Raw genomic sequence first — 56,052 nt, 5'->3', positions numbered from 1 at the left:
CCCGCGGTTCACGATCCTGCTCGAGCCGCAGCGGCGGCTCGCCGTGGTGACGGCGGTGAACATCGACGGCTCTTCGCTGCGCGACCTGCCACGCACGGGCGAATGGCAGCTGGATACCCGGGCACCCGCGGCGGAGCAGGCCGGCCCCGCCGTCTACGCGTCGAACGACCTCGATCGCGGGCACCTGGTGCGTCGCCGGGATCCGGGATGGGGCACGACCGCGCAGGCGCGCGAGGCGATGGAGGCCACCTTCGTCTATCCCAACGCGGCCCCGCAAGCGAGCGGGTTCAATCAGTCGAAGGAGCTGTGGCTGGGTCTCGAGGACCATGTGCTGGAGTTCGCCGACACGACCGACGAGCGGCTGAGCGTCTTCACGGCCCCGGTCCTCGCCGACGACGACCCGCCGTATCGCGGCATCCGCATCCCACGCCGCTTCTTCAAGGTCGCCGCGTGGGCGACACAGGAGGGAGGGCCATCGCCGCGCCTTGCGGCGGCGGGCTTCCTGCTGGACCAGTCGGAGCTCATCGACGTGACGCAGGGAGCCCTCGCCGTGCCCTCGCTGGGTGCCTTCCGCACGTTCCAGGTGCCGATCGCCGACATCGAGACGCTCACCGGTGTCGATCTCGGAGAGCTCGTCGACGCCGACGTGATGCGCCAGGTCGGGCGTGCCGGCACCGCGGTGCGCGGAGAGGACGCGTGGCGCCCCCTCCGCGCACCGGAGGACATCGTGCTGGACTGAGGGTTCGCGGGGCTACTCCCCCGCGAGACCGCCCAGCAGGTGGCCGAACGAGCGGCCCTCGCCCAAGTAGTTGGCGGGATCGAACGGATCCGAGTCCGTCGCCGGCTCCCGCCGCGCGATCGCATCGGCGAGCTCGCGCGCACCGCGGTCGATCCGCTCTGCGAGCGGCGCGATGTTGTCGGCCGACGCACCCCAGTCGCTCGAAGCGGCGAACACGCCGGTCGAGACCGGCTCGGCGTGCAGGTACGTGAACAGCGGCCGGATCGCGTAGTCGATCGCGAGCGAGTGGCGGGCGGTGCCCGCGTTCGCGCCGATCAGCACGGGCTTGCCGGTGAGGGCATCGGGGTCGAGCACGTCGATGAAGGACTTGAACAGCCCCGAGTAGCTCGTGGAGAAGATCGGCGTGACCGCGATGACCGCGTCGGCCGAGACGACCGCGTTGATCACGGACTCCAGGGCGGGCGGAGCGAACCCCGTCAGGAGGTTGTTCGTGATGTCGTGCGCGTAGTCGCGCAGCTCGAAGACGTCGACCTCGATCTCGATGCCCCGCTCCGACAGCTGCTTCGTCGTCGCGGCGGCGAGCCGGTCGGCGAGCATGCGCGTCGAGGACGGGTTCGACAGGCCTGCCGAGATGACGGCGATGCGGCGCGCGGTCATGTCACGCCTCCTTCCGGCCGAGGCCGAACGCGGCGCCCGCGGGCGCCGGGCTGTCCTGGTACGGGCTGGTTCCCACGAGGTTGTCGCCGCGGTTCGCTCCGGGCACCGCCTGGCGCGGCGCCTGGTCGCCATAGGCCGCGGCCACGAGGTTCGCGTGGGTCGGGGCATCCGGGACCTCCGGCGCGCGGTTCTTCTGCAGCTCCTTGCGGAGCACCGGGACGACCTCGCCGCCCAGGATGTCGAGCTGCTCGAGCACCGTCTTCAGCGGCAGGCCGGCGTGGTCCATGAGGAAGAGCTGGCGCTGGTAGTCGCCGTACGTGTCGCGCATGGCGGCGTAGCGATCGATCACCTGCTGGGGCGAGCCCACGGTGAGGGGCGTCATCTCGCTGAAGTCCTCGAGCGACGGGCCGTGGCCGTAGACCGGCGCGTTGTCGAAGTACGGGCGGAACTGCGTCACCGCGTCCTGCGACTTCGAGGCCATGAACACCTGGCCGCCGAGGCCCACGATCGCCTGCTCGGGCGTGCCGTGACCGTAGTGCGCGTAGCGCTGACGGTACAGCTGGATCAGGCGCTGGTAGTGCTCCTTCGGCCAGAAGATGTTGTTCGCGAAGAAGCCGTCGCCGTAGTACGCCGCCTGCTCCGCGATCTCGGGGGTGCGGATCGAGCCGTGCCACACGAACGGCGCCACGCCGTCGAGCGGACGCGGGGTCGACGTGAAGCCCTGCAGGGGCGTGCGGAACTGACCCTCCCAGTCCACGACGTCCTCACGCCACAGGCGATGCAACAGGTTGTAGTTCTCGATCGCGAGCGGCAGGCCCTGGCGGATGTCCTTGCCGAACCACGGATATACCGGGCCGGTGTTGCCGCGCCCGATCATGAGGTCGGTCCGCCCGCCCGACACGTGCTGCAGCATCGCGTAGTCCTCGGCGATCTTCACCGGGTCGTTGGTGGTGATGAGCGTCGTCGCGGTCGACAGGATGAGCCGCTCGGTCTGCGCGGCGATGTACGCGAGCGTCGTGGTGGGCGACGACGACCAGAACGGCGGGTTGTGGTGCTCGCCGAGGGCGAAGACATCCAGGCCCACCTCCTCGGCGTGCTTGGCGATCTCGATGGTCGCCCGGATCCTCTCGGCCTCACTGGGCGTGGTGCCGTCGGTCGGGTCCTGGGTGATGTCGCTCACCGTGAAGATGCCGAACTGCATTCCCGACCACGTGGTGCTCTCGCTCACGATCGCTTCTCCGCTCCCCTGACTCAGGGCTCCGTTCGCCGTGCGGGATCTCCGTCGCGGACGAATCTATGCAAATGAATGTATCTCGTGCAACGCGTGCGTACCAAGGTTATTCCCGAGCGGATGCCGCCGACTCTCGGCATCCGCTCGATCACGGGTGGTGGGGCGCCGCGCGCAGCACCACGGCCTCCCACGGCCGCAGCGTCATCACGCCAGACGCCACCGGCGGCCGGTCGTCGTAGTTGCCGATCACGAGCTCTGCGTACGCCGGATCGACCCCGTCGACCTCGATGTTCTGCGGGTCCCCCGAGAAGTTGCCGGCGACGAAGAGGGTCGGACCCTCGCCCGAGCGCGTGAACGCGTAGACGCGAGGATGATCCGGCGCGACCAGGGCGAAGTCGCCGAGCCGCACCACCGGGTCGTCGTGACGCAGCGCGATGAGGCGGCGGTAGTGGTGGAACACGGATGCCGGATCCGCGCGCTCCACTTCCGCGTTGACCGTCACGTGATTCGGGTTCACCCCGATCCACGGCGTGCCGGTCGTGAATCCCGCCGACGCGGTCGCGTCCCACTGCACCGGCGTGCGCGAGTTGTCGCGACTGCCCGATCCGAGCGCCTCCACGAGCTGCTCGTCGGTGAGCCGGCCGTGGGCACGGGCTTCGGCGGCGAAGCGGAGCGACTCGATGTCGCGATAGTCCGAGAGCTCGCGCAAGTGCGCGTTCGTCATCCCGAGCTCCTCGCCCTGGTACACGTACGGCGTGCCCCGGTGCAGATGCAGCACCGTCGCGAGCATCGTCGCGGACTCCCGGCGATACGCGCTGTCGTCGCCGAACCGCGAGACGCTGCGGGGCTGGTCGTGGTTCTCCCAGTACAGCGCGTTCCAGCCGGCGTCGAACAGCCCGTGCTGCCAGCGCGCCATCGTCGCCTTCAGCTCGCGCAGGTCGAGCGGGCGCAGATCGAACCGCCCACCGGGGCCGTGATCGATGTGGACATGCTCGAACGTGAACACCATGTCGAGCTCCCGGCGGGAGGGGTCCGTGAACAGGCGGCCGTCCTCGACGGTGGCGCCGGGCGTCTCGCCCACCAGCAGCAGCGCTTCGCGGCGGCCCTCGAACACCTCGCGGTGCATCTCCTGCAGGAACTCGTGGAGGCGCGGGCCGTTGACCGTCTGCAGGCGGCTGTCGCCGAAGCGCCCGTCCACGACCACGCCGTCGGCCAGCGATCCGTCCGCGCCGACCACCTTCGAGATGAGGTTGATCACATCCATGCGGAAGCCGTCGACGCCGCGGTCGAGCCACCAGCGCATCATGTCGTAGACGGCCGCCCGGACGTCCGGGTTCTCCCAGTTGAGGTCGGGCTGCTTGCGGCTGAACAGGTGGAGGTAATACTCCCCCGTCGCCTCGTCGAGCTCCCAGGCAGGTCCCGAGAAGGCCGACGCCCAGTTGGTCGGCTCGGCGCCGGGTGCACCGGCCGCCATGCCCTCCCGCGCGGGGCGCCACCAATACCAGTCGCGCCGGGGAGAGTCCCGCGATGACCGGGACTCGGCGAACCACGGATGCTCGTCGCTCGTGTGGTTGACCACGAGATCCATCACGACGCGGATGCCGCGCTCGTGCAGCGCGACGATCACCTCGTCGAGGTCGGCCAACGTGCCGAACAGCGGGTCGACGTCGCGGTAGTCGCTGATGTCATAGCCGTTGTCGTCTTGGGGGCTCCGATAGATCGGCGAGAACCACACCACATCCACGCCGAGCTCGACGAGGTGGTCGATGCGCCGCAGCACGCCGCGCAGGTCGCCGACGCCGTCGCCGTCGGAGTCCTGGAACGAGCGCGGATAGATCTGGTAGACGACCGCTCCGGTCCACCAGGCGGGCGTGTCGTCGGCAGCGATGTCTGCAGATGCGGTCTTGGGGTCGTGGCTCATGAGGGCGTCCTGGTCGGTGAGGGGTCAGTCGAGTCGCAGCCGATCGACGGCGGCTTGGATGGCGACGGCGGCTGCGCCACGAGCCCACGCCGTGAATCCCGAGTCGTCGACGTACAGCCGCACCGGCTCGGCGCGGGGATCGCGCCCGGCGGCGATGGCGGCACGCACACGGTCCTCGGCGATCGCGAAGAGCCCGATGCCCTCGCCGGCCAGCACCGCAGCGGTCTGGAAGGTCAGATTCGCGGCGAGCGCGATCAGGCGGCCGAGCGCATCAGCCGCGGCGTCGACGACCGCGGCAGCTGCCGGCTCGCCGGCCACGGCGCGTTCGAGAGCCTCGTCGTACGAGATGGGGCGCTGCATCGCCGCCGAGACCTGCGCCGCGATGGAGCCCGACGTGAGCATGGCCTGAGAACAGCCGCGGTGCCCCGCCTGGCACAGCGGACCGTTGTCGTTCAGCGGGATGTGTCCGCCCAGCCCGAGGCCCGCCTCGGCCGAGCGCACGACCTCGCCGCCCACGACGAGGCCATAGCCGACGCCCGCGCCGATCGTCAGAACGACGAAGCCCGGGATGCCGCGGCCGAGACCGAACCACCGCTCCGCCTCGGCGAGCGCGACGAGATCGTTCTCGAGCGCGACCGGAACACCCAGTTCCTGCTCCAGCAGGGACGCGAAGGGAACGTCCTCCCACTCCAGGAACGGCGCGTAGCGCACGGTGCCGTCATCGACGGCACCGCCCAGCGCGACGCCGACGCCGACCAGCGCCTCGACCTCGAGCGCGCGGATCACCTCGGCGATCCGCGCGGCGACGCCGGTCGGCTCATGGGTGTCGAGCGCGGCGGTGCGCTGGGCGAGCAGTGCGGCCCGCACGTCGGTCACGACGACCTCGAGGGCATCGCCGGTGACCTTGACACCGGCGAAACGGCCGAGCCCGGGTGCGACATCGAGCGGCCGGACGGGGCGCCCGACCAACCCGTCCGCGAGATCGTCGAGCTCCACGAGATAGCCGCGGTCGAGGAACGGCTTGGCCAGCCGGGTGAGGCTCGCCGGCGACAGGCCCAGGCGGTTCGTGAGCGCGCTGCGCGCGATGGGCCCGTGGATGAGCACCGCTCGCGCGAGCGCACGTTCGCTGTCCGTCAGCATCGTCGGCGGCTCCCCTCCCCGTGGGCAATGATTCCATCATGGCACGAATCGCGCGGTATCAGCACCTTTCTATCGACCATTCCAACCCTTGCAGTCTCTATTACTTCCATGCTAGAACTAACTCCATGCACAGGACCGACCCGCTGCTCGACGCCGAGCACACCGCTCCCGCTCCGGCCGCGCGGGTGCTCCACCTCAGGCGCGGCGGAACGAGCGTCGTCGTCGACCTCGATGCCGCCCCCGCGCCCGCGATCGTCCACTGGGGTGCCGCGCTCGTCGACTCGACACCCGCCACACTCGCGGGGCTGGCGATCGCGGCGCGCGGCCAGCGCGTCTCGGGCGGCCTCGACGCCACGCCGGCTCTGACGCTCCTGCCGACGGGCGCCGAAGGATGGTTCGGCACGCCCTCTCTCGAGGGACACCGCGACGGTTCGGGGGTCAGCATCCTCCTCAGGGTCGTCGACGTCCAGGCGGGCGAGCACCGGGCGAGCATCGCCCTCGCCGATGCAGAGGCCGGACTCGCGGTGCGGGCCGAGCTGCGCATCGGGCCGAGCGGGCTCTTCCGCCAGCGCATCACGCTGCGCAACACCGGCGCCACTGCCTACGTCCTGCAGACGGTGCAGCCGACCTTCCCCTTGCCCTGGGACGCGACCGAGGTCCTCGACACGACCGGGCACCACCTGCGCGAGCGCTCGCCCCAGCGGCGAGGCCTCACCTTCGGCTCCCACGTCAGAGAGAGCCGCCGTGGCCGCACCGGTGCGGACGCCGCGATCCTCCTCGCTGCGGGCCGCCCCGGCTTCGGCTTCGAGGGAGGGCGCGTGCACGGCATCCACGTGGCGTGGAGCGGAAACCACCGCGTCCTCGCGGAACGCACGGTGAGCGGCGACGCCTTCCTCGCCGGTGGGGAGCTCCTCCTGCCGGGCGAGATCGTCCTGCCGAGCGGCGCCGCCTACAGCTCCCCCTGGGTCATCGGCTCGTGGGGCGACGGTCTCACGGAGCTGTCCCGACGATTCCACGACGAGTGGCGCGCGCGCCCCCAGCACCCGCGGCGCCCGCGCCCAGTGACGCTGAACACATGGGAGGCCGTGTACTTCGATCACTCGCTCGAGCGGCTCACGGCTCTCGCCGATGCCGCGGCATCCGTCGGCGTCGAGCGCTTCGTCCTCGACGACGGCTGGTTCGAAGGTCGCCGCGACGACACCGCGGGCCTCGGCGACTGGACGGTGGACGGGGAGGTCTGGCCCGACGGCCTGCACCCGCTCGTCGATCACGTCCGCGCGCTCGGCATGGAGTTCGGACTCTGGGTCGAGCCCGAGATGGTCAACCCCGACAGCGACCTCGCGCGCCGGCATCCGGACTGGATCCTGCGGGGACGGATGTCGCTCCCGCCGTCCGCGCGGCAGCAGCAGGTGCTCGACCTCTCGCACCCCGAGGCCTACGCCCACATCGCCGCACGCCTTCACGCCCTCCTCGACGAGTACCCGATCGCCTATCTCAAATGGGACCACAACCGCGATCTGGTGGATGCCGGCGGCGGACCGGCCGGGAATGCGCGCGTGCACGAGCACACCCTCGCGGTCTACCGTCTGCTGGACGAGCTGAAGGCCGCCCACCCCGGCCTCGAGATCGAGAGCTGCGCGTCGGGCGGTGCGCGCGTGGATCTCGGCATCCTCGACCGCACCGACCGTGTCTGGACCAGTGACAGCCTCGATCCGCTCGAGCGCCTCGACAACCAGAGGCACACCGGCATCGTCGTGCCGCCCGAGATGCTGGGCATGCACCTGACGAGCCCCGTCGTCCACTCGTCGGGACGCACGGTCTCCCTCGGCCTGAGCGGCGCCGTCGCGCTGTTCGGCCACTTCGGCATCGAGTGGGATCTCACCACGCTCGACGACGCCACACGCACCGGCATCGCGCAGTGGGTGGCGCTCGCGAAGCGCCTGCGCCCGCTCATCGCATCGGGCCGGGTCGTCCACGTCGACGGCACCGAACCGGGGATCGATGTGCGGGGCATGGTCGCCGCGGATGCGGCATCCGCCGTCTTCACGATCGTCCAGGCCGCCACGAGCGCCGCCTACCCGCCGGGACGGATCCGCATGCCCGGGCTCGACCCCGCGCGCAGCTACCGCCTCCGCGTGCTGATGCGCGACGGCGCCGACGCGGGGCAGTCGCCGCTCGCCTGGGCGGACGCGGCGCCCCTGCTGACAGGCCGCGAGCTCGCCGAGGCGGGTGTCCGCGCACCCGTGCAGCGCCCGCAGCAGGCCATGGTCGTCGAACTCACCGCCGAGAACTGAACACACTTCTTCCCCACCCCACGCGCAAGGAGGCGCACGATGAGAACCACTCACCGACGATGGATCCGGCCGCTCGCGGTCGCCGCCATCGCCGCAACGGCCGCCGCCGTCGGCGGCTGCGCACAACAGCCGGCCGACGGCGTCACGACCCTGAACTTCTTCCAGTTCAAGGGCGAGGCGCTCGAGGACTTCAACGAGATCATCGCGGACTTCGAGGCGGAGAACCCCGACATCCGCGTCGTGCAGAACCAGGTGGCGGACGCGGACACCGCGATCCGGACGCTCCTGGTGAAGGATCGCGTCCCCGATGTCATCACCCTCAACGCCAACGGCAACTTCGGCCGGCTCGCCCAAGCCGGGGTGTTCTACGACTTCTCGGAAGAACCGGTGCTCGACACCATCAACCCGGCTGTGCAGGAGATCCTCGCCGACCTGGGCACTTACGGGGACGAGGTGAACGGCCTCGGGTACGTGAACAACGCCAACGGCATCATCTACAACCAGGACATCTTCGACCAGCAGGGCCTCGAGATCCCCGAAACGTGGGATGAGCTCATCGCTGTCTGCGATGCGCTCATGGATGCCGGCATCCAGCCGTTCTACGGAACCCTGGCCGACTCGTGGACCGGCATCCCCTCGTGGAACGCGCTCGGCGCGTATCCCGCGCAGGACGGATTCTTCGACAAGATGCGCGAGCAGGGCGCGGACGTGGGCCCGGAGTCCGAGGTGTCGTTCGAGAAGGACTTCACCGAGGCGATGGATCGGCAGTACCAGCTCTACTCGTACATGCAGGAGGGCTATCGCGGAAAGACGTACGACGACGGCAACGCGGCGTTCGCGCGTGGCGAGTCCGCGATGCTGCTGCAGGGCATCTGGGCCACCAACCCGATCAAGCAGGTGAACCCCGACATCCGGATGGGGATCTTCCCCTACCCCACGGACGAGCCCGGTGAGAGCCTGCTCGTCTCGGGCGTCGACGTGGTGTTCACGCTCGGCAAGGACAACCCGAAGCACGATGCGGCGATGCGATTCATCGACTACGTGTTCCAGCCCGACGTGATCGAGCGTTTCGCGCAATCGCAGAACATGGTGCCCTCGGTCGAGGACGCCGAGCTCAGCGACGATCCCGCACTGCAGTCCGTGCGGCCCTTCTTCGAAGACCAGAGGATCACCGGCTTCATCGACCACCAGATCCCGCCGGCGGTCCCGCTGATCCCCACCGACCAGCAGTTCCTCTTCGATGGAGACACCGAGAAGGCGCTCAAGACCCTCGACAGCGAGTGGGCCAAAGTGGCCGCCCGCACGATCCCCGTGACGGGAGAATGACATGGCCACCCTCACCGAAGCCGTTCGATCCACTCCGGCCGGCAGCGCCCGCAAGCGCGCCACCCGCACGCGCACGGACTCGTCCCGCGCCCCCGCGACCTACTACTGGATGGTGTGGCCGGCGGTCATCGCATTCGCCGCCTTCCACACCCTGCCGGTCGTCGTGGGCATCTTCTTCAGCTTCACGAACTACGCCGGCTACGGCGCCTGGAACTTCGTGGGCCTGTCGAACTACCTCAACCTGTTCCGCGACGATCGCGTGCTGCAGGCATACGGGTTCTCGTTCCTGTTCGCGATCGTCGCGACGATCCTCACGAACGCGTTCTCGCTGGCCATCGCGCTCGGACTCAACGCCAAGATCAAGGCGCGCAACTTCTGGCGCGGCGTGTACTTCGTGCCGTACATCCTGGCGATCCTGGTGATCGGCTACGTGTTCCAGTTCTTCTTCTCGAACTCGCTGCCGAAGATCCTGTCGGGCATCCCGCTCTTCCGAGACAACATCCTGACCAACGGGACGTGGGCCTGGACCGCCATCGTCGCGCTGGCCGTGTGGCAGGCCTGCGCGTTCGCGATCATCATCTACCTCTCGGGGCTGCAGACGATCCCGGCGGAGCTCTACGAGGCGTCGTCTCTCGACGGCGCGTCGCCGTGGCGGCAGTTCCGCTCGATCACGTTCCCGCTCATCGGCGCGTTCTTCACCATCAACGTGGTGCTGAGCCTGAAGGGCTTCCTGCAGGTCTTCGACCCGATCGTCGCGCTCACCAACGGCGGACCGGGAACGTCGACCGAATCGGTGACGCTGCTCATCTTCCGGGGCGGCTTCTCGGGCGGCGAGTTCGCCTACCAGACGGCCAACGCGGTGGTGTTCTTCATCGTGATCACGATCGTCTCGCTCTTCCAATTCCGGGTCCTTCAGCGCAGAGAGGCCGATTTCTGATGACCACCATGACCAACACCGCATCACAGCTGGAACAGGATGTGGACGCCGTCACGGCCAGCACCGGCCGCAAGCGGCGCGGTGCGCCCGACGACGACACCCGCAGGACCAACTGGTGGGCGACCGCCCTGATCGCGGTGTGCTCGCTCACCGTGCTGATCCCGCTGTACCTGGCCGTCGTCGTCGCCCTCAAGACACCGGATCAGCTGACGCAGGGCACCGGGTTCGAGCTTCCGAACCCGATCCGGTGGGAGAACTTCGCCGACGCCTGGGTGCGCACGAGCTTCCCGCAGGCACTGCTGAACACGGCGATCATCACTGTCGGCTCGGTGGTGTTCACGCTGCTGACGAGCTCGATCGTGGCGTACGCCCTGGCCCGGAACATCCACCGGCCGTTCTTCAAGGGCGTGTTCTTCTACCTGCTCGCCGCGCTGTTCATCCCGTTCCCGATCATCATGCTGCCGCTGGTCAAGCAGACGTCGATCCTCGGGCTCGACAACCAGGCCGGCATGATCATCCTCTACACGATCTACGGGCTGTCGCTGAACATCTTCATCTACACGGCCTACATCCGCTCGATCCCGATCGAGCTCGAGGAGGCGGCGCGGGTCGACGGCGCCTCCACCTGGCGGATCTTCTGGTCGGTGATCTTCCCGCTCCTCATGCCGATGAACGCGACTGTCGGCATCATCACGTGCGTCTGGGCGTGGAACGACTTCATCATGCCGCTCGTGGTGCTGACCGAGCCCTCCGCACGGACGCTCTCCCTCGCGCAGTACGTGTTCCAGGGGCAGTTCAACACGGACTACACCGTGGCGTTCGCGTCCTACCTGATGGCGATGGCACCGCTGCTGATCGTCTACATCTTCAGCCAGCGCTGGGTGATCTCCGGCGTCACGCGCGGCTCGATCAAGTGATCAGGGGACCGGTCCCCACGGCCTCTCCGAGTGGAGGGGCCGTGGGGACCGTGCTGTCACTGCGCGTCGGCGAAGAGCCGCAGCATGTCGCGCACGAGCTGGTGCGGGGCCGTCTCGCAGGGAGCGTGTCCCGTAGCGTAAGTCGCGACACGCGCGCCGATGCGCAGCGCATAGGCGTCGTGCTGCGCCTGCGGCCACAGGTCATGCTCCCCGACGGCGATGAGCTTCGGGATCTCGATCCCGGCGACGTCGTCCGAGAAATCGGGCGTGGCCATCATGAGGCCGACGACGTCGTCGATGCAGGCGCGGCCGGTGACCCCGAGCCGCTCGCGCACGAACGCGATGCGTCCGGGGGGCGTGCGGTTGAGGTTGTAGCGGATGCCCCAGAGGATGAGCCCCGCCGCACGGTGCGGCGACATGTCGGAGATGGGGCCGATGTGCTTCACGCCGCGGAACACCTGGCCCGTCGCCGGCGGCGCCGCCATCAGCGTGAGGCTGCGGAAGAGGTCGGGGCGCGCGACCAGCGCGAGCTCGGTCACCAGGCCCGCGAAGCTGTAGCCGAGCACGTGCGCCGGTCCGCCGGCTTCGAGGATCGCGATCAGGTCGTCGACGAACAGCGGGTAGTCGTAGGACTCTCGGGGCGGATCGAGGTGCTGCGGCCCCGCGTCCACCGACTCGTAGTGTCCGGCGATGTCGTACGCCTCGACGCGGTAACCGGCGGCCGCGAGGAGCGGGAACAGCAGGACGAAATCCTCCTTCGATCCCGCCACGCCGGGCACGAGCACCACGCGTGGCGCGGCGGGGTCGCCCAGACGGACCCTGGCGAGGCCGCCGCTCGGGGCACGGAACACATCGCGCTCGGTACCGTCGGGGAACACGTGCCAGTCGAGGTCGGGCAGGGCCTGGTCGCGCTCGAGCGCGTCGTCGATCGTCGTCATCGCGACTGTGAGACTACCGCTCGGGAAGACCGTCGAGCTCGTCCTGACGCGGCGCGTAGTCGATGTGGCCGCCGTCGGCATCGAACGCCTGCACCGGCCGCCGGCTCGACCAGGCCTCCCACCCCGGATCGCCCGTGACCACGAACGACACCCAGGCGCGGTGCATGGCGTCGGCGAGCGTCTGCGGACCGGCATGGCCGCCCAGAGCCGCGGCGTCGGGCGTGTCGATGCGATCGAACACGAAGCCGAGCTCCATGCCGTGCGCGGCGCCCAGACGGTCGACGGGGCTGCGCCACCGGAACTCGTAGACCCACGTCGGGGAGGCGGCTGCCGAATCGACCACCCGGCTGCCAGGCGCAGCCGGGTCGTCTGTCCGGCTGTCGGCGAACCTCGCGATCGGGCCGCGCAGGAGAACGTCGGTCACCACCTCACCGAGCACCTCGCCCGGTGTCGCATCGGACCGGCGGGCACGGTGCGCCTTCACGATGCGCGAGGGCACCCGCGACGCGAGGCGGGCGAGGGCCAGGGTGCGATTCGTGATCCGGTCGAGCACTCCGCTGGGCACGAACCAGAGCCGGTACTCCTCGCTCGTGGAGCCGATCAGCACGGGGATGCCGCGGCCGGCGCCGGCGAGCAGGGCGTCGAGGGGATTGCGGGGCACGGCGTCGCCGCCGATGGCGAGCGCAACGCTGGGGCCGCGGCCGAGCGGCGAGCCGCCCGCGGCGATCGCCCGCTGCTGCGCCACCAGCTCTTCCGCTTTCACCGCGGCGAATCCGGCGCGCGTCGCGGAGACCTTCAACCTCTTCGCGATCTCGCGCGTCATGCGTCCGGCCTTCTTCGAAGACTGCGCGGAGAGCGGCCCGGACTGGAGGATCGCGCGGTCGAACAGTTCCGTGGCGTGTGGCAGGGCGAGCAGTGCGGTCAGGGTGTTGGCGCCGGCGGAGTGGCCCATCACGGTCACCGTCGCAGGGTCACCGCCGAAGGCCGCGATCTCGCGCCGCACCCAGCGCAGCGCCGCCTGCTGGTCGAGCACGCCGAGGTTCTGCGGCACGTCGTCGAGCACCGCGAAGCCCTCCTGGCCGAGCCGGTACTGGATCGAGACGTACACGATGCCGTGCCGTGCGAACGTCTGCCCGGCATAGGCCGGCAGCGCTGCCGCGCCGCGGGTGAGTGCGCCGCCGTGCACGAAGACGAGCACCGGCAGCGCAGCACCTGCCGGGCGGTCGGCCGGCGTCCACACGTTCACCGTGAGGATGTCGTCGCCGGCGATGTCGACGGTCGGCAGGTACTTCTCGAGGCCGCCGCCATAGGGCGCCTGCGGAGCCGTGGGACCGAAGGCCGAGGCATCCCGCTCCCCCTCCCATGGCGGTGCCGGCTGTGGCTCGCGGAAGCGGAGACCGCCGGCCGGCGCGGCGGCGTACGGGATGCCGAGGAAACGATCGAGCGCTCCCTCCCGGGTGCCGCGAACGAGACCGCCGCCGATCCGCACGACGGGACGCGCGTCGTCCGGCGCGCCGGCCGCGACTTCTGTCGTCGTGGTGCTCGTGCGCGCAGGGGCGTCCTGCACCGGCTGGGCGCCGCGGGCAGAGGGCATGGGCACCATCATCGTGGTCTCCTCCTGGCGCACGTCGGCGGCGCTGCCGTACTCAGACTCAGCCCGCGTGGGACTCGGTGTCAAGCGGAGGCGAAGCGGATCATCCCCGGATAGTCTGGTCTGCGCCCCGGCGAGAGGTGACGATGACCGGCAGCAGCGCTCCCCCCGCGGCGACCACCCCGACGGGGTCGATCGCCCGCCCCCGACGGCGCACGCCCTTCTGGGACAACGCCCGCTTCGCCTGCATCGTCCTGGTCGTGCTCGGTCATGCCGTGCAGCGGCTGACGTACGACTCCGACATCGCGCTGAGCCTCTACCTCGTCGTGTACGCGTTCCACATGCCGGCGTTCGCCGTGATCTCGGGCTACTTCTCCAAGTCGGATGCCCCCACGAAGACCCAGATGGCGCGTGTCATCACCGACATCCTGGTGCCGTACGTCGTGTTCGAGGGACTGTGGACCCTGACGAAGTGGCTCGTCGAAGGGCAGGCCAACCCCAACCTCACCCAGCCTTCGTGGACGCTCTGGTTCCTGCTGGCGCTGGGCATCTTCCGCGTCGTGCTCCCCTACCTCGCGCTGCTGCGCTGGCCACTGCTGTGGACGGTGGTGATCTCGATCGGCGCGGGCTACCTGCCCAACATCGACTCGACGTTCTCGCTGTCGCGCACCCTGGGCCTGCTGCCCTTCTTCACCCTCGGCTGGTGGCTGCGCGAGCACGACGTCGTCGCACGGCTGCGGCTGCTGGACCGCCGCCCGTGGTGGGTGTTCGCCGGAGGCATCGGCCTGTTCGCCATCGCCGCCTGGGCGGCGTGGTTCTTCGTCGACGACTGGCGAGCCATGAACCTGCGGGAGTGGCTCTTCTACGATGAGAACTACGCGTCCATCGGCGGCACCCAGTGGTGGGCCGGCGGCGTGCGCCTCGTCCTCATGATGGTGGCGGTGCTGCTGTCGACGGCGTTCTTCGCGCTGCTTCCGCGCGACACCCACTGGTGGACGCACTTCGGCCAGTACACGATGTACGTCTACCTGCTGCACTCGTTCGTGCTGTACCCGTTCCGCGAGAACGGCCTGCTGCGCAACGCCGAGCCCACTTGGCTCTGGCTGCCGCTGGTCATCGTCGGCTCGGTGCTCATCGCACTGGGGCTGGCGACGCGCCCGGTGCGCCGCGTCTTCCGCCCGCTCGTCGAGCCGCGCCCGGCGTGGCTGTTCGCCGACCGCACGCTGGCGCGACGCGAGGGTCGTCGCAGCGATCCCACCGGTTCGCGCCGGCCGCGCGAGCAACCGCGGGCGCCCCGACCCGATCCCCGCCAGAACGGCTGACCGGCGTGGCGCAGCGTCACTTCCGTGACGGCGCCTTCGCGATCAGCCGGCGGCGCGCGCGTAGCGCTCCGCGAGGCGCTGCAGGTGCGGCACGAGCTCGGGCGGAGAGTCGACGGTGAAGTCCATGCCCAGCATGCCGATGTAGGCGGCGATGGTCTCGAGGCTGTCGGCGCCCGTCACCAGCACGGACGTCGTCCGCCCCACCGCCTCGACGACGCCCACGGTCGGGTTGATGCGCGCGATCACCTGTTCCGCAGGCGCGGCGATCCGCAGACGCGCATGGACGTTCCACCCGGCGGCCGCGATCGAGCGCAGCGCGAAGGCGGTGAAGTCTCCCCCGGGCACCGGCACGGGGTCGAAGCGACGCCGCGTCGGCATACGCGGCTCGATCCAGTCCAGCCGGAACGTCTCCCACTCCTGGGTGTCGGGATCGCGCGCGACGAGGTACCAGCGGCGCTGCCAGCTGAGCAGCCGGTACGGCTCGACGCGTCGAGCCGTACCGCGGTCGTCGAAGCGCAGCCACTCCCCCGCGTGCACCGCCTGCGCGACCGCGCTCAGCACGCGGGGATCGACCTCGGGGTCGGGTGCGTCGGTGCCCACGTTCTCGGGGCCGCTGTCGATGGTCGCCGCCACCGCATCCACGGTGGGCCGAAGGCGCTCGGGCAGCACCTGCAGCAGCTTCGCGAGCGCGCGGGCGCCCGCCTCGTCGACGCCGGCCACGCCGCGGGCCACGCGCAGCCCGATCGCCACGGCGACCGCCTCCTCGTCGTCCAGCAGCAGCGGTGGAAGCTTGCCGCCCGCTGCCAGCCGGTACGACCCGGCGCGGCCGCGTTCGGCCTCGACGGGGTAGCCCAGCGAGCGCAGGCGCTCGATGTCGGTGCGGATGGTCCGCACCGAGACGTCGAGTCGCGTGGCCAGCTCGGGCCCCGGCCATCGCGGGCGGCTCTGCAGCAGCGCGAGGAGTGCGAGCATCCGCGCGGATGTGTCGGCCATCTCGCTCGTTTCGTCGATCTCGGATATCAGGAAGAGAACCTGCCTGTTTCGACCGTAGCGTCGTAGACATGAACACCGCAACCGCCGCCACCACCGACATCCGCCCCTTCCGCATCGACGTGCCGCAGGCCGACCTCGACGACCTCACCGACCGCCTGGCGCGCACCCGGCTCCCCCAGCCGGCGCCCTCCGATGACTGGGAGTCGGGAACACCCCACCAGTACCTCGCGGATGCCGTCGCACGCTGGCGCGACGACTTCGATTGGCGCGATGCCGAGGCGCGCATGAACGAGTTCCCGCACTTCCTCACCGAGATCGACGGGCAGCCGATCCACTTCGTGCACGTGCGCTCGCCGCACGAGGGCGCCACGCCGCTGATCCTCGCGCACACGTACCCGGGCTCGTTCGTCGACTACCTCGACATGATCGGCCCGCTCGTCGACCCCGTCGCACACGGCGGCCGCGCCGAGGACGCCTTCGATGTCGTCGTGCCCGATGCGCCCGGGTTCGGCTTCAGCCAGCCGGTCACGCAGCCGGGCTGGACCACCGCGCGCGTCGCCGCCGCCTACGACACGCTGATGCGCCGTCTGGGCTACGACTCGTACGGCATCCACGGCAGCGACAACGGGGCGATGGTCGCGCGCGAGCTGGGGCTGCTCGATCCCGCGGGGTTCCTCGGCCTGCACGTGCTGCAGCTGTTCTCGTTCCCGTCGGGCGACCCGGCCGAGTTCGAGAAGCTGGAGCCCCAGGACTACGCCGGGCTCGAGCACATGCAGTGGTTCCAGTCCGTGGGCGCCTACAACACGATGAACGCCGCCCGTCCGCAGACGATCGCCGCGGCGCTGTCGGACTCGCCGGTGGGGCACCTCGCCTACGCGGAGCTGTTCAACTCCTTCGGCAACGGCACCAGCCTCGTCCCCCTCGACGCCATCCTCACCGAGGTGAGCGTCGCGTGGTTCGCCAACGCGTCGGCCGGCATGAGCCGTGCCTACCGCGACAATGCGCTGGCGGATGCCGAGCCGCGCGTGAGCGGCGCCCGCACGGGTGTCGCCGTGTTCAAGGACGACTTCCAGACGATCAAGGTGTTCGCGGAGCGCGACAACACGAACATCGTCCACTGGAGCCGCTTCGAGACGGGCGGCCACTATGCGGCGCTGGAGGTGCCGGAGCTGGTGGTCACCGACATCCGGACCTTCTTCGCCCGCGCCTGACGCCCCCTGTGCTCCCCGCCCCCTATGTTCACTTGCGCTGGATGTACGCCACGCCGGGCATGTCGCGTACGTTCAGCGCAAGTGAACGTGGGGGGGCAGAAACGGTACGCAACAAACCGAGCGGATGCCGCGGCATCCGCCTAGCCTCGCCTCATGACCGAGCTCAATCTGCCGATCCTGGACCTCTCCCGGCTCGACGCGGGTGCCGAGGCGGCCGCGCAGTTCCGCGACGAACTGCGCGCGGCGACCCACGACGTCGGGTTCTTCTATCTCACCGGCACCGGCGTCTCGCCCGCGCTGGAAGCACGTCTGCACCGCGCCGCCCGCGGGTTCTTCGCCCTCCCCGAAGCCGACAAGCTCGCGATCGAGAACGTCAACAGCCCGCACTTCCGCGGATACACGCGCATCGGCGGCGAGCGCACGCAGGGCAGGGTCGACTGGCGCGAGCAGATCGACATCGGCCCCGAGCGCGAGGCCGTGACGGAGCCCGATGCCCCGGACTTCGCGCGCCTCATCGGGCCGAACCTCTGGCCCGAAGCGCAGCCCGAGCTGCGCGACGTCGTGACGGAGTGGCACGACCACCTGTCGGGCGTCGCGCGCAAGCTGCTGCGCGCCTGGGCGCTGTCGCTCGGGGCGGCGGAGAACTACTTCGACGAGCACTTCGGCGAGCCGTCCACGCTCATCAAGATCGTCCGCTACCCCGGCAAGGAGGACCCGACGCCCCAGCAGGGAGTCGGCGCCCACAAGGACTCCGGGGTGCTCACGCTGCTGTGGGTCGAGCCCGGCAAGGGCGGACTCCAGGTGGAGCGTGATGGACAGTGGGTGGATGCGCCCCCGGTACCGGGCGCGTTCGTCGTCAACATCGGCGAGCTGCTCGAGCACGCCACGCAGGGCTACCTGATCGCGACCAAGCACCGGGTCATCTCGCCGAAGTACCCCGACGACCGCATCTCGGTCCCGTTCTTCTTCAACCCCGCGCTGGACAAGCGCCTCCCGCTGATCGAGCTGCCCGACGAGCTCGCCGCGCAGGCGCGCGGTGTCACGCAGGACCCGTCGAATCCGATACACGCGCTCTACGGCGAGAACGCGCTCAAGTCGCGCCTGCGCGCCCACCCCGACGTCGCCGGGATCCACCATGCGGACCTCGTGGCGGCGCGTGCGGCGGCTTCCGAGCCGAGCGCCCGGGAAGCGGTGGCATCGGGCTCCTCCGCCTGACGTTCTTGCAGGTCTCCCCGCGCCGTGCAAGGGGGTCCTCGACGGCGGGACGCGCGCCTAGCGTGGCGGTATGAGCGACGTGACGATCTTCGCCCCCTCCCCGACGCTCACCGTCACCGTCGAGGAGCACGACGACGAGCCGGACATCCATGTCCACGCCGGCGGCCAGGGCGTCTGGCAGGCGCGCATGCTGCTGCGACTCGGTGTCTCGGTGACGATGTGCTGCAGTCTGACCGGCGAGATCGGGCGGATGCTGCGGCATCTGCTCGAAGACGAGGGCCTCACCGTCGCAGGCGTCGAGCGGCCCGGGAAGGGCTCGGCCTACGTGCACGATCGCCGCGGCGGCGAGCGTCGCATCATCGCCGAGACGGGCGGTGACCCCCTCGCCCGGCACGATCTCGACGAGCTCTACGGTGTGACCCTCCGCGAGGGACTCGCCTCCGGCCTGGCGATCCTCAGCGGACCGGCCGGCGACGAGACGCTCCCTGCCGACACCTACCGCCGGCTGGCCGCCGATCTTCACGCCGGGGGCGCCACGGTCGTCGTCGATCTCGCCGGCGCACGACTCGACGCGGCTGTCGAGGGCGGCGTCGACGTGCTCAAGGTCAGCGACGAGGAGCTGGCGAGCGACGGGCGTATCGACGACGACTCCGCAGCGGGGATCATGGCCGCGATGAGGCGGCTCCGGAAGGAGGGGGCGCGTGCCGTGATCGTCTCGCGCTCGCCCGAACCCATGCTCCTGCTCGATCCGGACGGATTCCTCGAGGTCACGGCACCGCGCCTGGAGGTCGCCGACACGCGCGGCGCCGGTGATTCGCTCACCGCAGGCGTGGCGGCCGGCATCGCGCGCGGCGAGAGCGTGCGCGAGGCGATCGTGACCGGCGCCGCCGCGGCCGCGCTGAACGTCACGCGACACGGGCTGGGAACCGGCGATCCCGACGCGATCGCGGCGCTGCGATCGGCGGTGACAGTAAGGCAGCTGCTCGATGAGGCCGAGGCGGGGATGGATCAGCCGGTGACGGGCCACGTCAGTCCGGACGGGCTCGCGGCCCTCGCAGAGCCGGCGGAGCATCCGCCGGGCGGGGCGCCGTCGGGCGGCTCGCCGCGGGCCGGGCACCCCGAGACGGCGGAATCGGGGAACCCGCGATGACCCGCACGCTCATCACCAATGACGACGGCATCGACGCCCCGGGCCTCCACTCCCTCGCCCGTGCCGCCCGTGACGCCGGTCTCGAGGTGACCATCGCGGCGCCCGTCCGGCAGTCCAGCGGCTCCAGCGCGTCGATCGTGGCCGCCGAGGAGGATGGCCGTATCGCGATCGAGCGCCGCGAGCTTCCCGGGCTCGAAGGCATCGCCGCCTTCGCGGTGCGCGGCGGCCCGGGGCTCATCGCCCTCATCGCGGCGCACGGCGCCTTCGGCGACCCGGCCGAGCTCGTGCTGTCGGGAGTCAATCACGGCGCGAACGTCGGCCGCGCCATCCTGCACTCCGGAACCGTGGGCGCTGCCTTGACCGGCGGCCTCAACGGGGCATGGGCGGCCGCGGTGTCACTGGACGTCGGCATGAATCCGGAGCAGTTCCATTGGGATGCCGCCTCCGCCGCCGCGATCGGCGTCCTGCCGTTCCTGCTCGAGCGGCCACGCGGGACCGTCGTCAACGTCAACGTCCCGAACGCGCCGGACAACCGCGGGGCGGTCGAGGCCGCCCTCGCCCCCTTCGGCATCGTGCAGACGACGCTGAGCGAGCGGGACGCCGGCCACATCCGCCTGGCGGTCGAGGACCTGCCGAACACCCCGCAGCCCGGCAGCGACGCCGCACTCCTGGCGGAGGGATGGGTCACGCTCACCGGCCTCGATACGGTGTCGCAGCTGCCACTCGGCTTCGAGGCGTCACGCGCATCCGCCCGCCCGTCGCGGTCGGCAGCCTCGCAGCGCGAGGCGTGAGGCGAACCCCGCGGGCTCAGCGATCAGCGGAAAAGATGAAGGCCTCCCCACACCCTGGGGAGGCCTTCCAAGAATGTTTCGCGCGATAGAACGCTGGTGCGCGATGCCTTAGCGGCGGAGTCCGAGGCGCTCGATCAGCGACCGGTAGCGGTTGATGTCGATGTCCTGGAGGTAGCCGAGCAGACGACGGCGCTGACCGACCATCAGGAACAGACCACGACGCGAGTGGTGGTCGTGCTTGTGCTCCTTCAGGTGCTCTGTAAGGTCCTTGATGCGCTGCGTCAGCATCGCGACCTGCACCTCGGGGGATCCGGTGTCACCGGGGTGCGTCGCGTACTCTTCGATGATCGCCTTCTTGGCGTCTGATTCGAGTGGCATAGATGGGATCCCCTTTCTCGTCGTTGCGCGGCGCCCGACGCCTGATGCGCGAGCTCTCTTTATCCGCGGCCGATCTAACGGCAACCTGAAGAGTCTACCAGCAGACGGATGCCGCGGCGAACGCGCTCACGCTGAGCCCGGGTACGTCCGAATCGGGTCGACGCTCGCCGGCATCCGGGCGTACGACGCCGAGAATCCCGTCCGCTGACCGTCGCCGCAACGTAGCCGAACCGCCGCAGATCGGCGGATTTCGGACGTCGCAGCCGACCGCGCGCCCCGGCGTCGCAGGGCGACCGTAGGGTGGCCACGTGGCATCGACGACCGACACGGCTCCCGTGACACGCGCAGAGCGACTGCCCTCCGCGCGCTGGATCACGGTGCAGTTCGTGCTCGCCGGAATCGTGTGGGGCTCGAGCTTCCTCTTCATGAAGGTCTCGCTGACCGGCATCTCCCCGGCGCAGGTCGCCTGGACCCGCATCCTGCTGGGCGCCCTCACGCTCGGCGCGCTCGTCCTCCTGCGCCGCGAGCAGCTCTCGCGCAGCCTCCGCGTCTGGGGCCACCTGACGGTGCTCGGGCTGACCTTCTGCGTCATCCCGTTCCTGCTGTTCTCGTGGGCGCAGCAGCACGTGAGCTCGGGCGTCGCGAGCATCTTCAACGCGACGACTCCCATCATGACCGCGATCATGGCCTGGCTGGTGTTCCGCGTGGAGCGCCTCAAGGCGGTGCAGGTCATCGGCATCGGCGTCGGCATCCTGGGCGTGATCGTGATCATCGCGCCGTGGCAAGGCGTCGCGCTGGGCGGCAGCCTCGTCGCCGAGCTGGCGATCCTCGGGGCGACCGCGAGCTACGGCTTCAGCTTCGCGTACATGCGGCGCTTCGTCTCGAACACGGGGATGTCGGCACTGGCGTTCACTTTCGGCTACATCGCCATGGCAGGCGCGGTGATGGTCGTGCTCACGCCGTTCCTCGTCCTGACCCCGGTACGCCTCGACGTGCCCATCGTCGTGAGCCTCGTCCTGCTCGGCTGCCTCGGCACCGGGATCGCGTACGTCTGGAACCAGAACACCGTCCGAGCGTGGGGTCCCACGCGCGCCTCCACCGTCACCTACATCACGCCGGTGGTCGGAGTCATCCTCGGCATCGTCATCCTGGGCGAGACGATCTCGTGGAACGAGCCCCTCGGCGCACTCGTCGTCTTCCTCGGCATCCTGCTCGCGCAGGACCGCCTACGCCGGCGACCGCGCTCCTGACACGCGCCCGATCGACTCTCCTCAGGCCGCGGCCCGGCGGACGCGCCCCGGCGTCTCACCGATCACGCGCGCGAAGGCGCGGCTGAACGCGGCCCCGGATCCGTAGCCGTGCGCGGCGGCGACCGCCGCGACGCTGCGTCCTTCGGCGAGCATCGCGCGCGCGGCGCGCATCCGCGCCGCCGACACATAGGTCATCGGCGGCGTGCCGACCACCGCGGTGAACCGCGCCGCGAAGACCGAGCGCGACATCGTCGCGCGGCGCGCGAGCGCGTCGAGAGTCCACGGGTGCCCCGGATCGCGGTGGACCGCGGCGAGTGCGGCGCCCAGCTGCGGATCCCGCAGCGCAGCGAGCCACCCGCTCGATTCCGACTCCTGGTCGGCCAGCCACGCTCGGACGGTCTCGACGACGAGCACGTCCGCCAGCCGCGTGGCGACGGCATCTCCCCCGGGCTTCGGCTCCCGCAGCTCGCGCGCGAGCAGCGGCAGGAGTGCCGCCATCACCGGATGCCTGGCCGAGTCGACGATGACGACCGACGGCAGCACCGCGAGCATGTCATCGACCGCGGGCGAGTCGAACGCGACCACACCGCACAGCATCGCCAGGGGCGGATCGGCGGCCTCCGGCCCGATCCTCAGCACCGAGAAGGCGTCGCCGAGCATCGTCTGCGGCAGGAGGTCGGCGCGTCCGACGACCTGCGCACCGGGACTCGTCGAGATGCGGTGCCCGATCCCCCGTGGCACGAGCGCGAGCATCCCGGCATCGAGCGGGACAGCGTCGGCACCCTCGACCTCGAGGTGTGCCGTCCCGTGCGCGACGATGTGGAAGCTGAGCGTGCTCGGAAACTGCGGCATCTCCACGGAACCCTCCGCGGACGCTTCCGTCCACGAATAGAACGCGCCGCGCATGCGGACGCGGTAGAGCGCGGCGGTCAGGGCGTCCTCCGTGTCCCACGGCATGGTGACGCTCATGAAGCCTCCCGGACGATCAGTCATGGAATACGTACTTCTGACGATAGATCATCCTGCGGGCGACTGCGAGGGTGGGTTCACCACCGAAGGGAGAACCTCATGAACATCCTCGTCATCGGCGCCACCGGCGGATCCGGCCGCGCCGTCTGCGATGCCCTGCTCGAACGCGGCCACCGGGTCACGGCGCTCGCGCGCCACGCCTCCTCGCTGCCGAGCCGCGCAGGTCTGGCGCGCGTCGACGGCGACGCCACACGCGCCTCCGTGCTCGATGGCGTCGTGCCCGGCCACGACGCCATCGTGGTGACGCTCGGCATCTCGGAGCCCCCGCTGAGGGTGCGGCTGCGCGGCGCTCAGGGCACCGCCGACGACGTGCGCTCGAAGGGCACGGCCGCGATCGTGGCGGCGGCGCGGCGCGCGGGCGTGAGCCGGCTCGTCGTGCAGTCGTCGTACGGCGTCGGCGACACGCGCGCCCTGCTGCGGCTCACCGATCGGATCCTGTTCGCACTGCTCATCCGCCCGCAGATCATCGACTCCGAGATTCAAGAGGGGGTCCTGCGGGGATCGGAGCTCGACTGGACCATCGTCCAGCCGGTGTACCTGACCGACGATGAGTCCGCCGAGCACTTCACGTCGACCGACGGCAGCATCCGCCGCAACAGAGTCGCCCGCCGCGGCGTCGCACGTGTCCATGCCGAGCTCGTCGAGAGCACCGACCGGGTACGCGAGACGGTGTCGGTCTCGGGCTGATCCGCGCACATGCAGAAGAGCGGATGCCTCGGATCGAGGCATCCGCTCTTCTGCGACGCTGCGGTCAGTCCTGCTGGAGGGCGCCCTGCAGCTCGAGCGTGATGGTGACGTCCTTGCCGACGAGCACGCCGCCGGTCTCGAGTGCGGCGTTCCAGGTGAGCCCGAAGTCCTCGCGGTTCACGACGGTCTTCGCGGTGGCGCCGGCCTTGTAGTTGCCCCACGGGTCGGTGCCGAAGCCGCCGAACTCGAACTCGAAGGTCACCGGCTTGGTGACGCCGCGGATCGTGAGGTCGCCGTCGACCAGGAAGTCGCCGTCGGCGATGCGGGCGCCGGTCGAGCGGAACTCCATGGTCGGGTGGTTCTCGGCGTCGAAGAAGTCACCGGAGCGGAGGTGGTTGTCGCGCCCCTCGTCCTTGGTGTCGACCGAGGTCACGTCGACGCTCGCCTCGACCTGCGCGTCGAGCGGGTTCTCGGGGGCGACGAGCGTCGCGCTCTTCATGCCGAACGTGCCGCGCACCTTCGAGATCATCATGTGGCGCACGCTGAAGGTGACCTCGCTGTGCGCGGGGTCGAGCACCCAGGTGCCTGCCTTGTAGCCGGGAACGTCGATCGTGGTGGTGTCGGTCATGGCCGTCCTTCGTGTGGGGTGGATCACCGCAGCTGCGGCGATGGGCTCGATGGACGTCAACGCGGTCGATGGGGAGATCTATTCCGGTGAATGAAAGATTTCTCATGCCGGACACGACGAAGGGGCGGATGCCGCAGCATCCGCCCCTCCGAACGACGAGGTTCCGTCCGTCTTCGACAGGCTCAGCCGACCTTGATGAGGTCGATGATGAAGATCAGCGTCTTGCCGCCGAGGAAGTGGCCTCCGGCGGGTCCGTACGCGAGGTGCGGCGGGATGACGAGCTCGCGGCGCCCGCCTTCCTTCATGCCGGGGATGCCGTCCTGCCAGCCCTGGATCAGACCGCGCAGCGGGAACTGGATGCTCTCGCCGCGGTTCCACGACGAATCGAACTCCTCGCCGGTCTCGTACTCGACGCCCACGTAGTGGACGGTCACGGTGTCGCCGGGCTTCGCCTCGGCGCCCTCGCCCACGACGATGTCGCGGACGACCAGGTCGGCAGGCGCCGGTCCGGCGGGTGCGTCGATCTCGGGCTTGGTGCGGTCGTCAGTCATGACACCATCCAACCATCCCGTGATCGCGGATGCCGGATCAGTTCGCCGTCAGGGGAACCGCCGAGCGTTCTCTTGACACTCGCGCGGCCCCCCGGCATCCTGGTCGCAGACCAACTCAGCGCTCGGTAGACACGCAGGCATCGCCGCGGCACCGAGCGCTGAGTCTTGATATGGCCGGATCACGCGGATGTCCGCCCCTACGGCGCGAACATCGCCGCGCGCGTCGCGGCCGTCTTCTCCAGGAGGGCCCGTTCCTCGGTGACCGCATGCGGGTCGCGGCCGGTGATGGCGCGCTGGCGGGTGGCGGCGAGCGCGGTGGCATCGACGATGAAGGTCCTCATGAGCGCCGTGCGGTCGCCGCGCAGTGTGCGCGCCCAGCCCAGCGCCGCCTTGCGGCCGGCCGAGGTCGCGAGCATGTCGACCTCCTGCGGCGTGAACCACCCGGCGGCCGCGTAGTCGCCGAGCCGGCGCCTCGTGAGCCGGGATTCCTCACGCCGCAACGCGATGATGCCGAGGATGAAGCCGATGAAGAGGGGCACCTGCAGCGTGAGGTAGAGCACGAAGAAATCGCCGAACATCGCGGAGCCGTTCCAGAAGGCGTGCAGCGCGATGGCGCCGGCGAGCCCGACCAGCCAGGGACCGACGGCCTGCCCGGTCGAGAGGCCGCGGCGTGCGGCGAGGCCGAGCGCGAAGCCGGTGACGCTGGTGAACATCACGTGCGCGAACGGCGACAGGATGCCGCGGAGGAAGAACGTCATCGAGGTCTCGGCAGCGCCCCCCTGGATGAAGCTCACCGCGAAGTACTGGATGTTTTCGGTGAACGCGAAGCCGGCCCCGATGAGCGCGCCGTAGACGATGCCGTCGACCGGGCCGTCGAAGGCGCGTCGCGCGGTCGCGAAGATGAGGAAGACCCCGAGGCCCTTCGCGAACTCCTCGACGACCGGGGCCTGCACCACGGTCTGGAGCACCTCGCGGGCGCCGGTGGCGGGGCCGAACGCCATCGACAGCAGCAGGTCGATGCCCAGTGCGATGCCGACGGCGGCGATGCCGCCCCAGCCCACCGCCAGCATCAGCAGCGAGCGCGGCTCGGGCTCCCATCGGTCGACGATGCGCACGGCGAACAGCACGCCGATCAGCGGCACCACTGCCAGCAGCATCCCGATCAGCGAGGCGCCCGGTCCCAGCGCGTTGAGGAAGTAGCCGATGAGGGCGATCAGGATGAGGACGAGGATGCCGACGATCCAGATCGACGCCGTGCGCCCGCGGCGCGGCGCCACCGCGGTGGGGATCTGCACCGGGGCCGGCGAGGTCGCCGGCGGCGCGATCGTCGCGGGAGTCGCGTTGCGCGGCTGCGCGAGGGCGGAGGCGAACTCGGGCGGAGTGAGCGAGGGCCGCGGCCGGGCGGCACCGGGGTCGTGCGTCATGCGCTCAGCCTATGGCTGCACAACGCTCCACCGCCGCGCGAATGCAGGTCGCCCGTCGGCGCGGGCGTCCGGCTAGGTTGGGGGAATGCGCTTCGCCCATGTCGTGCCGCCGCGGTCGGCCGAACCGAGGCTTGCACTCATCGAGGGCGACGAGGCGATCCTCGTGGAGGCACTGTTCGACGGAGCTCCGCGCGTCCTCGAGGAGCTGATCGCCGGCGGCGACGCGCTGCTGGCACGCGTGCGGGATGCCGCGGGCCAGGGCACGCGGCATCCGCTCGACACGATGGGCTTCGCGTCGGCGCTCCTGACACCGCCCGTGATCCTCGCGATCGGCCTGAACTACGCCGCGCACTCCAGCGAGCTGGGGCTGAAGACGGACTCCACCCCGACCGTGTTCGTCCTCTGGCCGAACTCACTGGCGGGGCACGACGGCACGACGATCTGGCCGCGTTCGCTGAGCGAGTCCGTGGACTACGAAGCGGAGCTCGGGGTCATCATCGGCACCCCGGCGAAGGACGTCTCCCCCGAAAACGCACTCGACCACGTGTGGGGCTACACCGTGGTCAACGACATCACGGCGCGCGACATCCAGTACTCCGAGGCCCAGTGGTCGCGCTGCAAGTCGTTCGACGGCTTCACGCCCACCGGCCCGTTCGTGGTCACGGCCGACGAGATCCCCGATCCGCAGGACCTCCACATCTGGACCGTGCTGGACGGCACGACCCTGCAGGATGCGACAACCGGCCAGATGGTGCGGCCCGTCGCGACGCTCATCTCGCACCTGTCGAAATCAGCGACCCTGCTGCCCGGAACGCTCATCTCGACAGGCAGCCCCGGAGGCGCCGGCTACTCGCGCGATCCGCAGGTGTTCCTGCGCGACCGTTCGACCGTCACCGTCGGGATCGACGGCATCGGCGCGCTGACGACCCACTGCCGCATCCTCGGCTGATCACACGACGATGCCCCCGCTCCGATCGGGAGCGGGGGCATCGCGTGCAGCTGATTCAGCGGGTCACGGGCAGGTGATCGTGCCGCCGGTGTTGAGCTCGTACTCTCCGGGAGCCATCCCTTCGCACAGCTCCTGCAGGGCCGCGCCGGCACCGTTGACCAGCACGATGACGATGATGATCGTCGCGATGATGCTGAGGACCAGGAAGATCCAGCCCAGGATGATCGCCACCTTCGCGGGGGTGTTCTTCACCCCCGCCTTCTTGCTCTGCGAGCGCGCGACATAGCCGAGGATCAGGCCGACCAGCGACGCGAAGAACACGACGACGAGGGCGACGATGCCGAGGGTCTTGCCCGGCACCGGAGCGTCCGCGGGCGCGGCAGGCGCATCGGCGGGCGGCTGAGGCGCAGTCGGCTCCGACGCGGGCTGCTGAGGCGGCTCGGGTGCGGCCGGGTTCTGCGGATCGGTCATTTCTCGCCTTTCGTTCGAGTCTCCTGACGTTATCGATCCGGAGCCTCCCGCGGCAACAGATCAGCGAGAGTCGGCGGCCTGCTCCACGACCACGTCCTCCGGCGCCTGCTGGATCGGGATCGCGGCGGTCACCGTCTCGAGCCCGGAGAGTCGGGCGGGCGACAGCTGCTTGGCGACCTGCTCGCGTGACATGAGACCCGCCTCGACGACGAGGTCGGCGACGCTGTGGCCGGTGAGCAGCGCCGTCTTGGCCAGTGCCGCCGCGGCCGCGTAGCCGATGAACGGCGTGAGCGCCGTGATCACGCCGACGGACGAGCCCACCATGGCGCCGAGACGCTCGCGGTTCGCGGTGATGCCCTCGACGCAGTTCACGCGCAGCGTGAGGATGGCCTGGCGCAGCCAGGTGATCGACTGGAAGATCGAGTGCGCGATCACCGGCTCGAACGCGTTCAGCTGCAGCTGCCCGCCCTCGACGGCCATCGTCACGGTCAGATCGGCGCCGGCGATGGCGAACGCCACCTGATTGACGACCTCGGGGATGACCGGGTTGACCTTGCCGGGCATGATGCTCGAGCCTGCCTGGCGAGCCGGGAGGTTGATCTCGCCGAACCCTGCCTGCGGGCCGGACGAGAGCAGCCGGAGGTCGTTGCAGATCTTCGACAGCTTGATCGCGTTGCGCTTCAGCGACGCCGAGAACGACATGAACGAACCGGTGTCGCTCGTCGCCTCGACGAGGTCGTTCGCGGTCGCGAGGTCGAGGCCGGAGATCTCTCGCAGGTGCCGCAGCACCACTGGAGCGTAGGACGGGTCGGTGGTGATGCCTGTTCCGATGGCCGTCGCGCCCATGTTGATCTCGTAGAGCAGGTACGCGTTCTCGGTGAGGCGCTGGTGGTCGTAGCCCAGCGTGGTCGCGAAGCCGTGGAACTCCTGACCGAGGGTCATCGGCACGGCATCCTGCAGCTGCGTCCGGCCGACCTTCAGGACGTCGTGGAACTCCACCGCCTTGGCGAGGAACGCCCGGCGCAGCAGGTCGAGCTCTTCGAGCAGGGTCTTGAGGTCGAGACCGAGCCCCACCTTGACCGCGGTCGGGTAGACGTCGTTCGTCGACTGGCTCCGGTTGGTGTCGTCGATCGGCGACAGGAACGCGTAGTCGCCCTTCGGTCGCCCCGCGAGCTCGAGGGCGAGGTTCGTGATGACCTCGTTCGCGTTCATGTTCGTCGAGGTGCCGGCGCCGCCCTGAATCACGCCGACGACGAACTGGTCGTGGAACTGCCCGTCGATGACGAGCTGCGCGGCACGATCGATGAGATCGGCCTTGGCCGGATCGAGCACCCCGATCTCACGGTTCGCGCGGGCGGAGGCCTGCTTCACCATGGCGAGCGCGCGCACCAGGTCGGGATAGACCGAGATCGGCCTCTTCGAGATCGGGAAGTTCTCCAGCGCGCGGGCGGTGTGGATGCCCCAGTACGCGTCAGCGGGGATCTCCAGGGATCCCAGGGAGTCGGTCTCGATGCGGGTTCGCGTCATTGCGTCCAGTGACATGTGTGTGGTGTCCTCGTGGGTCGTTCACAGCGGTGTGCCGGGATGCTTCGAGACTACTCGCGACACCTTCGCGCCGGCCTATACGCGGCGTACAGCGAACCGGGTCGCCGCGTACACGGGGGCGGCCCGCCGGCGGAGTTCGAGCGCGCTCAGTGGGGCTTGCGCGAGAACGCCTCGAGCCGCTGCTCGGGCGTGAGCCGCGACATCCGCTCCACCCATTCCGCGGAGAAGACGTCGGCGGTGGGCGCCTCGACGACGGGGACGACGGCGTGGGTGATCGTGTCGTCGTATACGTGCACGAGGTGGAAGGACTGGCCGGCATCCATGCCGTTCACGTCGACCGCGGCCCGCGCCAGGTTCATCGTGTAGCAGGTGGCGGCGGCGACGCTCACCGGGACGCCCGCGAACGTGCCGCTCGTCGAATAGTGCAGGTGCCCTGCGAGGATCGCGCGCACGTCGGTGCCCGCGATCACCTCGGCGAGGCGCCCCTGGTCTCGCAGCTCGAGGATGTCGAACAGGGGCACATGCGACGGCAGCGGCGGGTGGTGCAGCGCGAGGATCGTGCCGAGCGGGGCAGGGGTCTCGAGCACGGCGCGCAGCCACTCCAGCTGTGCGGTGTCGAGATCGCCGTGGTGCCAGCCGGGCACCGTCGAGTCCAGCCCGATGAGCCGCAGGCCGCCGAGATCCCACACTCCGGTGACGGGCTCCTGCGTCGGCTCGAGTCCGAGCAGGTCGCGGCGCAGCGCCGGCCGCTCGTCGTGGTTGCCTGCCACCCACACCACGGGAGCACCGAGGCGCTCGGCGACCGGCTCGACGGCTTCGCGCAGGGCCCGGTAGGCCGCCGGCTCGCCGAGATCCGTCAGGTCGCCCGTGAACACGATCGCATCGGGACGGATGCCGGTGGCCTCGACCGCGACCAGCGTTCGTGCCAGGTTCGCCGCGGTGTCGAAGCGCCCGCCGAGCGGCGGGTTGCCCGCCAGCAGGTGCGTGTCGCTGATGTGCAGCAGCGTGCGCCGGGCGGCCGGATGCTGACCGAACTGCACGGACGCGGCGGAACCCACGCGCCCGGCGGATTCGGGCGTTGCACCGGCGGCGCCGGAAGCGGGCGTGGGGACCATGGGCCCCAGCCTAGGCGCTCGTGCCGACACCGCTCATGCGGCGGACGGCCGTTGCGCCTCAGTGGTTGAACAGGATGAGGAGCAGCCCGCCGAGGACGGCGGCGGCGCAGACGCCGAAGCAGAGATAGGCGGCCACGAGGGCCACACGCTTCTGACCATCGGTCAGCGGACTGCGCTTGGCGGCCTTCGCGGCAGCCTTCTCGGCGCGGCGCGCTTCCTTCTCGGTGATCACGGTGATGGCGTCGGTGAACTCGGCGGGCGCGACGACCGGCGCGCGGCCGGCGCGCACGAGGAGACGCAGGCCGAGCGCGTAGAAGCCGACGACGAGGACGGCCGAGGTGAAGGCCGCGATGAAGACCTGTACGAACGATTCCCAGTGGATGGTCATCGCGGGCCTCCGCTCTTCGGGCCGTTCGCGGATCGCTCGGCGGCCTTCGCCGCCTTCGCCGCCTTCTTCGCCGCGGTCTGCGCGGCTGCCACGCGCCGCGCCTCTTCACGGGCGATGGCACGCTGGCGGCGTGTGGGCGGCGGGTTGCGCTTGACCTTGACCGCGCGGCCCGAGTCCGCGACCTCGCTCATCGCGTTCGCCGCCGTCACCTCGTCGCGGCGCGAGCGCAGGAAGAGGAACAGGATGATCGCGACGGCGAGCACGGCGTCGATGATGACGCCCCAGACGGGCAGCCACACGACGATCAGAGCAGCCACGGCGCCGACCGCGCCCGCGGCAGGGAGGGTCAGGACCCAGCCCACCATGATGCGGCCCGCCGTGCGCCACCGCACCTGGGACCCCCGGCGTCCGAGGCCGGATCCGATGACCGAGCCCGACGCGACCTGGGTGGTCGACAGCGCGAAGCCGAGGGCGCTCGAGGCGAGGATCGTCGAGGCCGTCGACGCCTCGGCCGCGAAGCCCTGAGCCGGCTTGACCTCGGTCAGCCCCTTGCCGAGCGTGCGGATGATGCGCCAGCCGCCCATGTAGGTGCCGAGGGCGATCGTGATCGCGCAGGCGAACACCACCCAGGTCTGCGGTTCGGGGTTCGATGCGGACTGCAGGCCGGCCGTGATGAGCAGGAGCGTGATGATGCCCATGGTCTTCTGCGCGTCGTTCGTGCCGTGCGCCAGAGCGACCAGGGACGACGTGAAGATCTGCCCGAAGCGGAAGCCGTCGCGCCCGTCGGGCTTGCTGTCGTAGCGCCGGGTGAGCGCGTAGGCGAGCTTCGTCGCGGTGAAGGCGATGAGCCCGGCGGTGACCGGGGCGATGAACGCCGGCAGGATCACCTTCGACATCACGACACCGAAGTCGACCGCCGTGACGCCGACGCCGACGATCGTGGCGCCGATGAGCCCGCCGAACAGCGCGTGCGAGGACGACGAGGGAAGCCCCAGCAGCCACGTGAGCATGTTCCAGGTGATGGCGCCGATGAGGCCGGCGAGGATGATCTCCGGGAAGATGTCGTGGGAGATCTGCTCCTCGTTGATGATCCCGCCCGAGATGGTCTGAGCCACCTCCGTCGACAGGAACGCGCCGACCAGGTTGAGGACCGCTGCGAGGAGCACCGCGGTCTTGGGCTTGAGTGCACCGGTGGCGATGGGCGTGGCCATCGCGTTCGCCGTGTCGTGGAAGCCGTTCGTGAAATCGAAGAACAGCGCCAGCGCGATCACCAGAACGATGATGAGGGTTGCGGTTTCCACCGTTCGCTTTCGGTGAGGAGGAGTGGAGAGATGGTGCCGACGAGATCGGCGCGACGAACGAACAGTTCACCAAGAATTCAGGTACCGGCAACCGGCCAGGAAGAATCCTACATCGGCGACCCTGACGGTCAACTCGGAGGCGACTAGCGTGGAACGGTGACTCTCAGCGACCCCGTACCCGCCCCGTCCGCCCCTGCCGCCGGCATCCGTCCTCCGGTCGCCGACAGCAGGATCACCGTCCGCTCGCACCACGGCGACGACGTCGAGGACCGCTACGAGTGGTTCCGTGAGAAGGAGGACGCCGCTGTCATCGCCCACCTCGAGGCAGAGAATGCCTACACGCAGCAGCGCACCGCCCACCTCGAGGGGCTCCGCGAGCGCATCTTCGGCGAGATCAAGGGCCGCACGCTCGAGACCGATCTGTCGGTTCCGACCCGCCGCGGCCAGTGGTGGTACTACGGCCGCACCGTCGAGGGCAAGCAGTACGGCATCCAGTGCCGTGCGCCGCTCGCCTCGCCCGACGACTGGACGCCGCCCGAGCTCTCCCCCGACGTCGAGGTGCCCGGTGAGCAGATCCTGCTCGACGGCAACATCGAGGCCGACGGTCACGATTTCTTCTCGCTCGGCAGTTTCGAGGTCACGAGCGACGGCGCCCTGATGCTCTTCGGCGTCGATGTCGCCGGCGACGAGCGCTACACGGTGCGCGTGCGCAATCTCGTCACCGGCGAGCAGCTGCCCGACGAGATCCCCGACACCTTCGCCGGTGCGACCTTCTCCCCCGACGGCCGCTTCATCGTCTACACGACCGTGGACGACGCGTGGCGGCCCGACACCGTGTGGCTCCACGAGCTCGGCACGGCCGTCGAGGACGATGCGAAGCTGTTCCACGAGCCCGATGAGAGGTTCTGGGTCGGCGCCGGATTCACCCGCAGCGACCGGTTCCTCGTCATCGGCCTGGGCTCGTCGATCACCTCGGAGGAATGGCTGCTGGATGCCGACGACCTGCGCGGCGAGCCGCGCGTCGTGTGGCCGCGCACCGAGGGCGTCGAGTACGACTCCGAGCACGCCGTCGTCGACGGCGAGGACGTGCTCTTCATCCTCCACAACGACGACGCCCTCGACTTCGAGCTGGTGCGGGTGGCGGCATCCGACCCGGCCGGTGAGCGCGCGGTCGTGATCCCGCATCGCCCTGGCGAGCGGCTGCTGGGCGTGTCGACGTTCCGCGACTGGGGCGTCGTCGGCTATCGCCGTGGCGGGCTCGCCCGGCTCGGCATGCTGGACTACGCGACCAGCGAGGTCAGCGAGATCGCGTTCGACGAGCCGCTGTACTCGGTGGGGACCGGCGGCAACCCGGAGTGGGCTCCCCCGCTCCTGCGCCTCGGCTACGGATCATTCGTCACGCCGGGCACCGTCTACGACCTCGACGTCGCGACCGGCGAGCTGCACCTGCGCAAGCGCCAGCCGGTGCTGGGCGGCTACGAGCCCGACGACTACGCGCAGGCGCGAGTGTGGGCGACCGCCCAGGACGGCACCCAGCTCCCCATCTCGCTGGTCTACAAGCGGTCGTTCGGCGACGCCGGCGCCGCGCCGCGCCCCGTGCACCTGTACGGCTACGGGTCGTACGAGCACTCGATCGAGCCCGGGTTCTCGGTTCCGCGCCTGTCGGAGCTCGACCGCGGGGTCGTGTTCGCCGTCGCCCACGTGCGCGGCGGGGGCGAGATGGGCCGTCAGTGGTACGAGGACGGCAAGCTGCTCAATAAGCGCAACACGTTCACCGACTTCGTCGACAGCGCCCTGCATCTCATCGACCACGGCTACACGACCCCGTCGCAGCTGGTCGCCGAGGGCGGTTCGGCCGGAGGACTCCTGATGGGTGCGGTGGCGAACCTGGCGCCCGAGCTGTTCGCCGGCGTTCTCGCCGACGTGCCGTTCGTCGACGCGCTCACGACGATCCTCGACCCGTCGCTGCCATTGACCGTCATCGAGTGGGACGAGTGGGGCGACCCGCTGCACAACGCCGACGTGTACGACTACATGAAGTCGTACTCGCCCTACGAGAACGTGCGGACGGATGTCGCCTACCCGCGCATCCTCGCCGTCACCTCGCTCAACGACACCCGCGTGCTGTACGTCGAGCCGGCCAAGTGGGTCGCGCGGCTGCGCGAGGTCGGTGCCGACGCGCTGCTGAAGTGCGAAATGGTGGCCGGTCACGGCGGCGTGAGCGGTCGCTACAACGCCTGGCGCGAGCGCTCCTTCGAGCTCGCCTGGCTCCTCGACGTGCTCGGCGTGGCCGACGCCTGACGGGCGGCGCGGCACGCCGGCGGTCAGTCGCGACTCCGCCCGGTGAGTGGTCTCGATTCCTCCCAGAGAGGGGCGATACCGGCACCGCGGGTCCGAACACTTGAAAATCGCCACTGAACTTCCGGTTCACACAGCCCTGAGGTGAGCCGTGTGAACCGGAAGTTCATCGACATCCTGGTGCCCACCGACCTGAAGTGAACCGTGCGAACCGGAAGCTCATCGACGTCCTCGCTGTGTCGCGATGCGAGCGCCAGATCCCGCAGGCCGACCAGCGGATCCCGCAGATCGAGCGGGTCCCTCGAGGCGAGGCATCCGCTCGCCCTCCGGTTCGACGCCAGAGACGTCAGCCGAAGAGGGCGGCGGCTTCCTCGTAGCGGTAGAGGGGGACCGTGTTGAGCTCGCCGAGGGCCTCGGCGAAGGGGACGCGCACGATGTCGGTGCCGCGCATGGCGACCATCTGGCCCCACGCGCCGTCCATGATGGCGTCGGCGGCGTGCAGGCCGAGGCGGGTGGCGAGCACGCGGTCGAAGCCCGACGGCGAGCCGCCGCGCTGGATGTGGCCGAGCACGGTCGAGCGGGTCTCGATGCCGGTGATGCGCTCGATCTCGGGCGCGAGGACCTCGCTGATACCGCCGAGGCGCGGGCGGTTGAACGCGTCGAGGCCCTTGTCGCTGAACGCCTCGTCCATGCCGGTGAGGGTGAACCCCTCCGAGACCACGACGAGCGGCGCACGTCCGCGGTCGTGGGCCTTCGTCACCTGCGCGCAGATCTCGTCGATCGACATCGGCACCTCGGGGATGCAGATGGCGTGGGCACCGGCGGCCATGCCGGCATGCAGGGCGATCCAGCCGACGTGGCGGCCCATGACCTCGGCGACCATGCAGCGCTGGTGCGAGTCGCCGGTGGTGCGCAGGCGGTCCATCGCGTCGGTCGCGATGTTGACGGCGGTGTCGAAGCCGAAGGAGTAGTCGGTCGCGCGCAGGTCGTTGTCGATCGTCTTGGGGACGCCCAGCACGTTGATGCCGTCGTTCGCGAGGCGGTTCGCCGCGGCGAGGGTGCCCTCGCCGCCGATCGCGATGATGCCGTCCAGGCGGTGGCCGTACATCGTCTTCGCGATGTTCTCGGCGCCGCCGCGCGGGCCCTCGTACGGGTTCGTGCGGCTCGTGCCGAGGATCGTGCCGCCGACCTTCGACAGGCCCTTCACCTCGTGCCGGGTCAGCGGGAAGAAGTCGCCGTCGACGACACCACGCCAGCCGTCGCGGATGCCGACGAACTCGAGGTCATAGGTCGTCGTCCCCTTGAGCACGACGCCGCGGATGACCGCGTTGAGTCCGGGGCAATCGCCGCCGCTCGTCAGGATGCCGATCTTCATAGCTGTGTTCCTCGCTGTCGGGTGAAGAGAGTCGGCGACGCTGCCTCCCCCGACATTAGTGCCGGACGCGCCGCCCTGCCACACGAACCGCCCGGTCCCGCGCCGACGAGGAAGGGCGGCGCGATTCCGCGCCGCCCTTCCTCGCTTTACGGACTACGCCGCGCCGAGCGCCTGCCGCAGCACGTGCATGAGCGCGGACAGCTGCACCGAGTCGCTCGACTGCGGGTCGACGGCCTCGCCGTCGAGCGCCCGCGCTGCCAGCCCCTGCTTGGAGTCGATCAGCTCGGCGATCTTGGTGTCGATCGTGTGCGCCGCGATGATGCGCCACGCCGTGACCGGCTCGTCCTGGCCGATGCGGTGCACGCGGTCGATGGCCTGCGTCTGCTCGGCGGCCGTCCATGACAGCTCGGCGAGCACGACGTTCGACGATGCCTGCATGTTCACGCCGACGCCCGCAGCAGTGAGCGAGCAGACGGCGATGCCGACGTCGGGGTCGGTGTTGAACGCGTCGATCGCCTGCTGGCGGGCGGCCGTCGCCTGATCGCCTCGCAGCGACACCGTCTTCAGACCGGCCGCGGCGAAGTGCGCCTCGGCGGCGTCCATGACGTCGATGTGCTTGGCGAAGAACACGACCTTGCCGACCGAACGCTGCAGCTGCACCGCATAGTCCGCCGCGAGCACGGCCTTGGCCTGACCGATCTTGCGCACCATCGTGAAGACGTTCTCCGAGCCGGTGCCGGCGGCCTTCGACTCCTCGAGCTCGTTCTGCGCGACCAGGCGCACGATGTCTTCGTCGATGTGGCCGGGGCCGTGGCCGCGGTCGCCGCGGGCGTCGATGATGCGGCGGTAGCGCGCGGCGAGCCGCTCACCGAGCTCGCGCTCGGCCTGACGGATGGAGCGCCCGAACTCGTCGTCCAGCTGCACCGGCAGGTCGGCGATGAGCTTGTCGGGCAGGTCGGCGGCGACATCCTTCTTCTTACGCCGGACGATCCCCATCGAGATGACGGCGTCGCGCGCTTCGGGGTAGAACGACTTGTCGGCGGGCGTCAGCCCCGTCTCGTCGAGTTTCTCCATGAGCTCTGGACCGGGCTTCTCGCCGGTGGTCCAGCCCAGGAAGCGCCAGATCGCGTCGAAGTCCTCGACGTCGTTGATGAGCGGCGTGCCCGTGAGAGCCAGCAGGAGCGGATCGCGCACCTGCTCACGGATGCGCGTCGCGAGGGCCAGCACGTTCTGCGACCGCTGCGACGTCAGGTTCTTGATGAAGTGCGCCTCGTCGACGACCATGCCCTTCAGCCCGATCGAGCTGAGCCACGACAGGTGCCGGTCGAGGATCTCGTAGTTGACGATGAAGACGTCGGCGAACGCGTCGATGTCTTCGCCGTCGCCCTGGATCACCGTCGCGCGACGGTGCGGCGTCCAGCGCTCGACCTCGCGCGCCCAGTTCATCTTCACCACGTTGGGGACGACGGCCAGGAGCGGGTACGCGTTCGCGACGGATGCCGCGAGCACCGACTCCGCCGTCTTGCCCAGGCCCGGCTCATCGGCGAGGAGGAACGTGCGGTGCCCGGCGCGCACGGACTCGAGGAACCGCGACTGGTGCGGCATGACCTCGAGGCCCCTGGGCGACAGGCGGTCGAACTCGGGCACGGGCGGGAGCTCCATCGTGGCGCTGCCGCCACCGGCACCGATCTCGAACGCCTTGTACAGCGGGCCCATGAGCTCCCAGCTGTCCAGGCGGCGGCGCGGCGTCTGCTTGGGGCCTCGCGCCGACAGGTCGGGCGCCAGGAACGGGTTCGCCTCGCGCCGCGCCACGACCTGCTGCGGCACGACCTGGCGCTCGACCAGCGCGGCCGGCACGACGGGCGTCGCGACCGGCGCGACGTCGGTGATGATGAGCTCGTCGGGTGCGAGCTCGGCGCCCGACTCGAGCAGCCAGTCCCGGCGCATGCGGCGCGCGACCGGCGAGGTGGCCTGGTCGACCTCGAGCAGCTGGATGAGCGAGGTGTCGCGGGCGGCGGTCTTCGCGAGGATGGTCGCGACGCCGTCGAGCCGCTTCAGCAGCTCGGCGCGCGCGGCATCCGTCAGCTCGGCGTCGCCCTTCACACGGGCGCGCTCCTCGCGCACCAGGAACGCGATGACCTGGAACTTGACGCGGTTGGTCGGGCCCAGCTTTCCGCGCTGGGCCTTGGCCTCGACCTCTCGCACCTTGCGGGCGAGGATCGGGATGATCGGGGCCTCGTCGTCGCGACGTGCGGACGAGGTCTTGCGGCGACGCTGCGCCGTCTGGGCGGGTGCCGTGGTCGGCATGCTCCTCCTGAGCGTGAGTGCCGGCTCGGGACCGGCGAGGATCGGATGACACCGATGGTTCTGCGTGCTCCCGCGGGCGGCGCAAGCGCCGTCGCGAACGCGGGATCGGGGATGTTGCGTCGGCGGTCGCGGGCACTCGCTTCTGCGAGCTGCGACATCGTCAGCGGTTCTTCCCTCGTGCCATTCTACGGGACGGGGGCCGGGTCGAGGGAAGCAGGCCCGCCGAAGGGATGCAGATTCGAGATGCGGGCGCCGCGGGATCAGCCCCAGAGCGTCGCGACCACGTCCTCGGTGTACCCGTCGGGCGCGAAGTTGATCCACGCCGTCGTCACCAGGCCGCCGTCGCCGACGTAGTGCGTCTCGCCGCGGGTGTACTCGTTGTCGTCGAGCGTCACGCCCTTCTGCTCGATCCGGCACACGGTGCCGTCGCCGAGCGCCTCGCAGCCGAAGCCGGCCGCGGGCAGCGCCGCGAGGACCGCATCTGCCTGGTCGCCGTCGATCACGGTGACGTTCGTCGCCAGACCGTACTCGCTCGGCTGGCCCCACGAGCATCGCAGCGTCGGAGCGCCGCTGTGGATGATCTCGAGAAGATCGGCGTTCTCGGTCGACAGCATCGTGACGCCGGGGTCGTTGAGCGGCGGATTGGCCGACTGCAGGCCGGCGAGCATTTCGGCGGAGTAGATCTCCTCGCACGCGGCCGGCAGCTGGAAGCCCGCCTGCGGCTCCTCGGTCTCGACCGGTGACACCGAAGGGGCCGGGGTCGGTTCCTCCACGGTGATCGAAGGGCTGCTCGACGGCGTGGCAGCCGGCTCGGGGCGACAGCCCGCGACGACGACGGCGAGCGCAGCGAGCGCCACGCACCCGACCACGACCCGCTTCCACCGGCTCTGCTCGACCGTTCCCACGTCACCCGTCCTCTCGCGCCACCGGAGGGCGCCGCGATATCGACCCTAACGACGAGGACGGACGGATGCCGCCGGCCACGCCGCCCGGCCACCCGACGCGGGACGGACTCAGGGTCCGGCGTACGCGCTCTGCCACTCCGAGAGCGTGTGGGGGTCGTCGGTCACGATGCCGTCGACGCCGAGCGCGGTGACGGCATCCCACTGCGTGTCGTTGTTCAGCGTGTACACGACCACGCGCGCGCCGGCCGCGTGCAGCTCGTCGACGATGCCGGGGCGCGCCAGCACCGCTTTGCGGCTGACCACCACGCCCCGTGCGCCGGACTCGGCCACGGCGCTGACGACATCGGAGGGCAGATGCTTGAGGATGAGCAGCCGCGACAGCACCTCCGACTCCGTCGCGGCGAGCGCCAGGGTCCGGGCGTCGAAGCTGGCGAAGACCACTCGCCGCTCGAGGCCGCGCGCGGCGACTTCGGCCACGGCCGCGTCGACGGCGGCGGCATCCCATCCGCCCTTCAGCTCGACGATCGCGCGGCCGTCGGCGGCGACGAGCGCGTCGAGGAACTCGGCCAGCGTCGGAACGGGCGTTCCGGCGTAGGCGGGATCGAACCACGAGCCCGCATCCAGCGCGAGCACCTCCGCCAGCGCGAGCGACGACAGCCGGCCGTGGCCGTCCGTGGTGCGGTCGACCGTCTTGTCGTGCATGAGCACCGGTTGGCGGTCGGCGGTGAGTGCGACGTCGACCTCGACGTAATCGAATCCGGCGGCGAGCGCGGCGGTGATCGCGGGGAGCGTGTTCTCGGGGGCGGTGGCGGCGCCGCCGCGATGGCTGGCGATGAACGCGGCCTCGCCGGGCGTCCTCTCATCCCCCATCAGCTCGCGCGAGCTGACACGTGCGGGGGTCGCGCCGAGGACGGCGATGATGACGCTCGCGATGGCGAGCACACACATGACGGACAGGGCGTGGATCCGGTCGCGAGCGCGATCGGAAGCCGCGGAGTAGGGCATCGGGCATGTCCTCCGAGGTTCGTTCACACGTCACCGTCGACGTGGTGCGGATCACTCTACATGCGCCGTTACTGTTTCGTTACTTAGGATTCGCGCTGGTTCGCCTCACGGCGATGACGGCGTCCCACAGCGCCTCGGCGACGTCGCCCTTGCTCCCCCGGCGCGCCGCGACGACCTCGCCGTCCGCGTCGATCACCGTGACCGCGTTGTCGGCGGCCTCGAACCCCTTCGCCCAGCCGACCTCGTTCACGGCCAGCAGATCGGTGCCCTTGCGCGCGGCCTTGCGGCGTCCGCGGTCGAGGAGGGTCTCGCCATCGCCCGGCGTCTCGGCGGCGAACCCGACGATCGTCTGGCCGCCGCGACGGCGGCGGACCAGCCCGGCGAGGATGTCGTCGTTCTCGATGAGGTCGAGCGTGATCCCGCCCGCGGGCGCGGAGTCCTTGGATCGCTTGAGCGGCGACACCTCGGCCACGCGGTAGTCGGCGACGGCCGCCGCCATCACGATGACGTCGGCAGCGCCGGCCTCGGCGTCGACGGCGGCACCGAGCTCTGCCGCGGTTCCGGCGCGCACCACCCGCACACGCGGGACAGCGGATGCCGTGGCCAGCACGCCGTCGTCGACATGGGCGGCGACGAGCACCACGTCGGCGCCGCGGTCGGCGGCGGCCAACGCGACGGCCACGCCCTGGCGGCCGCTCGAGCGGTTGCCGATGTAGCGCACCGGATCGATCGGCTCGCGGGTGCCGCCGGCGCTCACGACGACGCGGAGCCCGTCGAGGTCGGCGGGCCGGCCGCCGGCCGCGGCGAGCGCGGCGTCGAGGATCGCCTCGGGCTCCGACATCCGTCCCGGCCCGCTGTCGCCGCCGGTCAGCTCGCCGCTCTCGGGGCCGACCACGATGACCCCGCGCTCGCGCAGCGTCGCCATGTTGTGGACGGTCGAGGGGTGGCGCCACATCTCGGTGTGCATCGCCGGCGCCACGACGACCGGTGCCGTGGTGGCGAGTAGGGTCGTCCCCAGGAGGTCGTCCGCGAGTCCCGCGGTCATCTTCGCCAGGGTGTTCGCCGTCGCGGGCGCCACGATCACGAGGTCGGCCGCCTGGCCGAGCGAGACGTGACGGACCCGCGCGACATCATCGTGGACGGAGGTCGTCACGGGGTGACGGCTGATCGCCTCCCATGTCGGCAGCCCGACGAACCGGAGGGCGTCGTCCGTGGGGACGACATGCACCTCGTGCCCCGCCTTGACCAGCAGGCGCACGAGCTGGACGGTCTTGTAGGCGGCGATGCCACCGGTGACCCCGACTACGACGAACACCCTCCGATCTTGGCACGCCCGCCCGACTCCCCGGCCCCACAGCCGGACGACACCCCCGAGGAGCCCTCTGCATGTGCACCGTTGTGATCCGCGTCCCGGCGTCGGCCGACGAGCCCACAAGCGTGCTCGCGATCCGCGACGAGGACCCGGATCGGCCGTGGAACCCGCTCGGCCGGTGGTGGCCAGAGCCTCACGAGGGCGTCGTCGGGGTGCGCGACGTCCGCGCCGGCGGCGCGTGGCTGGCGGCCGACCCGGAAGCGGGCCGGCTCGCCGTGCTCCTCAACCGCGCCGACGAGTCCTCGCGCCCGGAGTCCGAGCTCGTGTCACGGGGCGGCATCGTGCTCGAGTCCGTCGCTGGCCGCTCTCCGGCGGGCGAACCGGCGACGCACGGCTTCAATCTCGTCGAGGTCGACGGCGCGCACGCACGCGTGCTCACGTGGGACGGCGTGGCCCTGCGCACGGTCGACCTCCCGCCCGGCACGCACATGATCGCCCACGACGACGTCGACGACGACGCAACGCCGCGCATCGCCCGGTGGCTGGACGAGTTCCGCTCGGCGGAGCCCACGGGCGAAGGACGCTGGTGGATGCCGTGGGTCGAGGTGCTCGAGCGGTCCGCCGAGCTCGCACCGACCGACGACGATGCGATCATCCGCGACAACCGTCCGTACGGCTACCCCACCCTGTCGCTCCTCGCGTGCGTGGCGTCGGTGTCGGCGGACGACGTGGAGGTCCACTACGGCGAGCTGGCGCACCCCGGCGAGTGGGGCGGGCTCGCGCTCGAGTAGAGTCCGGCCTGCGCGTGAGCCACGTCTTCCACGTCCCGGTCTACTGGAAGGCCGAGATGCAGTCGGTCTTCTGACCCACCGGCGGCATTAGGCCCGACCGCTTCCCGCGGTGGCTTTGTCGCGACGGCGCTGTTAAGTTCGTGCCCATGGGCCTCGCCACCAAGATCATCACAGGAGCCACGGCCGCCGTCGTCGCGGGCCTCGTCGCCTTCGCCGTCGTCCCGGCGCTCGCGTCCAACACCGCCGCACCGTCGCCCGCGTCGGCGACTCCCACCGAAGAGCCGACCGCGGCCACCGCGACCGACGACGACGCAGCAGACGCCGACGCCCCGCTGACCGAGCTGCCCGACTGGGCGAAGACGGGCACGCTCTGGCTCATCTACCCGGACGGGTTCGAGTGCGAGGGCACCGAGGGGTGCCCGAACGACTACCGCGCCATATTCGGGGAGCCCGCGGACGTGCTGCCCGCAGGCGTCGAGTACTACGACCCCGCGAAGCACCTCTACAACCCGGCCACGAACACCGGCTTCGTGTTCCCCAAGGGGCACACGATGGTCGTCACCCCCGACCAGTAGCCGCCACAGACAACCGAAGGCCCTCCTCCCGCTCCGGGAGGGGGCCTTCGTCCGCTCGCGCCTATTCGGTCATCCCGCACCGAATCCAGTTCTGCAGACGCCAGATGACGTTGTAGAGGTTCAAGGGAGCGCGATCGTAGGTGTCCCACCGCTGGCCGACGTGGGCCGTCCAGCCAGGGATGCGGCCGCAGCAGACGCGGTGGCCGAAGAGGCGGAAGAGGGTGTCGCAGAGCATGCCACGCATGAGGGGTTGTCCTCTCGATGGTCGCCGCCCCGGGTGGGGCTAGCGTTGGCAGCTGCTCATGCGATCAATCCCTTCGGTGTGTGACGAACCCGGTCGAATGCTAGGCGAGGCTCTTGGGGTGCCACACCGTCTTCGTCTCGGTGAACGCCGTGATGCGGGAGAGGCTCGGGGCCGCGGCATCCGTCCCGTTCTCGGGAGGGAGCACGCGTGTGAGGGTGTCGGCGGCCGCGATCTGCAGGTCGACCCAGTCCAGGTCGCCGGCGCCGACGAGGTCGAGCGCGTGCACGTCGGGGTGGGATGCCAGCCACGGTGCGATCTCGGCCGGCGAGCCGGTCAGCACGTTGACCACTCCCCCGGGCACGTCGCTCGTCGCCAGCACCTCGGCCAGCGAGATCGCCGACAGCGGATACCGCTGCGACGCGACGACGACCACCGCGTTGCCCGTCACGAGCGCCGGCGCGATCGCCGAGACGAGACCCACGAGCGCCGTGTCCTGCGGGGCGACGACGCCCACGACCCCGGTCGGCTCGGGCACCGAGATGTTGAAGTACGGTCCGGCCACGGGGTTGCCGTTGCCGGCGACCTGGGCGAACTTGTCGCACCAGCCGGCGTACCAGACCCAGCGGTCGATCGACTCGTCGACTTCGGCGGCGGCCACGGATGCCGAGACACCCGTCTGCTGCACGATCTCGTCCACGAACTGCGCGCGCCGGCCCTCGAGGATCTCGGCGACCCGGTAGAGCACCTGGCCGCGGTTGTAGGCGGTCGCCCCCGACCATCCCTTGACGGCGCCGCGGGCCGAGACCACGGCATCGCGGGCGTCCTTGCGCGACGCGAGTGCCGCATTGGCGAGGAACTCGCCCTTAGGCGTCGCGACCTCGTAGGTGCGGCCGGACTCGCTGCGGGGGAAGGCACCGCCGATGTAGAGCTTGTACGTCTTCGGCACGGTCAGTCGCTTGCTCATGCCGAGACCTCCTTCTTCGACCGGGTAGATTCGCGTTTCGTCTCGCTGCGCTCGCTCAACGACCGGGGACCGACGGCTGCCGCGCCCTTGAGATACGCGGCGAGGCCGTGGCGGCCCCCCTCGCGGCCGTAGCCGGACTCCTTGTAGCCGCCGAAGGGCGACGACGGGTCGAACCGGTTGAAGGTGTTCGCCCACACCACGCCTGCCCGCAGGCGGTCGGCGACGGCGAGGATGCGCGAGCCCTTGTCGGTCCAGATGCCGGCCGAGAGACCGTACGGGGTGTTGTTGGCCTTCTCGATCGCCTCGGCGGGCGTGCGGAACGTCAGCACCGACAGCACCGGTCCGAAGATCTCGTCACGGGCGATGCGATGGCTGGCCTGCACGTTCGTGAAGATCGTCGGCGCGAACCAGAACCCGTTCTCGGGGATGACGCAGGGCGCGCTCCAGCGCTCGGCGCCCTCGTCCTCGCCGATCTTGCTGAGCTCGCGGATGCGATCGAGCTGCTCGCGCGAGTTGATCGCTCCGATGTCGGTGTTCTTGTCGAGCGGGTCGCCGAGGCGGAGCGTCGACAGGCGGGACTTCAGCCGGTCGACGACCTCGTCGTGGATCGACTCCTGCACCAGCAGGCGGCTGCCGGCGCAGCAGACGTGTCCCTGGTTGAAGAAGATGCCGTTGACGATGCCCTCGATCGCCTGGTCGATGGGGGCGTCCTCGAACACGATGTTCGCCGCCTTGCCGCCGAGCTCGAGCGTGAGCTTCTTGTCGGTGCCGGCGACGGCCTTCGCGATCTCGCGCCCGACGGGGGTCGAACCGGTGAAGGCGACCTTGTTCACGTCGGGATGCCGCACCAGCGCCGCACCCGTGGCGCCGGCGCCGGTCACGATGTTCACGACGCCGGGCGGCAGATCGGCCTGCTGCAGGATCTCCGCGAAGATGAGCGCCGACAGCGGCGTGGTCTCGGCGGGCTTCAGGACCACGGTGTTGCCGGCAGCGAGCGCCGGGGCGATCTTCCACGCCAGCATGAGCAGCGGGAAGTTCCACGGGATGATCTGACCGGCGACACCGAGGGATCGCGGGTCGGCGCCGAGGCCCGCGTAGTCGAGCTTGTCGGCCCACCCAGCGTAGTAGAAGAACCACGCCGCGACGAGCGGCACATCGACGTCGCGGCTCTCCTTGATCGGCTTGCCGTTGTCGAGGCTCTCGGCGACGGCGAGCTCCCGCGCGCGCTCCTGCACGAGCCGGGCGATCCGGAACAGGTACTTGCCGCGGTCGCGCCCGCTCATCCTCGACCACGTCCGGTCGTAGGCGCGGCGCGCGGCCGCGACGGCGGCGTCGACATCCGCGTCGCTCGCCGAGGCGATCGTGGCGATGTGCTTCTCGTCGGCGGGCGAGATGGTGGCGAACGGCTCGCCGGACCCGGCGCGGAAGTCGCCGTCGATGAACAGCCCGTACTCGGGCTTGAGGGACAGGATCGCCCGCGACTCGGGGGCGGGCGCGTATTCGAGGAAACTCATGTCTTCTTCCCGGCTCAGTCGATGGTCACGTAGTCGGCACCGGAGTAGTGGCCGGTCTTCAGCTTCTGGCGCTGCAGCAGCACGTCGTTGAGGAGGCTGGACGCTCCGAAGCGGAACAGGTGCGGCTGCAGCCACTCCTCGCCGACGGTCTCGGCGACCGTGACGAGGTACTTGATGGCGTCCTTGGACGTGCGGATGCCGCCGGCCGGCTTGACGCCGACCTTCTCACCGGTGGCCCGATGCCAGTCGCGCACGACCTCGAGCATGAGCAGCGTCACCGGCAGCGTCGCCGCGGGCTGCACCTTGCCCGTCGACGTCTTGATGAAGTCGCCGCCCGCGAGGATCGCGAGCCACGACGCGCGCTTGATGTTGTCGTAGGTGTTGAGCTCGCCCGTCTCGAGGATCACCTTGAGCGACGCGTAGCTGCCGTCCTCGCGGCGGCACGCCTGCTTCACCCGCGCGATCTGGTCGAACACGAGACCGTAGCGGCCGGCGAGGAAGGCACCGCGGTCGATCACCATGTCGATCTCGTCGGCGCCGTGCGCCACCGCCTCGGCGGTGTCGGCGAGCTTGATGTCGAGAGATGCCCGACCGCTCGGGAACGCGGTGGCTACGGCGGCGACGCTCACTCCGCCCTCGTCGGGGTCGCCGTGGGCCGACCCGAGCGCCTCGACGGCATGCGGCACCATGTCGCCGTACACGCAGACCGCGGCCACGCGCGGGCACGTCGGATCCGAGGCATCCGGATTCAGTGCCTTCGCCACCAGCGAGCGCACCTTGCCGGGAGTGTCGGCGCCTTCGAGGGTCGTGAGGTCGATCAGCTCGATGATCTTGTCGAGCGCCCACGCCTTCGACGTGGTCTTGATGGATCGCGTGCCCAGCCCGGCGGCACGCTGTTCGAGACCGACCGCGTCGACGCCGGGAAGGCCGTGCAGATATCGCCGCAGGGTGGTGTCGTCCGGCTGCCCGCCGAGCAGCTCGACGGCCCGCTCGGGGAGCGTCACGATGGAGGTGCCTGACATGTCCTGACCTGGCTTTCGTCTGTGGGATGGGAGTGAAGTCGCGCTGCGCTGCTCATGAATCGAGCAGGTGGCGTGCGGTGGATTCGTCGGTGACCAGTACCGAGCACAGGCCTGAGGCGACCACTGCGGCGGCGACCTCTCGTTTGGATTCGCCCGCGATGACGGCGATCGCGACGTCGGCGCCGCGGAGCTCGTCGAGGGAGATACCCACCGTGCGGGCGTCCAGGTCGTGGTCGACGACGCGGCCGTCCGCGCCGATGTAGCGTCCGAGCACATCGCCGACGGCGCCGGCCGCGACGAGGCGGTCGATGTCGGCCGGAGTGAGATACCCGCTGTCGACGTGGACCGAGCGGTGATCTGCCGCACCGGCGCTGAAGAGGTACGCGGCGGCGGAGCGCGCCGTCTCGAGGACGCGGGCGACCATGCGGTCCGCCTCGATGGCCTCCTTGGTCGCGCGGTGCTCGAGGATCGCGGGGCTGGGCAGCAGGGCCGCGGCACCGCCGCCCTTCTGGGCGATGCTGACCGCAGTGGCGGCTGCTGTGCCCGGCCGCTGGCTCATGCTGACGCCGCCGTTGATCTGCACGACGTCGGTGCCGGAGGACCAGCCGTCGCGGAGGTGGTGCGCGATGTCGGACAGCGTGCGCCCCCAGCTGACGCCGAGCACACGGGGGCTGGGTCGCAGGGCGGTGAGATAGTCGGCGGCAGCCTGTGCCACGCGCTGCTGGAGCTCGTCCTCGTTGCGCACGCCGGCGCGCGAGACGACGACCGCTGAGACGCCGCGCTCGTCGCGGAGCCGACGCTCGAGCTGCGGACGCCGTGCGCGCGAGTGAAGGATCTCGATGCGGACGAAACCCTCCTCCTTGGCCTGCGTCAGGAGGCGGCCCACTTTCCACCGGGTGATCTGCAGGCTCCGGCCGATCTCCTCCTGCGTGAGGTTCTCCTCGTAGTAGAGCTCGGCGGCTCGGATCGAGAGAAGTTCGTCGACGGCGTCCACGATCCTCCCTTCGTCGTCCCCTCCAGGCTGACACACCCGCGCGGTCGTCACCAACATCTGCACAGAGTTTGCTCAGATGAGCAAACCGTCACGACCGCTGCTCGCCCGGACGTCGCGAGCATCTGTGCCGTGGTGGCGATCTCAGCCGCCGGGTCCCGGCCGCGCCGGGTCGGCGACGCTGGTCTTCGCCTGCCGCAGCAGCACGACCACCCCGATGCCGACGACCACGACGAAGGCGATGGACAGAGTCGTGAACGCGAACCAGTTGTCGTCGAGCACGAGGACGATCGCCGCCGACACGACCGCGATCGCCGCGGCGATCAGCTTGGAGGCGAACTTCATCCCGATACCCGGGGTGAGCCGGCCGGCGGGTGAGCCGCCACGCGCGAGGATCAGGTCGGCGAACGCGTCGAGCGTCGCCAGCAGCGAGGCCGAGAACGCGACCGCGCACCCGAGGGCACCCCACAGGTTCGGGGAGTCGGAGGCCGCTGCGTCGGCGGCCATGAGGACCAGCGCGTGCACGCCTCGATCGTAGGCCGACCACGTACGCCGGTCTATGGCTGGCCGCAACGGGCGAAGGATGCCGCCACCCAGCGGGTCAGCTGAGCTCCCGCCGAACCCGAACGATGTCGTCGGACATCTGGGCGATGAGGGCGTCGACCCCCTCGAACGCGACCATACCGCGGATCCGCGAGACGAACTCGATCTCGACGACGTGTCCGTACAGGTCGAGGTCCGTCTCGTCGAGCACATATGCCTCGACCTGACGCACGTCGATGTCGTCGAACGTCGGGTTCGTGCCGATGCTGATCGCCGCCGGATAGCGCACGCTGCTGCGCGGCGCGGATGCGCCGTCCTGCGGCATCCCCTCGTCGACCAGCCAGCCGGCGTACACGCCCTCGGCGGGGACGAACCCCTCGAGGCCCGGCGACAGATTCGCCGTCGGGAAGCCGAGCTGACGTCCGCGCTTGAGCCCGTGCACGACCTCGCCGCGCACGGCGTGAGGGCGTCCGAGCAGGCGGGTCGCGCCGGCGACGTCTCCGGCGTCCAGAAGCTCCCGCACCCACGTCGACGACACGCGCCGCCCGGCGTCGATCGCACGCACGTCGTCGACGACGTCCACCTCGAAGCCGAACTCGGCGCCGAGCTCGCGCAGCAGCTCGGGGTTGCCCGCGCCGCCGCGACCGAAGCGGAAGTCGGCGCCGACCATCACGATCCGCACGCCCAGCGCTCCGACGAGCACATGCTCGACGAACTCCCGGGCACCGAGGTCGGCGAGAGCGCGATCGAACGTGAGCATCAGCGTCGCATCCACTCCCGCATCGGCGAGGAGACGCAGCTTCTGGTCGACGCCGACCAGGCTGTCAGGACACAGCTCGGGGCGCAGCAGCGCGAGCGGATTGCGATCGAACGTCACGGCGACGACGCGCGAACCTGAGGCTTCGGCATCCACCTGTGCCCGATCGATGACGGCTCGATGGCCCGAGTGCACGCCGTCGAACTTGCCGATCGCGACGACGGACGGCCCGAAGCCCGCCGGCACGTCGCGGGGGTCCCGGAAGACGATCACGACGCGACCACCGCAGGTGCCGCCGCAGTGCGCTGCGCGACAGGACGATGCGTCGCCAGCCACCAGAGGCCGAGGAACGGCAGCACGAGAGGCACGAAGAGGTAGCCCGAGCCGAACCAGGACCAGACGGTCGGGTGGGCGAACAGCTCCGGCATCACGAAGCTCAGCGTGCCGACGATCAGCACGCCGACGAGCTCGAACACGATTGCGACCCACGCCACCACGTACCACCCGCGTCGGCCGGCGAAGACCAGAGCCAGCGTGGCGACGATGTACACGAGCGCCGAGAGCGCCGAGAGCGTGTAGGCGAGCGGCGCCTCGTCGAAGCGCTCGACGATCTGCACGAAGGACCGACCGGTGGCGCCGAGGGCCATGATCGCGTAGACGATCACGAGCACGCGGCCGATGCCGGTCATGCGGGGGCGGGCGGAAGACGACATAACCAGACGAGTTTAGTTCGTGCTGCGGGCACCGGTTCCGCCACGACGACGCGCGGCGGCATTCCGGGGGCGCGGCGCCGGCGGCCGCGGCGACGCGCGACGGCCGTCAGGCGAGCTGGACGGTCCAGATCACCTGCATACGCCAGACCATGACCGCGATGGACAGCGCCGCGATGCCCATGATCACCGTGCTCCAACGGCTGCGCTCGAGCAGCGCCCACGCGACGGCGGCGACGGGCAGTAGCACGGCGGAGATGAGGTAGACCCAGAACTCCAGGAGGCTCCCCGACGGCGGATTGCCCGCGAACGGCGCGATGATCGCGATGACGACCTGCGCGAGGAGCAGGAGCTCGACCAGGGCGAGAGCGCCGACCGTCCAGTCGCTCGGCCGCCGGCCGGCGAGCCCGGCGATCACGCAGAAGAGACCTGCCGCGACCGCGACGACGACCTGCGCGATCGTGAACCACAGGATCATCGGGCGGCCTCCTCGGGCATGTTCATCGCGCTCTTGACATCGTCCCCCCGGCGCTCGACGACACCGACGAGGGCGCCGTCGGGGTCGATCGCCGCCGCCGGTGTCGCGTGAAGGCGTCCGGCAGCCCCGATCAGCCGCTTGCCGTGGCGGAGGTCGCGCGCCTCGTCGGCGGTCACCTCGAACCGGCCGAGCACCGCACCTGCCGCGGTCGCCGGGTCGACCATCGTCGCGTCGGCGAGGTCCTCGACGCCGGGCGCCCCGGCCACGTCGAACGGGCCGATGCGCGTGCGCCGCAGCGCCGTGAGGTGCCCGCCCACGCCGAGCGCCGAGCCGAGGTCACGCGCGAGCGAGCGGATGTACGTGCCGCTCGAGCAGTCGACGACGACGTCGAGGTCGATGACGCCCGACATCGCCGAGTCCACGCTCGCGGTTCCTCCGTCCGTGATCGCGGCCTGCGAGCCTGTCGAGCGGCGCCGCTCGGCGAGGACCTCGAACCGCGACACCGTGACCTCGCGCGCCTTGAGCTGCACATCCTCTCCCGCGCGCGCGAGGTCGTAGGCACGGCGCCCGTCGACTTTGATCGCCGAATACGTGCTGGGAACCTGCGAGATCCGGCCGGTGAGAGCCGCGACGCCGGCCGTGATGGCCTGGGAGCCGAGGGATGCGGCATCCGTCACCGAGACGACCGTCCCCTCCGCGTCGTCGGTGTCGGTCGCGACGCCCAGCCGGATCGTGGCTTCGTAGGTCTTGTCGAGTCCGACGATGAACGTGAGCAGCCGCGTCGCGCCTTCGACACCGAGGACGAGCAGACCCGTCGCCATCGGGTCGAGCGTGCCGGCGTGGCCGATCTTGCGCGTGCCCCGTGCGCGGCGCGCTCGTGCGACGACGTCGTGCGAGGTGATGCCGCCGGGCTTGTCGACGAGCAGGATTCCGGGCGCCGCCATCAGCTGGGCCCGACGATCCGGGGGTGCGCGAGATCGACGTTGTCGACGATGACGGATGCCGCCTCCCGCGGCCGCGCCTCGCGCAGGTAGATCTCCTGCCCCTGCCGGTAGCGGGCGTTCGAGGGCGCGCCGGGGTCGGGATCGCAGCCGTCTCGCAACGCCATGCGTGCGTAGGACACGTCGAAAGGCACGTCGAGCCAGACCGACCAGTCCCAGAGTTCTCGAAGCTCCGGCCTGTGCAGGAAGACGCCGTCCACCACCAGCACCGCGTCCAGGGGCGCGGTGACCCACTGCGACTCGACGGGCGCGTCGCGGACGACGTCGAACGCCGCCAGTTGGAAGCCGGTGGTGCCGGCGGTCTGCGCGCCGTCGCGGAACGGGTCGATCAGCACGCGCCGGAAGGTCGCATAGTCGAAGGAGTCGCGGTAGAAGCCCTCGGGGCTGCGGCGGCCGCGCAGGTAACGCTCGCTCCGGGGCCGGTGGAAGCCGTCGATGCCGGCTCGGAACACCGCGTCGCCGGTCTCGGCGAACACCTCTGCGAGTCCGTCGGCGAACACCGTCTTGCCGGCGCCGTCCAGCCCGTCGACCGCGACGATGATGCGGCCGCCGGCGTTGCGGCGCCGGACGCGGTCGCGCAGTTCGCGCCACAGCGTCGTGGTCGGCGTGACGGGAAGGCGCATGGTCCCAGCCTACGGCGGTGAGCGCTGGCGCCCTGTCAGCGCTAGCCCCTGTCACCCGCAGAGCTCGTATGGCGGTACATCCATGGTCGTCACGGTCACCGAGCGGATCACCGGGTCCTCTCGATAAGTGAAAAACATCCGTCCGACCTGGAGGTGAACGATGGAGGAGTCGATCGAGTCCGCCACTTCGACCGCATCGGGATACTCCCCGCGCACGTCGTCGACCGTCGAGCCGACACCGATTCCGCTTGCCGTGCGAGGCCCGGGCGCGACCGTCGGATCCCCCCACGCCTCCGACGCGACCACGTTGACGGGGCCGACGTCGGATGTGTCCCCCGACCCAGCGGTGTAGACGTTGTAATCCTGGGCCGGCGCATGCCACCACGCCAGCCAGCCACAGCGCTCCGGATCATTTGTGGTGCCCGACGGCATGAGAGTCAGCGCGTCGGAGAACGGCATCCCCAACGCGATCGGCCCCATGCCCGCCTCGGTGATCACCCATGTCGCGGGATCGTCCGGGTCCTCTGAGTGGGCAGGCGTCGGAGAGGCAGACGGCACCGATGCGGACGGCTCCGCAGTGGGGGCGGACGGGCCCGCGCAACCGGTGACCGCTACTGCCGCGATGAGCAGCACGGCGGCAGATGCCGACAGACGCATACAGGCTCCTTCGTTCGTGTCCCTGCACGTTACGGTCGCGGAGCCGACCCGCGTCATCGTGACGCGGCGATTGTGATGAGGTCGTGACGCGCGCGCACCGGCCGTGCCGCCGCCTACGCTGGAACGCATGCCCGACCTCGCGACATCGCCCGAGTTCGAGGCACCGGCCGACCTCGCGACTCCCCTCGTCGCCTGGTACACGAAGAACGCGCGGGATCTGCCGTGGCGGCAGCCGGGGTTCGGCGCGTGGGGCGTGCTGGTGAGCGAGTTCATGCTGCAGCAGACGCCGGTGAACCGCGTGATCCCGCATCTCGAAGCGTGGCTCACCCGGTGGCCGACGCCGTCGGACCTCGCCGCGGCTGCGCCCGCCGACGCGGTGCGGCAGTGGGCGAACCTCGGCTATCCGCGGCGCGCCCTGTGGCTGCGTCGCGCGGCCGTCGAGATCCGCGACCGCCACGGCGGAATCGTGCCGCGTGACGTCGACGAGCTTCTGGCGTTGACCGGCATCGGCGACTACACCGCACGTGCCGTCGCCGTCTTCGCATACGGCGACCGGCATCCCGTCGTCGACACCAACACCCGGCGGGTGCTGGCACGCGCGATCGAGGGCAGGTCGCAACCCGGCCCGCCCTCGCGGCGCGACCTCGAGACCATGGCGGCGATCCTGCCCGACGAGCTCGACACCGCGGCCGTCGTCAACGCGGCGGCGATGGAGCTCGGAGCGGTCATCTGCACCGCCCGAACTCCGCGCTGCGACGCATGCCCGTTACGAGACCGCTGCACATGGCGCGCGGCAGGGTATCCCGACACCGGCGACGACCGCCGCAAGCAGGCACGCTACGAAGGCAGCGACCGGCAGGCGCGCGGGGCGGTGCTCAAGACGCTGCGGCATGCCGCAGCCCACGCGATCCCGCTCGCCGAGATGCTGCCCGACTGGCCGGACCCGCTCCAGCGCGACCGTGCCATCGACTCGCTCATCGCCGACGGGCTCGCCGAGGCGTCCGACGGTCTCTTGCGTCTGCCGCTCTGAGCACTCGTACCGGGCAGGCGGCTCAGAGCACTGGGCCTGGGCATCGAGCCGGCGCAACGACAGACGCCGCGACCGGCGGACCGGTCACGGCGTGTCTGTGGCGGCGAGGAGTCAGTCCTCGCCGTCGAGCTCGCGCGGCTTGACGTAGGGGTCGGCTTCGCCGGCGTACGTCGCCGACGAGGCGAGACCTGCCACGGCGGCATCCCGCTCCTGCGCCTCGCGCAGCAGATCGGCGATGTGGCCGGCGTTCTCGGGGATCGCGTCGGGGATGAACTCGAGCGAGGGGGTGAGACGCACGTTGAGGTGCTTGCCCACCTCCGAGCGCAGCATCCCGGTCGCGGACTTCAGCGCCGCAGCGGATCCTTCGCGCTCCTCGGGCGAGCCGAGCACCGTGTAGAACACGGAGGCGTGCTGGAGGTCGCCGGTCACCTTCACATCGGTGATGGTCACGAATCCGAGCCGCGGGTCGCGCAGGCCCTTCTCGAGCCGTTCAGCGAGGATCACACGAATACGGTCGCCCAGCCGGGCCTGACGTTCGCTGGCCATGATTGCTCCTTAAGGGGATGATTCCGGATGCCTCGATTCGAGGCATCCGGAATCACGTCACGCGGACTCAGCCGCGGGGCTTCTCGACCATCTCGGTGGTCTCGATCTCGTCGCCCACCTGGATGTCGTTGTACTTGCCGAGGCCGATACCGGCTTCGAAGTCCGTGCGGACCTCGGTGACGTCGTCCTTGAACCGGCGCAGCGACTCGATGGCCAGGCCGTCGGCCAGGACCACGCCGTCGCGGATGACGCGCGCCTTGGCGTTGCGCGTGATCGTGCCCGAGCGGACGATGACACCGGCGATGTTGCCGAACTTCGAGGAGCGGAACACCTCGCGGATCTCGGCGACGCCCGACTGGACCTCTTCGTACTCCGGCTTGAGCAGGCCCTTGAGCGACTGCTCGACATCGTCGATCGCGTTGTAGATGACCGAGTAGAACCGGACATCCACACCCTCACGAGCGGCGCGCTCGCGCGCCTTCGTGTCGGGACGGACGTTGAAGCCGATGACGATCGCGTTGTCGATCGTCGCGAGGTTGATGTCGGACTCGGTGATCGCACCCACACCGCGGTGGATGATCCGCAGCTGGACGGAGTCGTCGACCTCGATCTTGAGCAGCGACTCCTCGAGCGCCTCCACGGCACCCGAGACGTCACCCTTGATGATGAGGTTGAGCGACTCGACCTTGCCCTCTTCGAGAGCACGGGTGAAGTCCTCGAGCGAGATGCGCTTGCGGGCCTTGGCCAGCTGGGCGTTGCGCTCGGCCGCTTCACGCTTCTCGGCGATCTGGCGGGCCGTGCGGTCCTCCTCGGTCACGATGAACGTGTCGCCGGCGCGCGGCACCGAGTTCAGACCCTGCACCTGCACGGGACGCGACGGGAAGGCCTCCTCGACGGCGTCGCCGTTCTCGTCGGCCATCGCACGGACGCGGCCGTACGCCGTGCCGGCGACGATCGCATCGCCGACGCGCAGCGTTCCGGACTGGATGAGCACCGTGGCGACCGAACCGCGACCCTTGTCGAGCTTCGCTTCGATCGCGACACCGCGCGCGTCCTTGTTCGGGTTGGCCGTGAGGTCCAGACCCGCGTCCGCGGTGAGCAGCACCGCGTCGAGGAGCTCCTGGATGCCGGTGCCCTGGCGAGCCGAGACGTCGACGAACATGACGTCGCCGCCGTACTCCTCGGCGACCAGGCCGTACTCGGTGAGCTGCTGGCGCACCTTGGCGGGGTTGGCGTCGGGCTTGTCGACCTTGTTCACCGCGACCACGATCGGCACGTTGGCCGCCTGGGCGTGGTTGAGCGCCTCCACCGTCTGCGGCATGATGCCGTCGTCGGCGGCGACCACGAGGATCGCGAGGTCGGTCACCTGCGCACCGCGGGCACGCATGGCGGTGAACGCCTCATGACCCGGGGTGTCGATGAAGGTGATCGCACGCTCGATGCCCTCGTGCTCGGTCCAGACCTGGTACGCACCGATGTGCTGCGTGATGCCGCCGGCCTCGCCCGCGACCACGTTGGTCTGGCGGATGGCGTCGAGCAGTCGCGTCTTACCGTGGTCGACGTGACCCATGACGGTCACGACCGGAGGCCGGATCTCGAGGTCTTCCTCGTTCTCCGCCTCCAGCTCGGCCTCGAGATCGAGACCGAAGCCCTCGAGGAGCTCCTTGTCCTCGTCCTCGGGCGAGACCATCTGGATCTTGTAGCCGAGCTCGGCGCCGAGCACCTCGAAGGTGGCCTCGTCGAGCGACTCGGTCGCGGTCGCCATCTCACCCAGGTTGAACAGGATGGTGACGAGCGTGCCGGGCTGCACGGTGTACCCGCGCAGCGCCTCGAGCTTGTCCGCGAAGTCCGCGATCGATGCGCCGCGGCGCAGGCGGATGATCTCGCCGTTGCCCTTCGAGACGTTGACGCCACCGACGACCGGCGCCGACCGCATCTCGAACTCTTGGCGCTTCGCCCGACGCGACTTGCGCTGCTTCGACTTGCCGCCGCCCTTGCCGAAGGCGCCTGCGGTGCCACCGCCGGGGCCACGGCCACGACCGCCACCACCGCCGGGACGACCCGCGAAGCCGCCCGCGGGCGCTCCACCGGGAGCGCCGCCAGGACGCTGGAAGCCACCGCCACCGCCGCCACCGGGACGACCGGCACCGCCGGGACGCTGCTGGAACGGCGCACCGGGACGACCGCCACCACCGGGGCGACCTGCGCCACCGGGACGCGGAGCGCCGGGGCGAGGAGCACCCGGACGCGGGGCCTGCGGACGCGGGATGTTGCCGGGGCTCGGGCGCTGGCAAAGGAACTGAGAAGAAGAGAAG

The 56,052-nt window shown here is 70.3% G+C and carries 53 protein-coding genes (1 of these 53 only partly in view); 17 read left to right on the top strand and 36 right to left on the bottom strand.

The features are described from left to right. Positions 1-739, top strand: partial view of a DNA/RNA non-specific endonuclease gene (locus tag ACI3KX_RS11125; RefSeq protein WP_404909786.1) — the 3' portion only. It extends 101 nt beyond the left edge of the window; 739 of the gene's 840 nt are visible here — the last part of the coding sequence; its start codon lies off the left edge, out of view; the stop codon is at positions 737-739. 12 nt (positions 740-751) lie between these two features. Here the strand turns inward: ACI3KX_RS11125 and ACI3KX_RS11120 are convergent, their stop codons facing one another. From ACI3KX_RS11120 to ACI3KX_RS11105, 4 genes are all read right to left on the bottom strand, one after another. Then, positions 752-1,396: an FMN reductase gene (locus ACI3KX_RS11120; protein WP_363357710.1), complete on the bottom strand. Its 645-nt coding sequence runs from the start codon at positions 1,394-1,396 to the stop codon at positions 752-754. A gap of 1 nt (position 1,397) precedes the next feature. Beyond that, complete coding sequence (locus ACI3KX_RS11115; RefSeq protein ID WP_404909806.1) at positions 1,398-2,597, bottom strand: LLM class flavin-dependent oxidoreductase; 1,200 nt, start codon at positions 2,595-2,597, stop codon at positions 1,398-1,400. Positions 2,598-2,775: 178 nt separating this feature from the next. Further along, on the bottom strand, positions 2,776-4,548 hold the full coding sequence (locus ACI3KX_RS11110) for an alpha-glucosidase (RefSeq protein WP_404909784.1): 1,773 nt from the start codon (positions 4,546-4,548) through the stop codon (positions 2,776-2,778). Between the two features lie 24 nt (positions 4,549-4,572). Next, complete coding sequence (locus tag ACI3KX_RS11105) at positions 4,573-5,688, bottom strand: ROK family protein (RefSeq protein WP_363357712.1); 1,116 nt, start codon at positions 5,686-5,688, stop codon at positions 4,573-4,575. Between the two features lie 125 nt (positions 5,689-5,813). Between ACI3KX_RS11105 and ACI3KX_RS11100 the strand changes: the two genes are divergently transcribed. The 4 genes from ACI3KX_RS11100 to ACI3KX_RS11085 are packed head-to-tail and all read left to right on the top strand — an operon-like array spanning position 5,814 to position 11,162. Continuing rightward, the gene (locus ACI3KX_RS11100; RefSeq protein ID WP_404909782.1) at positions 5,814-7,982 is read left to right on the top strand and encodes an alpha-galactosidase; all 2,169 of its coding nucleotides are present in this window, start codon (positions 5,814-5,816) and stop codon (positions 7,980-7,982) included. Between the two features lie 39 nt (positions 7,983-8,021). Beyond that, a complete protein-coding gene (locus ACI3KX_RS11095; protein WP_404909780.1) occupies positions 8,022-9,308 on the top strand; it encodes an ABC transporter substrate-binding protein in 1,287 nt (428 codons plus the stop codon). 1 nt (position 9,309) lies between these two features. Beyond that, entirely contained in the window at positions 9,310-10,245 is a 936-nt protein-coding gene (locus ACI3KX_RS11090; RefSeq protein ID WP_404909779.1) for a carbohydrate ABC transporter permease, read from the top strand. Continuing rightward, positions 10,245-11,162 carry a carbohydrate ABC transporter permease gene (locus ACI3KX_RS11085; protein WP_404909777.1) on the top strand — a complete coding sequence of 306 codons (918 nt, stop codon included), beginning with the start codon at positions 10,245-10,247 and terminating at the stop codon, positions 11,160-11,162. Before ACI3KX_RS11090 ends, ACI3KX_RS11085 begins: the two co-directional genes overlap by 1 nt. Positions 11,163-11,218: 56 nt before the next feature. On the opposite strand, the gene ACI3KX_RS11080 is transcribed toward ACI3KX_RS11085, so the two are convergent. Next, on the bottom strand, positions 11,219-12,100 hold the full coding sequence (locus ACI3KX_RS11080; RefSeq protein WP_404909776.1) for an alpha/beta fold hydrolase: 882 nt from the start codon (positions 12,098-12,100) through the stop codon (positions 11,219-11,221). Between the two features lie 13 nt (positions 12,101-12,113). Then, positions 12,114-13,694, bottom strand: coding sequence for a carboxylesterase/lipase family protein (locus ACI3KX_RS11075; RefSeq protein ID WP_404909774.1), 1,581 nt, complete (start codon positions 13,692-13,694; stop codon positions 12,114-12,116). A gap of 143 nt (positions 13,695-13,837) precedes the next feature. On the opposite strand from ACI3KX_RS11075, the gene ACI3KX_RS11070 reads away from it, so the two are divergent. Continuing rightward, positions 13,838-15,013: an acyltransferase family protein gene (locus tag ACI3KX_RS11070; protein ID WP_404909773.1), complete on the top strand. Its 1,176-nt coding sequence runs from the start codon at positions 13,838-13,840 to the stop codon at positions 15,011-15,013. A 42-nt stretch (positions 15,014-15,055) separates the two neighbouring features. Here the strand turns inward: ACI3KX_RS11070 and ACI3KX_RS11065 are convergent, their stop codons facing one another. Beyond that, a complete protein-coding gene (locus ACI3KX_RS11065) occupies positions 15,056-16,006 on the bottom strand; it encodes a WYL domain-containing protein (RefSeq protein WP_363357720.1) in 951 nt (316 codons plus the stop codon). Positions 16,007-16,074: 68 nt separating this feature from the next. Between ACI3KX_RS11065 and ACI3KX_RS11060 the strand changes: the two genes are divergently transcribed. The 4 genes from ACI3KX_RS11060 (at position 16,075) to surE (ending at position 20,373) form a co-directional block, all read left to right on the top strand. Continuing rightward, positions 16,075-17,217, top strand: a complete 1,143-nt coding sequence (locus ACI3KX_RS11060; RefSeq protein ID WP_404909772.1) for an epoxide hydrolase family protein — start codon at positions 16,075-16,077, stop codon at positions 17,215-17,217. A 153-nt stretch (positions 17,218-17,370) separates the two neighbouring features. Beyond that, the gene (locus tag ACI3KX_RS11055) at positions 17,371-18,432 is read left to right on the top strand and encodes an isopenicillin N synthase family dioxygenase (RefSeq protein ID WP_404909770.1); all 1,062 of its coding nucleotides are present in this window, start codon (positions 17,371-17,373) and stop codon (positions 18,430-18,432) included. A gap of 70 nt (positions 18,433-18,502) precedes the next feature. Then, entirely contained in the window at positions 18,503-19,582 is a 1,080-nt protein-coding gene (locus tag ACI3KX_RS11050) for a 1-phosphofructokinase family hexose kinase (RefSeq protein WP_404909768.1), read from the top strand. Continuing rightward, positions 19,579-20,373, top strand: a complete 795-nt coding sequence (gene surE, locus ACI3KX_RS11045; protein ID WP_363357724.1) for a 5'/3'-nucleotidase SurE — start codon at positions 19,579-19,581, stop codon at positions 20,371-20,373. Before ACI3KX_RS11050 ends, surE begins: the two co-directional genes overlap by 4 nt. 108 nt (positions 20,374-20,481) lie before the next feature. On the opposite strand, the gene rpsO is transcribed toward surE, so the two are convergent. Further along, the gene (gene rpsO, locus ACI3KX_RS11040) at positions 20,482-20,751 is read right to left on the bottom strand and encodes a 30S ribosomal protein S15 (protein WP_056121136.1); all 270 of its coding nucleotides are present in this window, start codon (positions 20,749-20,751) and stop codon (positions 20,482-20,484) included. A gap of 308 nt (positions 20,752-21,059) precedes the next feature. Between rpsO and ACI3KX_RS11035 the strand changes: the two genes are divergently transcribed. Further along, entirely contained in the window at positions 21,060-22,001 is a 942-nt protein-coding gene (locus ACI3KX_RS11035; protein ID WP_404909766.1) for a DMT family transporter, read from the top strand. 21 nt (positions 22,002-22,022) lie between these two features. Here the strand turns inward: ACI3KX_RS11035 and ACI3KX_RS11030 are convergent, their stop codons facing one another. Next, positions 22,023-22,994: a cupin domain-containing protein gene (locus ACI3KX_RS11030; RefSeq protein WP_404909765.1), complete on the bottom strand. Its 972-nt coding sequence runs from the start codon at positions 22,992-22,994 to the stop codon at positions 22,023-22,025. A 75-nt stretch (positions 22,995-23,069) separates the two neighbouring features. Here ACI3KX_RS11030 and ACI3KX_RS11025 point away from each other — a divergent pair, with 75 nt between their 5' ends. After that, positions 23,070-23,717: an NAD(P)-binding oxidoreductase gene (locus tag ACI3KX_RS11025; protein ID WP_363357726.1), complete on the top strand. Its 648-nt coding sequence runs from the start codon at positions 23,070-23,072 to the stop codon at positions 23,715-23,717. A 64-nt stretch (positions 23,718-23,781) separates the two neighbouring features. Here the strand turns inward: ACI3KX_RS11025 and ACI3KX_RS11020 are convergent, their stop codons facing one another. The 3 genes from ACI3KX_RS11020 to ACI3KX_RS11010 all read right to left on the bottom strand — a co-directional run bounded on the left by ACI3KX_RS11020 (position 23,782) and on the right by ACI3KX_RS11010 (position 26,320). After that, complete coding sequence (locus tag ACI3KX_RS11020; RefSeq protein WP_308869745.1) at positions 23,782-24,345, bottom strand: YceI family protein; 564 nt, start codon at positions 24,343-24,345, stop codon at positions 23,782-23,784. Between the two features lie 182 nt (positions 24,346-24,527). Next, positions 24,528-24,896 (bottom strand): FKBP-type peptidyl-prolyl cis-trans isomerase, encoded by a 369-nt coding sequence (locus ACI3KX_RS11015; protein WP_331912438.1) that lies wholly within the window; start codon positions 24,894-24,896, stop codon positions 24,528-24,530. A gap of 197 nt (positions 24,897-25,093) precedes the next feature. Then, entirely contained in the window at positions 25,094-26,320 is a 1,227-nt protein-coding gene (locus ACI3KX_RS11010; protein WP_404909762.1) for a PrsW family intramembrane metalloprotease, read from the bottom strand. Between the two features lie 85 nt (positions 26,321-26,405). Between ACI3KX_RS11010 and ACI3KX_RS11005 the strand changes: the two genes are divergently transcribed. After that, on the top strand, positions 26,406-27,269 hold the full coding sequence (locus ACI3KX_RS11005; RefSeq protein ID WP_404909761.1) for a fumarylacetoacetate hydrolase family protein: 864 nt from the start codon (positions 26,406-26,408) through the stop codon (positions 27,267-27,269). Positions 27,270-27,332: 63 nt separating this feature from the next. Here ACI3KX_RS11005 and ACI3KX_RS11000 read toward each other — a convergent pair whose 3' ends face one another. The 5 genes from ACI3KX_RS11000 to ACI3KX_RS10980 all read right to left on the bottom strand — a co-directional run bounded on the left by ACI3KX_RS11000 (position 27,333) and on the right by ACI3KX_RS10980 (position 32,089). Beyond that, a complete protein-coding gene (locus ACI3KX_RS11000) occupies positions 27,333-27,740 on the bottom strand; it encodes a DUF4190 domain-containing protein (protein WP_404909760.1) in 408 nt (135 codons plus the stop codon). Positions 27,741-27,800: 60 nt separating this feature from the next. After that, complete coding sequence (locus ACI3KX_RS10995) at positions 27,801-29,282, bottom strand: aspartate ammonia-lyase (protein ID WP_363357728.1); 1,482 nt, start codon at positions 29,280-29,282, stop codon at positions 27,801-27,803. A gap of 149 nt (positions 29,283-29,431) precedes the next feature. Then, on the bottom strand, positions 29,432-30,400 hold the full coding sequence (locus ACI3KX_RS10990) for a phosphodiesterase (protein ID WP_404909758.1): 969 nt from the start codon (positions 30,398-30,400) through the stop codon (positions 29,432-29,434). Between the two features lie 58 nt (positions 30,401-30,458). Then, complete coding sequence (locus tag ACI3KX_RS10985) at positions 30,459-30,788, bottom strand: peptidase (protein WP_331908233.1); 330 nt, start codon at positions 30,786-30,788, stop codon at positions 30,459-30,461. After that, entirely contained in the window at positions 30,785-32,089 is a 1,305-nt protein-coding gene (locus tag ACI3KX_RS10980; protein ID WP_404909756.1) for an anion permease, read from the bottom strand. Before ACI3KX_RS10980 ends, ACI3KX_RS10985 begins: the two co-directional genes overlap by 4 nt. A gap of 156 nt (positions 32,090-32,245) precedes the next feature. On the opposite strand from ACI3KX_RS10980, the gene ACI3KX_RS10975 reads away from it, so the two are divergent. Continuing rightward, positions 32,246-34,390: a S9 family peptidase gene (locus ACI3KX_RS10975; protein WP_404909754.1), complete on the top strand. Its 2,145-nt coding sequence runs from the start codon at positions 32,246-32,248 to the stop codon at positions 34,388-34,390. Positions 34,391-34,733: 343 nt separating this feature from the next. On the opposite strand, the gene ACI3KX_RS10970 is transcribed toward ACI3KX_RS10975, so the two are convergent. The 5 genes from ACI3KX_RS10970 to coaBC form a co-directional block, all read right to left on the bottom strand. After that, positions 34,734-35,762 (bottom strand): ATP-dependent 6-phosphofructokinase, encoded by a 1,029-nt coding sequence (locus tag ACI3KX_RS10970; RefSeq protein WP_363357732.1) that lies wholly within the window; start codon positions 35,760-35,762, stop codon positions 34,734-34,736. A gap of 153 nt (positions 35,763-35,915) precedes the next feature. Next, positions 35,916-38,069: a DEAD/DEAH box helicase gene (locus ACI3KX_RS10965; RefSeq protein WP_404909752.1), complete on the bottom strand. Its 2,154-nt coding sequence runs from the start codon at positions 38,067-38,069 to the stop codon at positions 35,916-35,918. 260 nt (positions 38,070-38,329) lie between these two features. Continuing rightward, entirely contained in the window at positions 38,330-38,974 is a 645-nt protein-coding gene (locus ACI3KX_RS10960; protein WP_363357734.1) for a hypothetical protein, read from the bottom strand. Between the two features lie 108 nt (positions 38,975-39,082). After that, a complete protein-coding gene (locus ACI3KX_RS10955; RefSeq protein ID WP_404909751.1) occupies positions 39,083-39,979 on the bottom strand; it encodes a glycerophosphodiester phosphodiesterase in 897 nt (298 codons plus the stop codon). Between the two features lie 79 nt (positions 39,980-40,058). Then, the gene (gene coaBC, locus ACI3KX_RS10950; RefSeq protein ID WP_363357736.1) at positions 40,059-41,294 is read right to left on the bottom strand and encodes a bifunctional phosphopantothenoylcysteine decarboxylase/phosphopantothenate--cysteine ligase CoaBC; all 1,236 of its coding nucleotides are present in this window, start codon (positions 41,292-41,294) and stop codon (positions 40,059-40,061) included. Between the two features lie 71 nt (positions 41,295-41,365). On the opposite strand from coaBC, the gene ACI3KX_RS10945 reads away from it, so the two are divergent. Together ACI3KX_RS10945 and ACI3KX_RS10940 are read left to right on the top strand one after the other, a co-directional pair. Next, positions 41,366-42,082 (top strand): NRDE family protein, encoded by a 717-nt coding sequence (locus ACI3KX_RS10945; protein WP_404909749.1) that lies wholly within the window; start codon positions 41,366-41,368, stop codon positions 42,080-42,082. 146 nt (positions 42,083-42,228) lie between these two features. Next, on the top strand, positions 42,229-42,657 hold the full coding sequence (locus tag ACI3KX_RS10940) for a hypothetical protein (protein ID WP_404909747.1): 429 nt from the start codon (positions 42,229-42,231) through the stop codon (positions 42,655-42,657). Positions 42,658-42,718: 61 nt separating this feature from the next. Here ACI3KX_RS10940 and ACI3KX_RS10935 read toward each other — a convergent pair whose 3' ends face one another. The 12 genes from ACI3KX_RS10935 to ACI3KX_RS10880 all read right to left on the bottom strand — a co-directional run bounded on the left by ACI3KX_RS10935 (position 42,719) and on the right by ACI3KX_RS10880 (position 52,002). Beyond that, on the bottom strand, positions 42,719-42,901 hold the full coding sequence (locus ACI3KX_RS10935) for a hypothetical protein (RefSeq protein ID WP_404909745.1): 183 nt from the start codon (positions 42,899-42,901) through the stop codon (positions 42,719-42,721). Between the two features lie 100 nt (positions 42,902-43,001). Further along, positions 43,002-43,865, bottom strand: a complete 864-nt coding sequence (locus tag ACI3KX_RS10930) for an aldehyde dehydrogenase family protein (RefSeq protein WP_404909744.1) — start codon at positions 43,863-43,865, stop codon at positions 43,002-43,004. After that, a complete protein-coding gene (locus tag ACI3KX_RS10925) occupies positions 43,862-45,379 on the bottom strand; it encodes an aldehyde dehydrogenase family protein (protein ID WP_404909742.1) in 1,518 nt (505 codons plus the stop codon). Before ACI3KX_RS10925 ends, ACI3KX_RS10930 begins: the two co-directional genes overlap by 4 nt. 14 nt (positions 45,380-45,393) lie before the next feature. Continuing rightward, the gene (gene deoC / locus ACI3KX_RS10920; protein ID WP_349426994.1) at positions 45,394-46,401 is read right to left on the bottom strand and encodes a deoxyribose-phosphate aldolase; all 1,008 of its coding nucleotides are present in this window, start codon (positions 46,399-46,401) and stop codon (positions 45,394-45,396) included. A gap of 52 nt (positions 46,402-46,453) precedes the next feature. Beyond that, on the bottom strand, positions 46,454-47,395 hold the full coding sequence (locus tag ACI3KX_RS10915; protein ID WP_363357740.1) for a sugar-binding domain-containing protein: 942 nt from the start codon (positions 47,393-47,395) through the stop codon (positions 46,454-46,456). Between the two features lie 141 nt (positions 47,396-47,536). Then, positions 47,537-47,917: a hypothetical protein gene (locus ACI3KX_RS10910; protein ID WP_349426992.1), complete on the bottom strand. Its 381-nt coding sequence runs from the start codon at positions 47,915-47,917 to the stop codon at positions 47,537-47,539. Between the two features lie 76 nt (positions 47,918-47,993). Further along, positions 47,994-48,965 carry a bifunctional riboflavin kinase/FAD synthetase gene (locus tag ACI3KX_RS10905; protein ID WP_349426991.1) on the bottom strand — a complete coding sequence of 324 codons (972 nt, stop codon included), beginning with the start codon at positions 48,963-48,965 and terminating at the stop codon, positions 47,994-47,996. Continuing rightward, a complete protein-coding gene (locus ACI3KX_RS10900; RefSeq protein WP_404909740.1) occupies positions 48,962-49,405 on the bottom strand; it encodes a hypothetical protein in 444 nt (147 codons plus the stop codon). The genes ACI3KX_RS10905 and ACI3KX_RS10900 overlap by 4 nt, the downstream gene beginning before the upstream one ends. A gap of 106 nt (positions 49,406-49,511) precedes the next feature. Then, entirely contained in the window at positions 49,512-49,880 is a 369-nt protein-coding gene (locus ACI3KX_RS10895; RefSeq protein WP_349426989.1) for a hypothetical protein, read from the bottom strand. Further along, entirely contained in the window at positions 49,877-50,824 is a 948-nt protein-coding gene (gene truB, locus ACI3KX_RS10890) for a tRNA pseudouridine(55) synthase TruB (protein ID WP_404909738.1), read from the bottom strand. Before truB ends, ACI3KX_RS10895 begins: the two co-directional genes overlap by 4 nt. After that, positions 50,824-51,504: a uridine kinase gene (locus ACI3KX_RS10885; protein ID WP_404909736.1), complete on the bottom strand. Its 681-nt coding sequence runs from the start codon at positions 51,502-51,504 to the stop codon at positions 50,824-50,826. Before ACI3KX_RS10885 ends, truB begins: the two co-directional genes overlap by 1 nt. Before the next feature lie 51 nt (positions 51,505-51,555). Next, the gene (locus ACI3KX_RS10880; RefSeq protein WP_349426986.1) at positions 51,556-52,002 is read right to left on the bottom strand and encodes a hypothetical protein; all 447 of its coding nucleotides are present in this window, start codon (positions 52,000-52,002) and stop codon (positions 51,556-51,558) included. 286 nt (positions 52,003-52,288) lie between these two features. Here ACI3KX_RS10880 and ACI3KX_RS10875 point away from each other — a divergent pair, with 286 nt between their 5' ends. Then, complete coding sequence (locus ACI3KX_RS10875; RefSeq protein WP_404909734.1) at positions 52,289-53,191, top strand: A/G-specific adenine glycosylase; 903 nt, start codon at positions 52,289-52,291, stop codon at positions 53,189-53,191. Positions 53,192-53,302: 111 nt separating this feature from the next. On the opposite strand, the gene rbfA is transcribed toward ACI3KX_RS10875, so the two are convergent. Both rbfA and infB read right to left on the bottom strand, forming a co-directional pair. Beyond that, positions 53,303-53,737 carry a 30S ribosome-binding factor RbfA gene (rbfA, locus tag ACI3KX_RS10870; protein WP_349426984.1) on the bottom strand — a complete coding sequence of 145 codons (435 nt, stop codon included), beginning with the start codon at positions 53,735-53,737 and terminating at the stop codon, positions 53,303-53,305. Between the two features lie 67 nt (positions 53,738-53,804). Continuing rightward, positions 53,805-56,052, bottom strand: a 2,248-nt coding sequence (infB, locus tag ACI3KX_RS10865) for a translation initiation factor IF-2 (RefSeq protein ID WP_404909732.1), incomplete at its 5' end; no start/stop codon positions are given.

The organism is Microbacterium sp. ZW CA_36 (assembly GCF_044987475.1).
GTDB lineage: Bacteria > Actinomycetota > Actinomycetes > Actinomycetales > Microbacteriaceae > Microbacterium.
This window is presented reverse-complemented; position numbering and strand designations above follow the sequence as displayed.

What these genes read in the sequence shown, in the direction of transcription:
- ACI3KX_RS10985 (WP_331908233.1), bottom strand. Translation starts at nt 30,788, where the DNA reads ATGACCATCCACTGGGAATCGTTCGTACAGGTCTTCATCGCGGCCTTC.
- ACI3KX_RS11070 (WP_404909773.1), top strand. Translation starts at nt 13,838, where the DNA reads ATGACCGGCAGCAGCGCTCCCCCCGCGGCGACCACCCCGACGGGGTCG.
- ACI3KX_RS11015 (WP_331912438.1), bottom strand. Translation starts at nt 24,896, where the DNA reads ATGACTGACGACCGCACCAAGCCCGAGATCGACGCACCCGCCGGACCG.
- surE (WP_363357724.1), top strand. Translation starts at nt 19,579, where the DNA reads ATGACCCGCACGCTCATCACCAATGACGACGGCATCGACGCCCCGGGC.
- ACI3KX_RS11080 (WP_404909776.1), bottom strand. Translation starts at nt 12,100, where the DNA reads ATGACGACGATCGACGACGCGCTCGAGCGCGACCAGGCCCTGCCCGAC.
- ACI3KX_RS10940 (WP_404909747.1), top strand. Translation starts at nt 42,229, where the DNA reads ATGGGCCTCGCCACCAAGATCATCACAGGAGCCACGGCCGCCGTCGTC.
- ACI3KX_RS10925 (WP_404909742.1), bottom strand. Translation starts at nt 45,379, where the DNA reads ATGAGTTTCCTCGAATACGCGCCCGCCCCCGAGTCGCGGGCGATCCTG.
- ACI3KX_RS10885 (WP_404909736.1), bottom strand. Translation starts at nt 51,504, where the DNA reads ATGCGCCTTCCCGTCACGCCGACCACGACGCTGTGGCGCGAACTGCGC.
- ACI3KX_RS11075 (WP_404909774.1), bottom strand. Translation starts at nt 13,694, where the DNA reads ATGCCCTCTGCCCGCGGCGCCCAGCCGGTGCAGGACGCCCCTGCGCGC.
- ACI3KX_RS10900 (WP_404909740.1), bottom strand. Translation starts at nt 49,405, where the DNA reads ATGTCGTCTTCCGCCCGCCCCCGCATGACCGGCATCGGCCGCGTGCTC.
- ACI3KX_RS10945 (WP_404909749.1), top strand. Translation starts at nt 41,366, where the DNA reads ATGTGCACCGTTGTGATCCGCGTCCCGGCGTCGGCCGACGAGCCCACA.
- ACI3KX_RS10895 (WP_349426989.1), bottom strand. Translation starts at nt 49,880, where the DNA reads ATGATCCTGTGGTTCACGATCGCGCAGGTCGTCGTCGCGGTCGCGGCA.
- ACI3KX_RS11095 (WP_404909780.1), top strand. Translation starts at nt 8,022, where the DNA reads ATGAGAACCACTCACCGACGATGGATCCGGCCGCTCGCGGTCGCCGCC.
- ACI3KX_RS11110 (WP_404909784.1), bottom strand. Translation starts at nt 4,548, where the DNA reads ATGAGCCACGACCCCAAGACCGCATCTGCAGACATCGCTGCCGACGAC.
- ACI3KX_RS10875 (WP_404909734.1), top strand. Translation starts at nt 52,289, where the DNA reads ATGCCCGACCTCGCGACATCGCCCGAGTTCGAGGCACCGGCCGACCTC.
- ACI3KX_RS10965 (WP_404909752.1), bottom strand. Translation starts at nt 38,069, where the DNA reads ATGCCGACCACGGCACCCGCCCAGACGGCGCAGCGTCGCCGCAAGACC.
- ACI3KX_RS11090 (WP_404909779.1), top strand. Translation starts at nt 9,310, where the DNA reads ATGGCCACCCTCACCGAAGCCGTTCGATCCACTCCGGCCGGCAGCGCC.
- ACI3KX_RS11025 (WP_363357726.1), top strand. Translation starts at nt 23,070, where the DNA reads ATGAACATCCTCGTCATCGGCGCCACCGGCGGATCCGGCCGCGCCGTC.
- deoC (WP_349426994.1), bottom strand. Translation starts at nt 46,401, where the DNA reads ATGTCAGGCACCTCCATCGTGACGCTCCCCGAGCGGGCCGTCGAGCTG.
- ACI3KX_RS11030 (WP_404909765.1), bottom strand. Translation starts at nt 22,994, where the DNA reads ATGACTGATCGTCCGGGAGGCTTCATGAGCGTCACCATGCCGTGGGAC.
- ACI3KX_RS11065 (WP_363357720.1), bottom strand. Translation starts at nt 16,006, where the DNA reads ATGGCCGACACATCCGCGCGGATGCTCGCACTCCTCGCGCTGCTGCAG.
- ACI3KX_RS11000 (WP_404909760.1), bottom strand. Translation starts at nt 27,740, where the DNA reads ATGACCGATCCGCAGAACCCGGCCGCACCCGAGCCGCCTCAGCAGCCC.
- ACI3KX_RS10930 (WP_404909744.1), bottom strand. Translation starts at nt 43,865, where the DNA reads ATGAGCAAGCGACTGACCGTGCCGAAGACGTACAAGCTCTACATCGGC.
- ACI3KX_RS10955 (WP_404909751.1), bottom strand. Translation starts at nt 39,979, where the DNA reads ATGCCCTACTCCGCGGCTTCCGATCGCGCTCGCGACCGGATCCACGCC.
- ACI3KX_RS10935 (WP_404909745.1), bottom strand. Translation starts at nt 42,901, where the DNA reads ATGCGTGGCATGCTCTGCGACACCCTCTTCCGCCTCTTCGGCCACCGC.
- ACI3KX_RS11085 (WP_404909777.1), top strand. Translation starts at nt 10,245, where the DNA reads ATGACCACCATGACCAACACCGCATCACAGCTGGAACAGGATGTGGAC.
- ACI3KX_RS10995 (WP_363357728.1), bottom strand. Translation starts at nt 29,282, where the DNA reads ATGTCACTGGACGCAATGACGCGAACCCGCATCGAGACCGACTCCCTG.
- ACI3KX_RS11100 (WP_404909782.1), top strand. Translation starts at nt 5,814, where the DNA reads ATGCACAGGACCGACCCGCTGCTCGACGCCGAGCACACCGCTCCCGCT.
- ACI3KX_RS11120 (WP_363357710.1), bottom strand. Translation starts at nt 1,396, where the DNA reads ATGACCGCGCGCCGCATCGCCGTCATCTCGGCAGGCCTGTCGAACCCG.
- rbfA (WP_349426984.1), bottom strand. Translation starts at nt 53,737, where the DNA reads ATGGCCAGCGAACGTCAGGCCCGGCTGGGCGACCGTATTCGTGTGATC.
- ACI3KX_RS11020 (WP_308869745.1), bottom strand. Translation starts at nt 24,345, where the DNA reads ATGACCGACACCACCACGATCGACGTTCCCGGCTACAAGGCAGGCACC.
- ACI3KX_RS10970 (WP_363357732.1), bottom strand. Translation starts at nt 35,762, where the DNA reads ATGAAGATCGGCATCCTGACGAGCGGCGGCGATTGCCCCGGACTCAAC.
- ACI3KX_RS11055 (WP_404909770.1), top strand. Translation starts at nt 17,371, where the DNA reads ATGACCGAGCTCAATCTGCCGATCCTGGACCTCTCCCGGCTCGACGCG.
- ACI3KX_RS11115 (WP_404909806.1), bottom strand. Translation starts at nt 2,597, where the DNA reads ATGCAGTTCGGCATCTTCACGGTGAGCGACATCACCCAGGACCCGACC.
- ACI3KX_RS10990 (WP_404909758.1), bottom strand. Translation starts at nt 30,400, where the DNA reads ATGGTCCCCACGCCCGCTTCCGGCGCCGCCGGTGCAACGCCCGAATCC.
- ACI3KX_RS11060 (WP_404909772.1), top strand. Translation starts at nt 16,075, where the DNA reads ATGAACACCGCAACCGCCGCCACCACCGACATCCGCCCCTTCCGCATC.
- ACI3KX_RS11010 (WP_404909762.1), bottom strand. Translation starts at nt 26,320, where the DNA reads ATGACGCACGACCCCGGTGCCGCCCGGCCGCGGCCCTCGCTCACTCCG.
- truB (WP_404909738.1), bottom strand. Translation starts at nt 50,824, where the DNA reads ATGGCGGCGCCCGGAATCCTGCTCGTCGACAAGCCCGGCGGCATCACC.
- rpsO (WP_056121136.1), bottom strand. Translation starts at nt 20,751, where the DNA reads ATGCCACTCGAATCAGACGCCAAGAAGGCGATCATCGAAGAGTACGCG.
- ACI3KX_RS11005 (WP_404909761.1), top strand. Translation starts at nt 26,406, where the DNA reads ATGCGCTTCGCCCATGTCGTGCCGCCGCGGTCGGCCGAACCGAGGCTT.
- ACI3KX_RS11105 (WP_363357712.1), bottom strand. Translation starts at nt 5,688, where the DNA reads ATGCTGACGGACAGCGAACGTGCGCTCGCGCGAGCGGTGCTCATCCAC.
- ACI3KX_RS11050 (WP_404909768.1), top strand. Translation starts at nt 18,503, where the DNA reads ATGAGCGACGTGACGATCTTCGCCCCCTCCCCGACGCTCACCGTCACC.